The organism is Azospirillum thermophilum, from assembly GCF_003130795.1.
Classification (GTDB): Bacteria; Pseudomonadota; Alphaproteobacteria; order Azospirillales; family Azospirillaceae; genus Azospirillum; species Azospirillum thermophilum.
Genome location: NZ_CP029352.1, coordinates 1,226,537 through 1,283,790 on the forward strand (window position 1 = coordinate 1,226,537; position 57,254 = coordinate 1,283,790).

The following is a 57,254-nucleotide window of genomic DNA, read 5'->3' on the forward strand; positions in this document are numbered from 1 at the left end:
CTGCACTGGCAGGGTTGAACCCGTTAAAGCGAAGTACATTATCGAATAATCTTTATTATCCCATGGCATTCACACCATTATTATCAATTTCTTCTGATGGAAGCTTATAGAATGAGCAATAAGACCAAGAAAACCCCTAAACGGGTATGGTTCGCCCGCAGATGCTCGCCACCACTCCACCTCTTCTCTATTGAGTAAGGACGCTCCCCATTTTCTCATTCTATTGGATGATCGGAGTGGTAATACTCGACCATCTATAGCCCTTTCTTTCGAAGAAACGACCGCACCACCGCACCGGGCGGTGGTTCCGCGTCCCGAATTCCGGCTGGGTACGCCAAGAGAGAGCCCCCCTGCTGAGGGTACCTCTTCACGCTTGCCTAGCTGCGGGTAGCAACAATTGTGTTTGCAGTCTTTCATACACCGCAGCGGCCGGTACCCCGGCCACAAGCGGACCGGCCAATGGCTTTTCCCAGCAAATACAGGAAGATAGAATCCATGATCGAATCAATAAACACTCGACGAAACGACATCAACCTGTAATGAGTCCGTCGCAATAACTGTTTCAGCGGCAAAACAGTGTCGCCAAAACCGAAATAATAGGTTTATCTTCTTATCGAGTTGGGTGTATTACCCGACCCGTTGCTTGGCGCTTATTGCCCTCGTCACGAGCTGCAACAAACGGCAAGGACTTGTTCCAAGCCATCCCATAACGCAGCCGGATAAACCCAATGGAGGGCATAAATGGCTACCTACACCAACGCTGCCGACGAGATCATCACCGGCAACGGCAATGACGTTATCTACGCTCTCGGCGGCGACGACTACATCGAGACCAATGGCGGCGCCGACACCATCTATGGTGGTGCGGGTCACGACTATATCCTGTCGGGTGCCGGTGCCGATGTGGTCGATGGCGGTGCGGGCAACGACTACATCGAGGCCGGCGCCGGCAACGACAAGGTCTACGGCGGCGCGGGCAACGACGATCTGTATGGTGGCGCCGGCCGTGACACGCTGGACGGCGGCACCGGTGCCGACAACATCATCGGCGGCCGCGGCGACGACGTCATGACCGCCGGCAACGACAGCGCGGTCGACCGCTTCTACTTCTCCAACAGCGACACCAGCCCGACCGGCCGCGACGTGATCTACGGCTTCGATGCCCAGAACGAGGACAAGATCGTCCTGAACAACGTCTGGATCACCGAGATCAACAACGTCGACGTGGACATGGGCAACCCGTTCACCAACGACACGCTGCTGGTCCTGTCCAACGGTCAGGAGATCCTGCTGGTCGACGTGGCGTACGGCTTCAACGGTGCCGACGTCGAGTACGGCTCCTGGGCCTGATCCCAGGCGCCTGATCGGGCGTGATGTGCGGGGTGCCGGCTCCCGGGGCCGGCCCCCCTCTTCATTCGTTCCCTCTCGACCGGAGCACGCATCATGACCAGCCGCGGCGGCACGGCCGGCAACCATCTGCCGAGGGCGTTCGTCCCCGCCATTCTCTTCTCGGGCGTCGTCAGCCTGTTCATCGCCCTGCTGCAACTGGCGCCGTCGATCTACATGATGCAGGTCTATGACCGCGTGCTGGGCAGCCGCAATCTCGACACGCTCGTCGCCCTCAGCCTGCTGGGCGGCGGGGCGTTGATCATCTATGGCCTGATCGAAGTGGCGCGCGGGCAGATCTACACCGCCATCGGCCACCATTTCGCCCGCAGCATCACGCGCGACGCGCTGGAGGCCTCGATCCGCGGCCGGCTCGACAATCCGAACAGCCAGCCGAGCCAGGTGCTGCGCGACATCGGCGAGATCCGCGCCTTCCTCGGCAGCCCCAGCGTCGGAGCACCCTTCGACGCCTTCGCCGCCCCCATCTTCTTCCTGGTCCTCTACATCCTGCATCCCGCCTTCGGACTCGTGGCGCTGATCGGCGGCGGCTGCGTCATCGCCGCCACGCTGATCGGGCAGGCCGTCTCCGCGCCGGCGATGACCGAGGCCAACCGCCGGATGATCCGGCAGGCCGCCGAGATCGGCGCCGCCGCCCGCGCGGCCGAGGCGATCGAAGGCATGGGCATGGCGCCCAACATCATGAACCGGACGGAGCGGATGCAGCAGCAGTATCTCGCGCTGCTCCACCGCGCCACCGTGCGCAGCAAGACCTTCTCCACCCTCGCGCGCGTCCTGCGGATGATGGTGCAGCTCGCCATCGTCGGCATCGGGGCGGTCCTGGTGATCGACCGGCTGGTCAGCCCCGGCGCCATGATCGTCGCCTCGCTGATCCTGGCCCGCGCGGTCGGCCCGTTCGAACAGCTTTCGGAGGGATGGCGAAGCTGGGTCCAGGCCTGGGCGGCCTACAAGCGGCTGTCGGCGGTCCTCGCCTCCGCCCCGCCGCGGCGGACCGGCCGCGTGCCCCAGCCGTCGGGCGCGCTGACGGTGGAGCGGCTTGCCTATGTCCCGCCGGGCGGCGAGCGCGCCACCCTGCGCAACGTCTCCTTCAGCCTGCAGCCGGGCGAGGTGCTGGGCGTCGTCGGCCCTTCGGCGGCCGGCAAGTCGACGCTGGCCCGCCTGCTGGTCGGGGTCCTGGAGCCGACCTCCGGCGGGGTCTACCTCGACGGGCACAATGTCTGGACCTGGGAGCGCGGGGATTTCGGCCGCCATGTCGGCTATGTGCCGCAGAGCGTCGCCCTGCTGGAGGGGACCATCGCCGCCAACATCGCCCGCATGGGCGCCGTCGACGAAGCCGCGGTGATCGCCGCCGCGCGCAGCGCCGGCATCCACGAGATGATCGGCCGCCTGCCGATGGGCTACGAGACGCCGGTCGGCGAGGCCGGCGCCCTGCTGTCCGGCGGCCAGCGCCAGCGCCTGGCGCTGGCCCGCGCGCTCTACGGCAACCCGCGGCTCCTGGTGCTCGACGAGCCGAACGCCAACCTCGACACCGAGGGCGAGAACGCGCTGGCGGACGCGATCGCCAAGGCCAAGGCCGCCGGCACCACCGTCGTCGTGGTCAGCCATCGCCCCATGCTGCTGGCCGGGGCCGACCGGGTGATGGTGCTGCGCGACGGCATGATCGACCAGATCGGCTCCCGCTCCGACGTGCTGCGCCGCCTGACCGGCAACCCGGCGGCCCGTCCGGGTCCCGCCGCCGCGCCCGCCCCGGCCGCCCGGCCGCTGGAGCAGCCGTCCGCCGCATCGGGCACCCCTCCCGGCGCCTCTCCCGGCCCCGCCCTCAACGCCGCCGCCGGCGACTGACCGTCCATCCCCCGAGGCCCCCTGCCATGGCAACCCTTGACCTCGTTCCCGCCGCCCGCGGCGAGTTGATCGACCTGCCGCACCGCGAGCCGACGGTGAGCCGCGCCATCGCGACGGCCCTGCTGCTGATCCTGCTGGCCTTCGGCTCGGCCGCCGGCTGGGCCTTCCTCGCCAAGCTCGACGGGGCCGCACTCGGCCAGGGCACCATCACCGTGATGGGCAACCGCAAGACCGTGCAGCATCTGGAAGGCGGCATCGTCTCCGACCTCGCCGTCCGCGAGGGCGACATGGTGGAGGCGGGCCAGGTCCTGCTGCGCATCCAGGGCACGCAGAGCCGCGCCATGCTGGAGGAGATGGCGGGGCAATACTGGTCCGCCCTGGTCCGCCTGACCCGCCTGCAGGTCGAGCAGGCCGGCCAGCGCACGCTGCGCTTTCCCGACAAGCTGATGGACCGCAGCAGCGACAACCCGGCGCTGGCCCGCGCCGCGCAGGTGCAGACCGCCATGTTCGCCGCCCGCTGGCAGCAGTACGACGCCGAGCTGGCGGTGCTGCAGGGGCAGATCGCCCAGGCCCGGCAGGAGATCGCCGGGCTGCGCGTCCAGCACCGCACGGCGGTCGAGAAGATCGACTACACCAGGCAGGAACTGGCCGGCGTGCTCGACCTCTACCACAAGGGGCTGGAGCGGGTGCCGCGCGTCATGGCGGTGCGCCGGGCGCTGGCCGATTCGGAAGGGCAGCGAGACGACGCGCTGGCGCAGATCGAGCGGGCCGAACAGGGAATCGCCGTCCTGCAGCGGCAGATCGAGGGGAAGGAGCGGACGCGGCAGGCGGAGATCGCCGCGGAGATCGAGACGACCCAGGCCACGCTGTCGGACGCCACCGCCCGCATCAAGGCCGTGCAGGATGCCGTCGCCCGCACCGAGGTCCGCGCGCCCATCGCCGGCCGGGTGGTCGGGCTGAAGGCCTTCACCGTCGGCGGCATCGTCAAGCCCGGCGACCCCATCATGGACATCGTGCCCGGCACCGACGAGCTGGTGGTCGAGACACGCGTGACGCCGAACGACATCGACGTGGTGCGGGCCGGCCAGCCGGCGCAGGTGCGCCTGACCGCCTTCAAGATGCGCCGCACCCCGACCGTCGACGGCGTGGTGGACCGCGTATCCGCCGACCGCTTCACCGACCAGAAGACCGGCGAGGCCTACTTCATCGCCATGGTCCGGCTCGATCCGGAGAGCCTGCGGCAGGCCGGCCCGCTCGACCTGCATCCGGGCATGGCGGCCGACGTCATGATCCGCACCGGCGAGCGCCGCGCCATCGACTATATCGCGGCCCCGCTGTTCGACTCCCTGGCCCGCGCGCTGGTGGAGGACTGAGGGCGGCGGGACATCCCCGCCATCCCCCCGGCGCCGGTCCCGGCGATCAGACCCAGCCGGCCAGGCGGCCGCCGAGCCAGACCAGACCGGCCAGCGCCAGCACCGCCGCCAGGACGAGCAGGACCAGGCCCCGGCGCAGCCGGGCCTCCTGCCGGGCGGCGTCGCGCTGCGCCCGCATCAGGCGCTGCTGTTCGGGGCTGAGGAAGGTGCCCGCCTCCATCTCCGGCGAGCGCTTCACCTTGGCCTGCCCGCGGGGCAGCCGCTTGGCGAGCTGGTGCGGCGGAAGGGTGTGCGGCTTGGCCCTGGGCTTGGCCTGCGGCTTTGAGAACGGCTTGGCGAGGGGCCCGGGCGGGCGGGCAGCGTTCCTGTCCGGCGGCGCCTCGTCCCCCGTCGCCCTGATGCGGTCGGCGATCCGCGCACTGGTCGTCGGCTGCTGCCGGGCTCCGCGGGCGCCCTTCCGTCCCCTGTTGCGTCTCGTCCTTGCCGCCATGGCTCGCATCGATCCGGTATCGCTCCCGGAACGGGCCGGGTCCCTTCGGTCGGACCGGCAGGCTTACACCGCGGCGGCGGCGCTGTCAGCCCGTGACGGCGGCGCCTCCCCTTTTAGCCCGGCCGCTGCCCGGAATCGCAGCCCCCGTCGTGCAGGAACTCGGCGAGGAGGCGGATGGCGTCCTCGGCATCCGCGGTGAAGGCGACCCCGACGAGCCCGCGGGAAACGTCGACATGCTGGACGCGGCCGGGGAAGACGGCGACGGCGGCGGTGCGGTCGCAGGGGATGCCGAGGGTCACCGCCTCCCCCGGCTGCAGCCCGGCGGTCCCGTCGCGCAGGACGACGCCGACCCCGCCGGCCGACCAGTTGACCAGCCGGGCCGGGAACCGCCCGACCCGCAGGGGATAGTCGCCGCCGGCGAAGCGGGCGTGGCGCCGGCGGTCCCGGTCTTGCTGCGTCTCGGTCGTCATGGCTGGCCTCCTCGCGTCGTCTCCCCGTGGCGTTCCTGTGGCGTTCCCGTGGCGTCCGGTGTCGCTAATCCGGCAGTCTGAGGTCGGACGCCCCGCGGAAATCGGCATCCTTGAGATCGGCGCCGCGCAGATCCGCCATGGTCATCACGGCATCCAGCAGGATGGCGCCGCGGAGTTGCGCCTGCGTGAAGCGCGCCTGCGTCAGGTCGGCGTCGCGGAACTGCGCGCCCGACAGGTCGGCCGCCGCCGCGTTGATGCGGGCCATGCGCGCCTTGTCGAAGTTGGTCGCCCAGCCCTGGCCGTTGCGCAGTTCCATCGGGCAGGCGATGGCGGTGCTGAGGTCGGCGTCGCCGAGGACGGCGCGTTCGAAGCAGGCGCCGCGGAGGTCGGCGCCGACGAGGGTGGCGCCGCGCAGGTCCGCCATGGACAGGTCGGCCATCGCCAGCACCGTGCCGGAGAGGTTAGCGTCCTTCAGCTTCGCCTGCTTGAGGATGGCGGCGGACAGGTTCAGGTGCGACAGGTTGTGCCCGCTGAGATCGACCGCCGAGAGGTCGGCGCGCTTGCCCTTACGCCCGTTGCTGAGGATCCAGTCGCGGTGGAGGCGCAGCGCCTCGCCGATCACGCCGTCGATGTCCTCCAGCCGCTTCACCACGTCGGCGCCGCTGAGATTGGCGAGCGACAGGTCGACCTCGTCCAGCAGCGCGCCGAGCAGGCTGGCGTTGGAGAGGTCGGTGCTGCGCAGCAGGGCGCGGGTCAGGATGGCGCCGTCCAGCTTGGCGCCGGACAGGTTGGCCTCCGACAGGTCGGCACCCTCCAGGTTGCAGCCCGTGAGGTCGGAGCCGCTGAGGTTGGCGCGGATGAAGATGCTGCCGCGCAGGTCGGTGTCGCGCAGGTCGGTCTGGACGACGAAGGCGTTGGACAGCTTGGCCCGGCTGAGGTCGGCCTTGGTCAGGGTGGCCTCGGACAGCTCGGCGGCGCTCTGGCTGGGCGACATGGGCGCCAGATCGCCGTTCTTCGCCCGCATCAGGTAGCCGTCGCGCAGGTCGGCCTCGGCCAGCAGGGCGCGCGGCATGGCGGCTCCGCGCAACGCGGCCCCGCGAAGGTCGGCCTTGGAAAGGTTGGCCTTGGTCAGGTTGGCCTTGGTCATGTCGGTGCCGAACAGGCAGGCGCCGCGGAGATCGGCGCCGCTGAGGTCCGCCCCCACCAGCCGCGCCCCGGTCAGGTCGGCCCCGGCCAGCACCCGCCGCGAGAGCGTGGCATGCGACAGGTCGCAGAACTTCAGGCAGGCCCGCGTTCCGCCGCGCTGTCCCTGGACATGGCGCAGATGCAGCTCCAGCACCTGCTCGATCTCGGCAGCCGTCGGCTTGCGGTAGTCGATATCGAGGCGGTCGAGCGTCGTCTGGAACATCGTTGGCAACCAAGCTCCGCGGAGGCGCCGGGCGCCCCTCTTCCTGTCGGGAAGGCGGATGTTAGCGGCCAGAAGTTAAAACCCGCTGTGTTCCAACGAAAATAGACACTGTGCCGCAGGCGGCGGTCCCGCTCGCGCGCCGGTCCATGTGGATGGGGATGCGGATGGGGATGCGGGAGGCCGGGTGAAGACTGGTCCGGAGCCTGCCGCCCCGGTGACGGCCCGCCGCCTCAGCCGTTCAGCGCGCCCGATGCCGAGGTGGCCAGCAGCGCCATGCCCATGCCGTGCAGCCGCGCCCGGCGCTTGCCCTCCGGCAGGGCCGCGAGGCCGAGCAGGGCCGGCACCACCGAGTCGTCGCCGCGCATCGGCCGAAGCGCCTCGGCAAGGGCGTCGGAACGCCCGGCATCCGGGCTCCCGGCGGCGGCCAGCAGGCGTTCCGCCGCGGCGGCGCGGGACGGAGCGGAGCGGTGTTTGTCCGCCCTCTCCAGCAGGGCGTCGACCCGCTGCCGGTCGCGGTCGTCCTGGAAATGGCCATGGCGGTCCATCAGCAGGACCACCTCTATCATATAGTCGGCAAAGGTCCGGACATCCTGGGCCACCCGGAGCGCGGGCTGCTTGCGCGCCGCTGCGACGGCGTGCCGGAGCCACTCGCTCGCCCAGGGCGCCGTGGCCACCGCATCCTCCCCCTGGGAGGGCCGCGAGTCGCACGGAAAGACGCTGGTCAGGACGAGCGCGTCCTCCGCCCCGTCGAGCGCCGGTCGCTTGAAAGCCTCTGCGAGCAATTTGTTAAGCCATGGCGACGAAAAAGGATTCACCCGTTGGGCCCGCATCCGAATCTCCATGACGATGACATGGATATGCAACCGTGCGCCGAAGATACCAGCATTCCGGCAGATAGCAACGGAAACGCGTCTATCAAGTGAAATATTGCACATGAAAACCGGGGGACGTCCACAGGCTGCACACAATTGTATGTCGTTTGTGCTCAATAAAAATGGTTCATATCCGAATTAAATCGGTGATATCCCCTTGAGCCTATGCCCGGCCGCCATTATGATACACCCGGGTATGCAGGAGGGTGTGCATGGCAGGCCTGATAGAGGAGTTATCGCGTCGCGCCGCGCATGCCGGGGCCGCCCTAGCCATTTATGATGGCGACGACAAGATCATTTCCGTGAACAGGAAACATAAAGAGCTTTATCCGTTTGTCGATTTCTCGAGCCCGATTGACTTCCGTCATCATTTTATGGAGTGCGTCAAGCATAAGAAGTTTGACGAGAGCTCGGTCTACAAAGCGCCGGAGCGCTGGATTTCTTTTGCGTCCCGCTTTCGCCGACTCAATCGCTTCTCACAGACGCTGACCCGCCATTCGGACGGCCGAATCATCCAGGTGACCTTCGAGAGAATCGATGGCACCAACGGCCGCTGGTACCAGATGCGTCGGGACGTAACTGCGGAGGTTCTCCAGCGCATCCGTAGCGGCATGGATCCCCTGACGCATATCGGGTCCAATGAGGCCTCCCCTCCGCCAGTGCAAGCGACCTTTATGGTCCGGCTTCTGGATACTTTTCCCCAACCAGCAGCTCTGCTTACAACGCGATCGCAAGTGGTTGACGGAAACGTCGCGTTTGCCAACCTATTGTCGCGCGGTGACGGACTAATACTGACAAATGGTCGGCTTGGACTTCAGACTTCCTTCGACGCTGAGAAAGCACTTTCGAAGTGTGTCGCCGGGTTTTATCGTCGCCGACACCGTGCCCCTGTAACCCTCCGCACCGCGAAGCTGGATCGGCAATCGTTCTATCTACTTACACTGACAGAGCCGCCAATAGGGCAGCTTAGTTGGGAGACAACAGCCGCAGGCATTCTGCTGTTGACCGTTACCGACCCAAAAGTGGTCCCAGCAATTGAGCCTCGCATCATTGCAGAACTCCTCCAGATCACCGAGCCTGAAGCGAGAGTCGCGCAGGCATTCGCTAATGGGCTAACAGCCGACGAAATCGCTGCCAAATACGAAGTACCTCTGCAAACTATCAAAAATAAGACGGATTCTATCCTGAGATCAACAGGATTCCGGGACATAGCTGCCGTTGCCCAGCAGGTGGCAACGCTCTCCTATGTCTTCGGACCACGGATATAGAACCGCTTAACGATATCAGGCAAACACAGGAAGAATTGACATGACAGAGATGGGCGCAGATTTCTCAAGTGAGCAGGCCGAATCGCTTGATCTATCCTTTATTAACAAGCGCCTGGAACGGGCCGGCCGGACACCTGATGAGGCGACAAGATCCGTCGAGGAGTATCGTCGCTTCATCCAAATTCTTGCTGCAGACCCGAGTAAAGTCCTGGTGCCAACAAAATTGGCGGATATTGCTTGGCATGAACACATTCTGTTTATGGAAAACTATGAAAATGACATGCTAAGGATGGTAGGCGGTAAAGTCTACCACTATCCAGAAGTCTCGAATTGCCCAGAATGGCACAACGGTATTCGCAATACACAAGACGCTTTCCATCGCACATTTGGAAAAAAGCTAAACCATGATGATTTTGCCCTGTGCCTCATTTCGGTAAAGGGACACTAACATTTTCTGCGCACAACAACTAAAAATGTAATTAGTTGTTGTGCGCAAATCATATCATCATGAAGTCCCTAACGGAAGCAGAAGTCAGGCAAATTTATACTGTGGCCTGAGAGGGTGAAATGAATAATTCAGTTAACTATATTCAGAAGGCGGCCCAAGAGACACATTCTGGCTTAGTTATATTCGACAGATTTGACAGATCCATAGTGTTTAATAATAAACATTCCTCTATGTATGAATTTATCGATCCTCATTCATCGCATACATATAATGACTTTGTTTTAGGTTGCGTAATGCACCGAACCGTAAATCACCAGTCTTTGTACGACGAGCCCGAAGGCTGGATTAACTACGCTAGAGAATTCCGCCGCTTCACTAGCTATTCTCAATCATTTTCCCATCACTCTAATGGCCGCATAATTCAAGTAACCTATGAGCGCCTGAGGGGGACCGACGGCTGGTGGTACCAGATGCGTCGTGACGTTACCGACAGCTTCCTCGACCATGTCCGTAACGGGTTGGATGTGATGCTACCTTTTGGCTGGGGCGACACAGTCGCTCAGCCGACCCAATCCGCTTTCGTTGTCCGCCTTCTCGACGCACTTCCCTACCCCGCTGCTCTTCTCACGCCGCGCTGTCAGATCATCGACGGCAACCAGTCCTTCGTCTCGATCATGTCGCGCGGCGATGGATTTTCCGTCCTCGGCGGGCGGCTCTGCATTCCGAACGCTATTGAGGAACAGGATGCGCTGACCAAGCGCGCCGCCGGGTTCTTCCGCCGGCGGACGCACACGCCGGTCACCCTGCGGGTGTCGCGCCTCGACCAGCCTGCACCCTACTTCGCGACGCTCTCGGAACCGCCCGCCCAGCATATCGGCTGGGACAGTCCGACGACGGGCATCCTGCTGCTGACCATCGTCGACCCGGACGCACTGCCCGCCGTCTCGCCCCGCACCGTCGCCGACCTGCTGCAGATCACCGGGGCCGAGGCCGAGGTCGCGCTCGCCCTGTGTTCCGGCCGGACCGCCGACGAGATCGCCGAAGACCGCGGGGTCGAACGCCGCACGGTGTACAATCAGGTGTCCTCCATCCTGAGCAAGACCGGCCTGCGCAACCAGGCGGCCATCGTGCGCCAGGTGACCACGCTCTGCTGGCATTTCGGATCGCGGGCGTGACCTGGGGTAGGCAACGCACCCTCCCCGTCTCCGCCAGAGTGAATATCTGGATATGAGTGCGCGCCCGTGCATACATACGCCGCAGGACCGGCGACGCCGCTTCCCCACCCCCGGCCTGACGCCATGACGGGAGGACGGGGCAGCCGGTTCCTTCGGCCCAACGCCCTGCCATGTCCCGCGCCATGCCCCTGACCGTGCTCTTCCGTCTGTTCCTGGTCCTTCTGGCCGCCGTCATCGCCGCGCCGGCACCGGCGGCGACGCTGCGGGCCAGCCTGTCCGACGACCTCGCGACCGCCGATCCCTTCGTCTTCCCCGGCCTGATCACCGCAGGCGTGCTGCGGCAGGTCTATGAAGGCTTCACCGCCATGGATGCCGAGGGCAACGCCGTCCCCGCCCTGGCCACCGGCTGGGAAACGGCGGACGGCGGGCGCAGTTGGCGCTTCTCCCTGCGCCGCGGCGTGCGCTTCCATTCCGGGCGCGAGTTCACCGCGGCCGACGTGCTGTGGACCTGGGAGCGCCACCTGACCCGCAAGCCCCAGCCCGGCTACAGCGCCTTCTACCTGCGCGGTGTCGAGGGTGCCGCGGCGCTGCAGCGCGGGGACGCCAGTTCGCTGTCGGGAGTCACCATCCCCGATCCCCATACGCTGGTCGTGCGGCTCACCGAACCGGATGCGCTCTTCCCGCTCTACCCGTTCCTGTTCGTCGACCGCGGCCTGGAGGCCGAATTCGGACCGTCCTGGCCGGAACAGGCGTCCGGCGGCACCGGGCCGTTCCGCTTCGCCTCCTGGCGGCGGGGCGACTCGGTGCGGCTGGAGGCGCATGCCGGTTATTGGGGCGGCGCTCCCGCGGTGGACGGGGTGCAGCTGTCGGTGCTGCCCGACCCCAACACGCTGCTCGCCCGCTACGATGCCGGGGACCTCGACGTGGCGCCGCTGCCCGAGAATCTCGTGCGCTCGGCGGTGCGCCAGCCCCGCTACGACGGGCAGGTGCGGGCTTTCCGGCGCGCGCAGGTCCGCTATCTCGCCGTGAATCAGGACCTGTACCCGCCCTTCCGCGACCAGCGCGTGCGCGAGGCGCTGCGGCTGGCGCTCGACCGCGCGGCCACCGTGGACGGCCTGCATGCCGGTCGGGCGGTGCTGGCCGAGGGCTTCGTCACCCCGGGGCTCGGCGGCTACCATCCCGATTCGGCCGCCCCCGCCCCGGCCGATCCGGTTCGGGCAAAGGCCTTGCTGGCCGAGGCCGGCCATGCCGGCGGGCGCGGCCTGCCGCCGCTGCAGATCGCCGGAGCGCCCAATGTGCGGGAGGAGGCGACCTATTTCGCCGCACAGCTCGGCGCGGTGCTGGGCATCCCGGTCGGCGTGCGCATCCTGGAGCGCGGCGCCTATGTGGCGGCGATCAACGAGGGGCGCGAGGCCCTGTTCTTCAACGGCTGGACGGCGGACTATCCCGACCCCATGGACCAGCTCGCCTCCCAATGGTTCAGCGCCAGCCCGACCAACCGGTCCCGCTGGCGCGACCCGTCCTTCGACCGGCTGGTGGACCGGGCGCGCAGCCTCGCCGATCCCGCCGCCCGCCACGCGCTGTACCGCGAGGCCGAGCATCTGCTGAACGCCGGATCGGCGGCGGTCCCGCTGCCCGTGCCGCAGTATGTGGCCCTGATGCGTCCGGGCGTGACCGGCGTGGTCATCCGGCCCGACGGCACGCCGGATTTCCGCAACGCCCGGCTGCCGTGACCGGCCGGGTCCTCGGGCGTGCGCTCCGGCAGCGGCTGGCCCGGCGCCTGCCGGGGCTGCTTCTGCTGACCGGCGCCGCGGTGCTGGCGAGCTTCCTGGCATCCCGTGCGCTGCCGGGGGACCCCGTCCTGCTGATGGTGGAGGGACGGGCGGCGGATGCCGAGATGGTCCGGCAACTGCGGGCGGGCGCCGGGCTCGACCGGCCGCTGGCCGCCCAGTTCGGATCCTACCTGCTCGCGCTGCTGCGGGGCGACCTCGGCCACTCGCTGCGGTACGGCGGCGTGCCGGTGACCACCCTGTTGGGCGAGGCCCTGCCGATGACGCTGGGCCTGCTCGCCGGTGCCGCGGCGCTCGCCCTGCCGCTCGGGCTCACTGCCGGGCTTGCCGCCGCCGCCGGGGGACGGTCCTGGCCGGCGACGCTGCTCACCATCGGGGCGGTGCTGGCGCTGTCCATACCGCCGCTGGCTCTGGGGACCTGGCTGATGCTGGCCGGCCCCGGCGGCGTCCTGCCGGCCGTGGTGACGCTGGCGCTGCCGGCCGCCGCGGTGATCGCCCGCCTGACCCAGGCCCAGGTGACGGAGATTCTGGGGCGAGACTTCATCCGCACCGCGCGGGCCAAGGGGCTGGGCCGCGCGGCCATACTGCTGCGCCACGCGCTGCCCAACGCGCTGGTGCCTCTGGCGGCCGCGGCCGGGTCGGTGATCGGAGCGGTTCTCACCGCCACCGCCGCGGTGGAGAGCGTGTTCGCCCTGCCGGGCGTGGGCCGCCTGACCGTCCAGGCGGTGCTGGCCCGCGACCACCCGCTGGCCGGTGCCGCCGTGCTGGTCTTCGTCCTGGCCCAGGTCGCGCTCAGCCTGATGGTCGAGCTGCTGATCGGCCTTGCCGATCCCCGGCTGCGCGACGGACGGGAGGCGCCATGACCGCGCCGGCCCGCCTGGGACGCTCCACCCCCGGCCGCGCCGGACTGCTGCTGGCGGCGCTGCTTCTGGGCCTGCCGGCGGTGGCCGCCACGCTGCTGCCGCTCGACCCGTCCGCCATGGATCTCGGCCGGGCGTGGGCCGGACCGTCCGCCGCGCATCCGCTGGGGTGCGACGGGCTGGGCCGCGACGTCGCGGCCCGGCTGATCGCCGGCACCGGCGCATCGCTCGCCATCGCGGGGCTGGCGCTGGTCCTGGCGGTGGGGCTGGGCTTCACGCTGGGAGGCGTCGCCGGCTGGATCGGCGGCCGGGCGGACGCCATGGTTCTGCGTCTGGCCGACCTGCTGCACGGCTTCCCCGACCTGTCGCTCGCCATCGTCGCCGCGGCGCTGCTGGGTCCGGGCGTCGAGGCCATGGTGCTGACGCTCGCCCTGGCGGCATGGCCGTCGCAGGTCCGCTGGTGCCGCGCGCTGGTCCTGTCGCTCCGGACCGCCGAGCACATGGCCGCCGCGAAGGCCCTGGGCGCCGGACCGGCGCACAGCATGCGCCACCACCTGCTGCCGGCGATGGCCGGCCCGATCGCCATCCGCGCCGCCTTGTCCCTCGGCCCGGTGATCGTCATGGAGGCGACGCTGAGCGCGCTCGGGCTCGGCGTCCAGGAACCGGCGGTGTCGCTCGGCACCCTGATCCGCGACGGGCTGGCCGACCTGCATGGCGGCCCGCACCTGATCGCCGCGACGACCGTCACGGTCGCCGCCATCGCGCTCGCCGTCAACCTGCTGGCCGAGGGCCTGCGCGACGGGCTCGATCCACGCAGCACGGCCGCCCGGCGGTAGCCCCGCCTCCCGTGGCGGCGGCCGGCTTTCCGGTGGATCGCCGCCGCCGGCTGTACTAAAGCAGGGGCGCCTGGGGGAGCCGAGGGGAGTAGCGGCCGTGAAGAAGAGGACCAATCCAGTCACCGCCGATGTCGAGGCCGTGGAGGGCGACGATCCCTTTCCCGGCGACCGGCAGTTCGTCGTGGCACTCTACCGCGGGCTGGAACTCCTCCGCTGCTTCCGGCCGACCGATACAGCCCTCGGCAACCAGGAGCTGGCGCAGCGCAGCGGCCTGCCGAAGGCCACCGTCTCGCGCCTGACCTACACGCTGAGCAAGCTCGGCTACCTCGTCTATCTGGAGGACAGCGGCAAGTACCGCATGGGGGTGCCGGTTCTCGGGCTGGGCTATGCCTGTCTCGGCGGGATGCGGATCGGCGAGACGGCGCAGCCCTATCTGCAGGAGCTGGCGGAGCTGGCCGGCGACGGCGTGGTGGCGGGGGTCGGCGGGCGCGACGACCTCAGCATGATCTATATCGGCTGCGCGCGCAGCGCCGGGGTCCTGTCGCTCCAGCTCACCATCGGATCGCGCATCTCGCTCGGCCGCTCCAGCATGGGCCGCGCCTGTCTCGCCGGCGTCGGCGAGGAGGAGCGCGCCGCCCTGATGCGGAAGCTGCGCGCCCGCGCCGGCGAGGAGCGCTGGCCGAGGATCGAGGACGGCATCCTGCGCGCGGTGGACGAGGTGCGCAGCCGCGGGTTCTGCACGACCATCGGGAGTGGTATCCGCAGGTGAACTCGGTCGGCGTCCCCTTCCGTCCGCCGCACCGCGACATGCCGGTCCTCGCCTTCAACTGCGGCGGCCCCGCCTACCTGCTGACGCCGGAGCGGCTGGAGACGGATATCGGGCCACGGCTGGTCGAGATCGTCCGCAAGGTCGCGGCCTTCGACCAGAGCGTCTGACCGGCCGCCCCGACCAAACGGGACCTTGTCGTACGGATGTCGCAGGACTAGACTCCGTCGTGCGATTTCCATGCGGGAACGGAGGTGCGCCATGCGACATGCGGCACCGGTCAATCCGGGACTGCTCGGCCCGGCCCTGGAGGCCGTGGCCGAACCGGGCGGGCGCCATCTCGACCCGCGGCGCCTGATCGAGCTGACGGGCATGCGCGTGCAGGAGCTTGCCGCGCTTGCCGGGGTGGACCGCAACACCATTGCCCGCAATCCGCACAGCCCGAAGGTGCAGGAGGCGGTGGGGGAGGTGGTCCGGCTTCTGGAAAGCGCGACCGAGGTGGCCGGCGACCTCGACCGCGCCTTGCTCTGGTACCGTCACCAGCCGATCGAGGCCTACCGGTTCCGGACACCGGCCGAACTGGTCGCAGACGGTCACGCCGAGGCGGTGATGGCCTATCTCGACGATCTGCGCCACGGCACCTATGCGTGAGACGCGTCGCGTGACGGGGACCGTTTGACCGGGGCGCCGCTCAAGCGCCGCTTCATCCGGGTTCTGACACCCCGTTGGGCGCATCGCCCCCTGAGCGGGGCCGGAGCCGCACAGACCGGCGGGCGCTTCAACCGGCCGGGGCTGGAGGCGCTCTATCTCTCTGCCGACGTCGAAACCGCCTGGGCCGAATATCAGCAGACCGGAAGCATCCCGCGCCCCGGCCTCGTCGCCGGGTACGAGGTGGATGCTCAGGCCATCCCGGACGTGACGGAGGATGCCGCCCTGCCGGCGCTCGGGATCACGCGGGCAGAGCTTGCCTGCGACTGGCGGTTCCTGTGGCGGATCGAGCGGCGGGAACCGCCGACCTGGCATCTGGTGGACCGCCTGATCGCCCAAGGCGCCCAGGGCCTCCTCTTCCCCTCCGCCGTTCGTCCGGGCGGGGTCAACATCGTCCTGTGGAAGACCGCAGCACCCGCCGCGGTCCGCGTCTTCGACCCCAACCGCGATCTGCCGCGCGACGCCTCCTCCTGGTGAGGGCTCCTGGTGAGGGCTCCTGGTGAGGGCGCTGCAGGCTGCCGTCACAAGGCAGCGGCCTTCGCGCACCTAATTTCGTGTGATGGAATTTAATTCCGCAAAACTTGATTCCGCAGAAACTGCTGCTACAGTGGCCCGGCCGCTCGACGCCGCGAGCAGGCGGAAGACCCCGCGACAAGAGCCCGCGAGACCCAGGGCCGGGACGCCGATCCCCCGCCCCGAACGGGACAGCCGCGGGACAGCCAGGGAGAAACGCAATGAGCAAGGTCGTCCACTACGCGCGCACGGGCCGCACCGGCGTCATCACCGTGGAGTACCCGCCGGTCAACGCGCTGGGCATCGACGTCCGGACCGGCCTGATCCGCGCGCTGGAGGCCGGTCTCGCCGATGACGGGGCCGACGTGCTGGTGCTGACCGCCGCCGGCCGCACCTTCATGGCCGGCGCCGACATCCGCGAGTTCGGCAAGCCGCAGCAAGCGCCCGGCCTGCCCGAGGTGGTCGCCCGCTTCGACGCCAGCCCCAAGCCGGTCGTCGCCGCCATCCATGGCACGGCGCTCGGCGGTGGGCTGGAGGTGGCGCTGGCCTGCCACTTCCGCGTCGCCCTGCGCTCGGCCAAGGTCGGGCTGCCGGAGGTGAAGCTGGGACTGCTGCCCGGCGCCGGCGGGACGCAGCGCCTGCCGCGGCTGGTCGGGGTGCGCAATGCCCTGGACATGATCGTCGGCGGCGACCCGGTTCCCGCCGCGGCGGCGCTCGACATGGGCATCCTCGACGTCGTCGAGGACGGGGAGTCGGCGCTGGAGGCCGGCCTGCGCTTCGCCGAGCGGGTGCGGACGGAGGGGCTGCCCGCACGCCCGGTCAGCCGGCGCGACGAGAAGATCGCCGGCACCGATCCGGCGGTCTTCGCCGACTATCGCGCCGGGCTTGCCAAGCGGGCGGCGGCGCTCTTCTCGCCGCACCGCTGCGTCGACGCGGTGGAGGCCGCCGCCACCCTGCCCTTCGAGGAGGGGCTGAAGCGCGAGCGCGACCTGTTCCTCGCCTGCATGGACTCGCCCCAGCGCGCCGGCCTGATCCATGCCTTCTTCGCGGAGCGCGAGGCCGCCAAGGTCCCCGGCCTGCCGGCCGGCACCGCCACCCGTCCGGTCCGGCAGGTCGCGGTGATCGGCGCCGGAACCATGGGCGGCGGCATCGCCATGTGCTTCGCCAACGCCGGAATCCCGGTGCGGCTGCTGGAGGTGACGCAGGAGGCGCTGGACAGGGGCCTTGCCGCCGTCCGCCGCAACTACGAGGCCAGCGCCGCCAAAGGCAGGATCAGCGCTGCCGACGTCGAGGCGCGCATCGGCCTGATCCACCCCACCCTGTCCTATGACGACCTCGCCGACGCCGATCTGGTGATCGAGGCGGCGTTCGAGAGCATGGAGGTCAAGAAGGCGATCTTCGCGACGCTCGACCGGGTGTGCAGGCCGGGCGCGATCCTCGCCACCAACACCTCGACCCTCGACGTGGACGAGATCGCCTCGGCCACCGGCCGGCCGCAGGACGTGGTCGGCATGCATTTCTTCAGCCCGGCCAACGTCATGCGGCTGCTGGAGAATGTCCGGGGCCGCCGGACCGCCGAAGATGTCGCCGCGACGGTGATGGAGGTGGCGCGGCGGATCGGCAAGGTCGGCGTGCTGGTCGGCGTCTGCTACGGCTTCGTCGGCAACCGGATGCTGCACCAGCGCGGACGCGAGGCGATTGCCCTGGTCGAGGAGGGCGCCTCCCCCGCGCAGGTCGACCGGGTGCTGACCGGGTTCGGCTTCCCGATGGGGCAGTTCGCCATGCTCGACCTCGCCGGCATCGACGTGGGATGGCGCATCCGCGAGGAGCGGCGCAAGGCCGGCGACCCGGACGCGCTGGCGCCCAACTGGCTCGACCGGCTGGCCGAGCAGGGGCGCTTCGGCCAGAAGACCGGCGCCGGGGTCTACCGCTATGAAGCCGGAAGCCGCAAGCCCCTGCCCGACCCGGAGGTGGAGTCCCTGATCGCCGCCTGGCGGGCGGAGAAGGGGATCACGCCGCGCACGGTCTCCGACCGGGAGATCCTGGAACGCTGCCTCTACGTGATGGTGAACGAGGGGGCGAAGATCCTGGAGGAGGGCATCGCCGCCCGCGCGCTCGACATCGACGTGGTGTGGATCCACGGCTACGGCTTCCCGGCCTACCGCGGCGGTCCGATGTTCTGGGCCGGCCAGGTCGGGCTGCCGGCCGTGCTGGAGGCGGTGGAGCGCTACCACGCCACGCTCGGCGGCAGCCCGTGGCAGCCGGCCGCCCTTCTCCAGCGCCTCGCCCGCGAGGGCGGGCGCTTCGGCGACCTGTGAGGCGCGCGCATCGCCGCAGCCTCCTCCCGGTCCCGCCCCCTTCCCTTCCCGGAGCAAGTCGGTCCATGACAGACGCGGTCATCGTCTCCACCGCCCGGACGCCGCTGGCGAAGTCCTTCCGCGGCGCCTTCAACAACACGCACAGCGTCGATCTCGGCGGCCACGTCATCCGCCATGCGGTCCAGCGTGCCGGCATCGACCCGGCGGAGGTCGAGGACGTCATCCTCGGCGCCACCTTCCATGAAGGACCGCAGGGCAAGAACATGGCGCGGCTGTGCGCGCTGCGCGCCGGCCTGCCGGTCACCACCGCGGGCACCAGCATCAACCGCTTCTGCGCGTCGGGCCTGCAGGCCATCGCCATGGCGGCGCAGCGCGTCATCGTCGACAAGGTGCCGGTGATGGTGGCCGGCGGGCTCGACTCCATCAGCCTCGTCCAGAACGCCGTCAACAAGCACCAGGCGGTGAACCCCTGGCTGCGCGAGCACAAGCCCGAGGTCTATCTGACGATGATCGAGACCGCCGACATCGTCGCCCGCCGCTACGGCATCAGCCGGGAGGCGCAGGACGAATACGCCCTGGTCAGCCAGCAGCGCACCGCCCGCGCGCAGGAGCAAGGCCTGTTCGACCAGGAGATCGTCCCGCTCTCCACCGTCAGGCTGGTGCAGGACAAGGCCACCGGCGAGACGCGGGAGGAGACGGTCACCCTGGCGAAGGACGAGTGCAACCGCCCCGACACGACGCTGGAGGGGCTGGCGCGGCTGGAGCCGGTGCGCGGCCCCGGCGAGTTCATCACCGCCGGCAACGCCAGCCAGCTTTCGGACGGGGCGTCGGCCTGCGTGGTGATGGACGCGCGGCTGGCGGAACGGCGCGGGCTGCAGCCGCTCGGCATCTTCCGCGGGCTGGCGGTCGCCGGCTGCGAGCCCGACGAGATGGGCATCGGCCCGGTCCACGCCATCCCGCGCCTGCTGGAGCGGCACGGGCTGACGGTGGACGACATCGACCTGTGGGAGCTGAACGAGGCCTTCGCCTGCCAGGTCCTCTATTGCCGCGACCGGCTGGGCATCCCGATGGAACGGCTGAACGTCAACGGCGGGTCGATCTCCATCGGCCATCCCTACGGCGTCACCGGATCGCGCCTCACCGGCCACGCGCTGATCGAGGGCAGGCGGCGCGGCGCCCGGCGCGTGGTGGTCACCATGTGCGTCGGCGGCGGCATGGGTGCCGCCGGCCTCTTCGACGTGGCGTAACGCCAGACAGACCCTGAAGCGAGACAAGACATGGACATCACCTACACCGCCGAGGAGCAGGCGTTCCGCGCCGAGGTCCGCCGCTTCCTGGACGAGAAGCTTCCCCGCGACGTCAGCGCCAAGGTCCGGCAGGGCAAGCGCCTGACCAGGGACGACCATCTGCGCTGGCACGCGGCGCTGGCCGAGCGCGGCTGGCTGGCCGTCCACTGGCCGACGCAGTATGGCGGCACCGGCTGGGGCCCGGTGCAGCGCCACATCTTCGACGAGGAATGCGCCGCCGCCGGCGCGCCGCAGATCATTCCCTTCGGCGTGAGCATGGTGGCCCCGGTCATCATCAGGTTCGGCACCGAGGAGCAGAAGCGCCACTATCTGCCGCGCATCCTCGACGGCATCGACTGGTGGTGCCAGGGCTATTCGGAGCCGGGAGCGGGATCCGACCTCGCCTCGCTGAAGACCCGCGCGGTGCGGGACGGCGACCACTATGTCGTCAACGGGCAGAAGACCTGGACCACCCTCGGCCAGCACGCCAACATGATCTTCTGCCTGGTGCGCACCGACCCGGCGGCCAAGATGCAGGAGGGCATCTCCTTCCTGCTGATCGACATGGCGACCCCCGGCGTCACCGTCCGCCCGATCATCACGCTGGACGGCGAGCATGAGGTGAACGAGGTCTTCTTCGACGACGTGCGGGTGCCGGCCGGGAACCTCGTCGGGCAGGAGAACAAGGGCTGGACCTGCGCCAAGTACCTGCTGACCTACGAGCGCACCGGCATCGCCGGGGTCGGCATGGCGAAGGCGGCGCTGCGCCACCTGAAGACGGTCGCGGCGCGGCAGATCGCCCAGGGCCGACCGCTGATCGAGGATCCGCAGGTCCGCCGCCAGATCGCCGAGGTCGAGATCGACCTGATGGCGCTGGAGATGACCAACCTGCGCGTCATCGCCGCGGTGCAGGGCGGCGGCGTGCCGGGGGCGGAAAGCTCCATCCTCAAGGTGCGCGGCACCGAGATCCGGCAGGCCATCACCGACCTGCTGCGCCGCGCCGTCGGCCCCTACGCCCTGCCCTTCCCGCAGGACGCGCTGGAGGCCGGGGGCGCCGCCGCGGAGCCGGTCGGGCCGGATCATGCCGCCCCGCTGTCGGCCCAGTATTTCAACCGCCGCAAGCTGTCGATCTACGGCGGCTCCAACGAAATCCAGAAGAACATCATCGCCAAGATGATCCTCGGTCTCTAAGGAGGGCCGCCGTCATGGACTTCACCCTGAACGACGAGCAGCGGATGCTCGACGACACGGTCAACCGGCTGGTGCGCGAGCGCTACGGCTTCGAGCAGCGCATCCGCTACGGCCGGGAGCCGAAGGGCTACAGCGATGAGACCTGGGCGCTGCTGGCCGAGCTGGGCCTGCTGTCGGTGCCCTTCGCCGAGGAGGACGGCGGCATCGGCGGCGGCGGGGTCGAGCTGATGGTCCTGCACCAGGCCTTCGGCCGCGGCCTGACGCTGGAGCCCTATCTGGCGACGGTGGTGCTGGGCGGCGGGCTGGTCGCCCGGCTGGGCAGCGCGGAGCAGCGCGCCGCCCTGCTGCCGGCGGTGATCGCCGGGGAGCTGACGCTGGCGCTGGCCTATGGCGAGCCGGCCGGCCGCTATGAGCCGCTGTGGATCGAGACGCGGGCCGGGCGCAGCGGCGACGGCTGGCGGCTGACCGGCCGCAAGGCCGTGGTGCTGAACGGCGACGGCGCCGGCCGGCTGCTGGTCACCGCCCGCACGGCCGGCCAGCCCGGCGAGCGCGACGGCGTCTCGGTCTTCCTGGTCGACCCGGCGCAGCCCGGCGTCACCCTGCGCGGCTATCCCACCATCGACGGGCTGCGCGCCGCCGAGCTGACGCTGGACGGCGCCGAGCTGCCGGCCGACGCGCTGCTGGGCCGCGAGGGCGCCGCGGCCGACGCGCTGGAGGCCGTGCTGGCCGCCGGCTGCGCCGCGCTGGCCGCCGAGGCGGTGGGCGCCATGGAGGCGGCCTGCGAGCTGACGCTCGACTATCTGAAGACGCGCCAGCAGTTCGGCGGACCGATCGGGCGCTTCCAGGTGCTGCAGCACCGGATGGTGGACATGCGCATCGCGCTGGAGCAGGCGCGCTCCATGGCGATCCTCGCGGCCTGCAGCCTCGACCGGCCGGCGGCGGAGCGGGAGCGGCGGATCGCCGCCGCGAAGGTGCTGATCGGCCGGTCCGGCCGCTTCATCGCCGAACAGGCGATCCAGATGCATGGCGGCATGGGCATGACCGAGGAGGCGGCGATCTCGCATTATGCCAAGCGGCTGGTGATGATCGACCATTGGCTGGGCGACGCCGACCACCACCTCGCCCGCTTCGCGGCGCTGCCGGAGGCGGAAGGCGGGCTGGAGCAGGCGGCCTGATGCGCGGCTGGGGAGCCCGGGGCCTCCGTGACGGGCCGGGGCTCCCCCGCCTGCGGTCCGCGCAGGGCAGCGCTGTCCGCCGCGAACCGCCGTTTCGCCTCGTTGCGCACCGCAACCGACTGTGGCAGCCTCTGCCGACCTTTGGTTTCGGCGCCCGTCCGGCGGCCGGCGCCGACATTGCGAGGCTGAGACAGATGACCACCCCCGTCCACACCACCTATTCCCGCCGCGGCATGGAGGTGCTCGAGGAGATCGCCGGGCGCGAGCCGCTGGCGATCGGGGTGCGCACCTTCTATTTCCTGCGCCACGGCCAGACCGAGGGCAACCGCACCCGCATCTACCAGCCGGCGGACATCCCGCTGAACGACACCGGGCTCGCCCAGGCCCGGCTGGCGGCGGAACAGCTCCGCGACCATCCGATCCGCCGCATCCGGGCGAGCGACATGGCCCGCGCCTGGACCACCGCCGGCATCGTCGCCGAGGTGATCGGCCTGGCGGTGGAGGCGGAGCCCGGCCTGCGGGAACGCTGGTTCGGCGACCTCGTCGGCTCCTCCTCGGCCGATCTCGACTGGACCCGCGACCCGCCGAACGGCGAGACGCTGGCCGGCTTCATCCAGCGCGCCCGCGCCGGCATCGCCGCGGCGCTCGACGCCGACGGGACGACGCTGATGGTCTCCCACGGCGGCGTGCTGCATGTGCTGCTCGGCTCGCTTCGCCTGCCGGTGCGGCCGGAATACACCGCCAACGCCGCACCGCTGCTGTTCGAGGCCGAGGGGAGCGGCTGGCGCGTCACGCCGCTGCTGCCGGAGGCGGAGGCGGCGCCGCCCGATTCCATCTCCTGACCGCATCCCTGCGGAAGGTTCCGCCATGCCGCTGTCCGCCCCCGCCCCCCGCACGTTGAAGCACACCCGCACGGTGGTCTGTCACGGCTATCAGCGGGAGGACGGGCTGTGGGACATCGAGGGGCACATCACCGACACCAAGGCCTATTCCTTCCAGAACCAGTGGCGCGGCACCGTCGAGCCGGGCGATCCGGTCCATGACATGCGCATCCGCCTGACGGTGGACGACCGGCTGACCATCGTAAAGTCGGAGGCCGCGACCGACGCCAGCCCCTTCCAGGTCTGCCCGGACATCGCGCCGGCCTTCGTGGCGCTGGAGGGGCTGCGCATCGGCCCCGGCTGGATGCGCGCGGTGAAGGAGCGGCTGGGCGGCCGCAAGGGCTGCACCCATCTGGTCGAACTGCTCGGCCCCGTCGCGACGGTCGCCTTCCAGACGGTCTTCGCCGGCAAGCGGTCGCGCTCCGTCGACCCGCAGAAGCGGCCGGTGATGCTCAACAACTGCCACGCCTATGACGAGGACGGCGAGACCGCCCGCCGCCTGTGGCCCGACTATTTCGCCAACCGCGACAAGCCGCAGCCGACGGACTGATCCGCCGCAGTCATGAGCGGGCGGGGCCGGTGCCATGCGCTGCGCTCATGCCGCAGCACCGCGGCGGCCGAAGACTGCCGGATGGGCCCGGTCGGCCACCTGCGCGCGAGCGGTCGGGCTATTCCTATCAAAAAACAAGGGATTGCCCTCGGGCAGGGAGCTACCTGGGATGGGGACAACCTCGCCGTCCGATCAAAATATGATATTTTACGCGTATTTTCCACTGAGTTTCCGTAAAGCGAAGCAGCCTGACCTTAGCGGAAAGTTTAGAATTCCTCTGTATCCGCAGACCCAATCCAAAAAGAAACCGGGGAATCCATCATGCGGATCAGGACGCTTTTCGTTTTATGCATCAGCATTGCTGGAGCCATCGCGGTTGCCGTGGCTCTGTCTTTGGTCATACAGCAATACAACCGTCAGAATGACGCACAAATTGCGCATGCCCACGTCGCGGCCTTCGCCGCCGTCGCCCGCATCGCCGAGGTGACGGCGCTGGAGCGCGGCACCGTCAATGCCGCCCTGCTGCAGGAGAAGGCGGCGGACCAGAAGGTGCTCGCCAAGATCAGCGCCGATGCCGCGACCACCGACAAGGCCTTCGCCGCCGGGCTGGAGGCTCTGGGCCGGCTGCCGAACGGCAAGGCGTTGTCCGGCCGCGCGGAGGGGATCGCCAAGCGCTGGCGCGAGGGGCGCGAGCGCGCACTGCCTGCGGTCGAGCTGCCGGACTCCCGGCGCGACGCCGCGCTGGTGAAGGACTATTCGGCCTCGATGGCGAAGCTGATCGCGGAGTACACCCCGATCCTCGACGAGATGGAAACCACCGTGCTGAAGCGGAACGCGGCGGCCGGCGACCTGATCTCGCTCGCCCGGCTGACCATGGACCTGCGCGCCACCGCCGGGAACCGCGGCGTGCTGATGACCCAGCTCGTCGCCGCCGACGAGCCCGCCACCCCGGCCTCGCTGGAGAAGGCGGCGGAGCTGGCCGGCCGGGTGGACGAGCTGTGGACGCGCGTGCAGACGCTGGTCCGGCAGCTCGGCGCCGGCGGCGAGCTCGGCGACGCCGTCGCGACGGTGAAGCAGCGCTATTTCTCCGAAGGGCTGGCGCTCTACGACACCGTGCTGAAGGCGGCGCGGGTGGACGGGCGGCACGGGCTGGAGCTGGCCGATTTCCGCGCCCGCCAGACGGCGTTCCTGCAGGCGATCCTGCAGATCCGCGACGCCGCCGTGGCCGAGGGGCTGAAGTCCCTGGACGAGGAGATCGCCGACGCCCGCCTGCTGATGGTCGAGGCCGGGCTGCTGACCGCCGCCATCGCCGCCGCCATCTTCGTGCTGGCCTCGGTCTTCAACCGCCGGGTGATCCGCCCGCTGAACGGCCTCGCCCTGCTGATGGAGCGGCTGGCGAAGGGCGACCTGGAGATCGCCGTGGACGGCGTCGGCCGCAAGGACGAGGTGGGCATGCTGGCCCGCTCGCTGGAGGTCTTCAAGGAGGCCGCCGTCACCAACCGCCGCCTGGAGGAGGAGCAGCACGCCGAGCAGATCCGCAAGGAGGAGCGCCAGAAGCAGATCGAGGAGTATATCCGCAGCTTCGACCGCTCCGTCTCCGAGGTGCTGGGCGGCATGGCCTCGGCCTCGTCGGAGCTGAGCCACACTGCCGAGAGCATGGCGGCGCTGGCCGACCAGACCAACGCCCAGGCGACCGCGTCGGCCGCGTCGGCCGAGCAGACCAGCGCCAACGTGCAGACCGTCGCCGCCGCGACCGAGGAGATGGCGGCCTCGATCCAGGAGATCGGCCGGCAGGTCGCCAGCTCGACCAGCATCGCCTCCACCGCCGCGACCCAGGCACAGCAGACGGTGGAGTCCGTCCGCGGCCTCGCCGAGGCGGCCAACCGCATCGGCGAGGTGGTGCGGCTGATCCAGGACATCGCCAGCCAGACCAACCTGCTGGCGCTGAACGCGACGATCGAGGCGGCCCGTGCCGGCGAAGCCGGCAAGGGCTTCGCCGTGGTGGCGAGCGAGGTCAAGGCGCTGGCCAACCAGACCAGCAAGGCGACCGAGGAGATCGGCGCCCAGATCGCCGCGGTCCAGATGGCGACGCAGGGCACGGTGCACGCGATCGACGAGATCGGCACGACGATCGCCTCGATCAACGAGATCGCCTCGGCCATCGCCGCCGCCATCGAGGAGCAGAACGCCACCACCGGCGAGATCACCCGCAACGTCCAGCAGGCCGCCCTCGGCACCCGCGACGTCAGCGGGACCATCGTGCAGGTCAACGAGGCCGCCAGCCAGACCGGCACCGCCGCCACCCAGGTGCTCGGCGCCTCGCGCGAGTTGTCGCAGCAGGCCGAGGCCCTGCACCGCGAGGTCGGCACCTTCCTCGCCCAGATCCGCGCCGCCTGAAGCACGGCAACCGTCCGGCATCCTGCCGACGACGCCGGAAGCCCTTCCCCGTCCCCGGGGAAGGGCTTTTTCCGTTCCGGCTGCACGCGGCGACATGCGGTCCGGCGGTTCCCCGGCCGGGGGAGCCGGCCCCCGCGCCACGACACAGGGTTTTGTCGGCCGTGACGATTCTCCAAACCCGCTGTTGGAAGGAGCGCCATACCGAGACCAACCAATCCAAACAGGAGGTAACGATGGCGAACCAGAATGACGGACAGTCCAAGGGCGGCCAGCACTCCGGCGGCAACTTCAAGAACGACCCGGAACGGGCGGCCGAGGCCGGCCGCAAGGGCGGTCACGTCTCCGGCGGCAACTTCAAGAATGATCCGGAACGGGCGGCGGAAGCCGGCCGCAAGGGCGGCCAGCACTCGCACGGCGGCGGCGGCGGCGACCGGAGCTGACGCCGCTCCCGACACCCGCCGGCCCGGGATCGGGTGACCCGAGGCCCGCGGGCCGGAGCCGTTCCTTCCATCCCGGCTCCCGTTCGCCCCGGCACCGCGCCATCCGCTGTGCCGGGGCGAAGCGCTGTCAGGCCGGCGCCTGCAGCAGCCCGCCGGCCCCCGACAGGTCGGCGCCGCGCAGCGTGGCGAGGCTGGTCCTGATCGCCGTGAGGTCCGCCCCGCGCAGGATCACGCGGGCAAGGCTGGCGTCGCGCAGGTCGGCCCCGGTCAGCACCGCCTTCTCGAAACTGGTCGGCCACAGGCGGCTGCCGTCGCCGGCCAGATCCACCTCGCGCAGGCGGGCCCGCCACAGCTTGGCGCCGGCGAGGTTGGCGCCCTGCAGGTTGCAGCCCGACAGGTCGGCGCTGGTGAAGTCCGCGTCGCGCAGGTCGCTGTAGGACAGATCCGCCATGATCAGCTTCGCGCCGGAGAAGTCGGCGCCGCGCAGGCTGCTGAACCGCATCACCGCCCCGCAGAGGAGCTGGTTGGCGAAGGAATAGCCGCGGAGGTCGGCCCGCTGCAGTTCCAGCCGCTGCCCCGCCCGCCCCTCCTTGTCGACCCAGATCTGGTGGGTGGAGATCAGGTCGGCCACCCGGGCGGCCAGCGTCGTCATCCCCGTCCCGTCGACGTCGATGCCCCGCCGCTCCAGCGTCGCCCGCAGTTCCTCGTCGAGGCGGGCGCCGCACATCAGCACGCCGTCGAGCGCGGTGCGCCGGATCACCGCGTCGGTCAGGTTGGCGCCGATCAGGATGGCGCCGGTGAGGTCACCGTCGGAAAAGTCGGCCCCCGACAGGTCGCTGCCCGAGAAGTCGCACTGCCCCATGCGGCAGCCGGCCAGCACGGTGCGGGCCATGCTGCAGCCGACGAAGGTGGTGGTGCCGTCCGGGTTGCCGGCGGCGCGCTGCGCCCCGACTTCCATCATCAGGCCGCGGCGCAGGTCGGCGCCCCGCAGGTCCGCCCCGCTGAGCGTGGCCCCGTCCACCCGCGCGCCGCGCAGGTCGGCGGACTGGAGCTGCGCGCCCGACAGGTCGGCGCGGCTGAGGTCCGCGCCGTAGAGATCGACCCGCGACAGCACGGAACCGGACAGGCGCGCACCGGCGAGGCTGGCCCCGGTCAGCTTGGCGCCCGCGAGGTTGATCCGCTTCAGCCCGAGGCCGCTGAGATCCTGGAAACTGAGATTGGCGCGCCGGCCCAGGCCGGGCGGGTCGCGCAGCAGCCACTGCTGGTGCCGGACCAGCGCGTCACGAACGGCTCGCAGGTAACGCTCGTCCCTCATGCAGGCCACCCCGTGCCGCCCCTCCCGCGCGAACGGTGCCGCCGGCGGGTTGCGGTTCAGTCGAGGATGGGGACTTTATCGAATTGCGACCGCCGGGAAAAGAAGCAATCCGCAATACGACATAAAGCTTCACACAAAGCGGCTATTTCCCCCGGCAGCCGGCCGTCCGCCACAGGCCGGATCGTATAAGGCTCCTCGACTGGCCAGTCCGCAAGTAACGGTGGCAGCCGAATCGGCCTGAATTTGGAAGATAGTTGGTGAAGCGATATGTCCTGTCAAGGAAAGCATCTGCACCTCTTCGTCTGTCGAAATAAGGAGCAATCCTGACGAAAAAATGCAACCCGCCAACACTCCTGCGATGTTATGCTCCGTTGCATACGGCGGCGTGCCGCGCCGCAACGGGCAGGGCTGTCCCGGCCGCCGGCCGGGGAATGGCGGCGCCGCCGGCGCAGCGAAGGGTGTGCGGATGGTGTTTTCGGCCGAGTTCCTGGGCTTGCTGCTGCTGATCACCAGTGCCGCGGCGCTGGGACTGTCGATCGTGGTCGATGTGGGACGCGTCAGCGCCGAGAAGGCGCGCGAAGCGATCAACCAGCGTCAGTACGACAGGAAGCGCGCGGCGCTGGCCGAGTGGCGGCAGAGAACGGAGCGCAAGCGGTCCGACCTGATCACGCTGCAGGCCCGGCTGACCGAGTATACCGGCCGGCGCCAGAAGGCGCAGACCGAGGCGCGGGCGCTGGAATGCTCCAAGGTCGAGATGGTGCACGAGCTGGGCGGCGAGGCCGACGGCAACTGCGACGTCTATTGGGCGCGGCTGACGGCGGCGGCGAACTTCGCCGAGCTGGAGCGCAAGGACATCGTCTTTTCCCGCCAGATCTGGGAATACCGCAACGTCGCCCATATCTGGGCGCCCTCCACCGACGCGGCCTACGCGGTGCTGCAGAACGCCTTTTCCGCACGCAACGGCATCGCCTGCAGCCCGATCGTGCCGCTGGCCCATGCGCCCGATCCCGAGGCGGAGGTCACCGCCGCATGACCGGGATGCTCCTCTACTGTTCGCTGGCGCTGATGGTGCTCACCGTCCTGTCGAACCGCTACTGGCGCCGCCAGCTCGCCCAGAGCCGCGTCGCCGCCGCCAAGCTCAAGGGCAAGGCCGACGACCTGGCGGTGGAGCTGACGGAGATCTCCAACGAGTACACCAAGCTGGCCCAGGCCGAGGCCGATATGGAACGCCGCGTCACCAAGGCCGAGCAGGAGATGCAGGCGGCGCTGATCGATCTCGACAACAAGCGGGTGGCGCCGCTGGAGCGCTATTTCGTCTTCGAGCGGGTGGACCCGCGCCCCGGCCGCTTCTGGGAGGCGGCCGTCCGCTACACCCCCGCCGGCGTCAACCTGCTGGATGCCGGCGACCATCGCGGCTGGACCGGGGTGCGCCGCTACCTGCTGGTCGCCGACACCGAGCGCGAGGTGCGCGACCGGATCGGCTCCCGCTTCCCGCGCAAGGCGGGATTCGAGGTGATCGAGGTCGCCGCCTGCCGGCTGAACGGGCTGGTGGTCAACCGCATCTCCGAACTCTCCACCTTCCGGCGCCCCGGCCGGCCGGAAGAGGAGGAGGAAGGCGGCCGGACCACCCGGCGCCCGGCGCCCGCCCCGGCCCGCGGCTGACGGCGGCCGACGGCGGCTGGCCCGGGCTTTCACGACGGTCCGGCGTCCGCGACAGTCCGGCTTTCATGACAGTTCGTTGGCCCGGCGGGATTTTTGTTGTTTCGCCTGCATTGCTGATGCTTCCCTGCACGCGGACGGGGTACTCCGCCCCGTCGGTCCTGCTTGGGTCTTCGCAAGGCGGGGTGGGTGTCGCGCATGGGTTTCGTCAGCCGGTCCGGGATTCTGTCCGCCGCGGCAAGCGCCGGGCTGCTCGCCCTGTTCGCCGCGGCCGGCATGGCGGCGCTGCCGCTGCGCACCGCCACCGCGACCTGGAGCTTTTCCCCCGCCGTGCCGATGGACCGGACGCTGGAGCCGACGGTGGCCGGTTCCGGCATCCCGGTGCTGACGCTGCGGCCCGACCGCACCACGATCCGCTCCGGCTATGCCAGGCAGGAGGATGACGGCCGCATCCGCGTCACGCTCTACGACCCGTCCGACCCGCTGCTGGCCAGGGCGAGCGAGGCGGTGCTGTTCTTCGCCGACATCCGCACCCTGTGGATGCTCGCCACCGAGGCGGAGCGGAGCGAGCTGCGCCAGGGCTTCGACCGGCTGGGGGCGGCGATGCGGCAGTCGGCCGACGCCATCCTCCGCTCCCCGGAATTCACCCGCGAGTACCGGCCGGCGCTGCAGGAGTCCGCCCGCGACGCCTTCGACAAGGCGTGGCGCGCCCCGGCCACCCGCGCCGCCTATGACGAGATGATGCGCGCGGCGGAGCCCATCGTGCGCGACACCGCCATGCGGGAGATCCGGCCGCTGGTGATGCGCCGGCTCGACGGGCTGATCTGGGAGATCCTGCAGGCCAACGTCGGCGCCGTGCTCGACGTCTTCAACGCCCGGCCGTGGAACACCGCGCCGCTGGAACAGGCGCTGGAGGCGGCGATGCGCGACGTGCGCGAGTTCGGCGTGCTGGAGCGCATGGCGGGCGCCATCGTCGAGACGCGGCAGACCAAGCTGTTCCTGCAGACCTTCGCCAACGGGATGATGGACGCGCTGGCCGCCGACCCGCGGGTCGAGGCGACGGTGATGCGGCTGGTCACCGACCCGCGCATGGGCGTCCATCTCGCCCCGGTCGGGCAGCCGGTCGGCGAGCTGTCGCGCATGGCGCCGCGCATCCTGTTCGGCGTGCGGGCCGATGCCGACCTCAACGCGCTGGCCGCCTATGCCTTCCACGGCTTCATCAACGGCCGCACCGGCCCGGTGGTGATCCTGATGAGCCCGCAGCAGCGCGACGAGATGCTCCGCCTCGACCCGCGGGCGCCGAAGCTCCTTGTGCGGAGTGCCGGCCCGTGACGATGCCTGCGGACCATCCCGAAATCCTGATCGAGAACCTGTCGATCCGCCGGCCCGGCGGCGGCGCACTGCTCGACCCCACGACGCTGCGCATCGGCCCGTCGGAGGTGGTCCTGCTGGTCGGCCCCAGCGGCGGCGGCAAGTCCACCATCGTGAAGCTGCTTGGCGGGCTGCTGGAGGTCGGCGAGGGCGGCTGGCGGGTGACCGGCCGGCTGACGCTGGGCGACCGCCGGATCGACCTCGCCGCCGAGCGCAGCGACGTCGGCGGCATCGTCTTCCAGGAGCATGCGCTGTTCGACGACCTGACGGCGATCGAGAACCTGCGCATCGCCGCCGACCATGCGCCGGGCCGCCACCCGGAGCTGATGGCCGACGCCACCGCGCTGCTCGGCGACATCGGCCCGCACAAGCGCGTATCGGCCTGCAGCGGCGGCCAGCGCCAGCGCCTCGCCATCGCCCGCACGGTGCTGGCCGACCGGCCGGTGCTGCTGTTCGACGAGCCGAACTCCGGCCTCGACGTCACCTCGGCCCGGCGGCTGGGGGAGCTGATCCGCGGGCTGTGCCGCGGCATGGGCAAGCCGGCGCTGATCGTCGCCCACCATGTGAAGGACCTGCTGCCGATCGCCGACCGGGTGCTGCTGCTCGACACCCGCAACCACCGGCTGGTCGAGGTGCCGCCCGACGCCGAGCTGGTGGAGGCGGAGCTGCTGCGGGTGGGCTCGGCCCCCGATGCCGCCACGGATGCCGCTCCCGATGCGGGGACGGCCGTCCGGCGTCCGCCCGCCGGCGAACGGCCCAACCCCTGGCCGGCCGCCATCGGCAGCCGGTCGCGCGGCTACTGGTTCCTGCGCTATCTCGCCGAATATTTCTGGGCGCTCTGCGTGTCCCCGATGATGCTGGTCTACATGGGGATGGGAGCGCTGATCATGGGCTTCGTGTCCATGTGGTTCGGCTTCAACTACAATTCCTTCGGCGGCTTCCTGAAGTCGCTGCTGCATGACGAGACGCTGGTCGGCGTCGGGCTGGTGCAGGCGACGGTGGCGGTGCCGCTGATCAGCAGCATCCTGTTCGTCGCCCGCAACAACGCCATCATCGCCGCCGACATCGGCAACCGGGTGCTGTCCTCGCAGTTCAAGGCGATGGAGAACCTGCACATCCCGGCCCGCGGCTACATCTTCACCGCGATCATCCTGAACATGGTGGTGGGATCGGGCCTGCTGCTGGTGATGTCGCTGGCGGTGGCGAGCTGGGGGTCGATGGAGACCTGGCACCTGCTGTTCCCGCAGCAGCCGCGCGAGCTGTGGCAGGACCATTTCTTCCGCAAGCTGCTGGTCGACGGGCTGTGGCCGGCGAAGAAGATGGGCTGGGTGCTGCTGAAGGTGGCGCTGAGCGGGTTCCTGGCCGGCGGCGTGGCGATCCTGATCGGCATGGGGCGCAAGGACTCGGTGATCGCGATCAACACCGCCATCGCCCAGTCGATCATCGCCGGCGTGACCATCACGCTGCTGGTGCATGCGCTGGTATCGGTGCTGACGCTGACCTTCTAGGGCCGGGCGGCATGGCCTTGCCGGCCACCTCGTCCGGATATAGTAACGAAGACTGGTCATAACCCATGAGAGACGGGCCGAAGGGGGGCGAGCGATGACGGGCGACGCGGATCAGCAAGGCAGCACCCCGGCTCCGGCCGGTGCGGACTGGGACACTCCGCAGCCGGCGCCGCGGCGGACGGCGGGCGGCGGGACCACCGCGATGGCGGCGGTGGCGCTGGTCGCGGCCGTGACCTCCGCCTTCTGGGCGCCGCCGCTCTTCCAGTTCATGCATCTGCGCACGCCGACGGCGGAGAAGCAGGCCCGCCAGGACGTCGAGATCGGCAGGCTGTCGCAGACCGTCGCCGACCTGGAGCGCCGGATGGTCGACCTGGCCGCCGGCCTCGACAAGGCGCGGCAGGAGACCGCCGCCGCCCGCAGCGCCCAGGCCGCCGCCGAGGCGCGGGTCGGCCTGGTGGCGCTGGTCCAGCTCCAGGCGGCGCTGCGCCGGCCGGGTCCGTTCGACGTGGAACTGGCGCTGGCCCGCGCCGCCAACCCGGACCTCGGCGCCGCCGCTCCGCTGCTGGCCTCCATCGAGAAATACTCGACCACCGGGATCCTGGTGACGCAGCAGCTCCGCCACGAGTTCAAGTCGCTGGCCGAGGAGATCACCCGGCCGGACTACAAGGCCATGCCGGCAGCCTGGTTCAACAGCCTGATCGGCCGCCAGCCGGCGGACCAGGGGGCTGCGCCTCCGCAGGCCGAGCGGGTCGCGGCGGCGGTGGAACATGCGCGCGAGCATCTGGCGACCGGCAACCTCGACGGCGCGGTGACGGAGCTGTCGCAGGTTTCCGGCGATGTTGCGCTGGCGCTGGATAGCTGGATGACCGACGCCCGCGCGCGGCTGGCCGCCGATGCGGCCATCGCCAAGCTGGGCGGCCGGATCGCCAGCGCGCTCGCCCAGATGCCCGGCCGCTGATGCCGGCGCCGCGCCGCCTGGCCGTCGCCGCCGTGCTGGCCGTCGCGGCGGCGGCCGGCGCCGACGCCCGCGCCGAGGCGCCACCGGCCGGGACGGCCGCGGATCAGGCGCCGGAACGGGCGTCCGGTCCGGCGGGACCCTCCGGCGAGGGTGGGCTGCTCGACCGCTACAGCCGGCTGATGTTCTCCTTCAACGGCGCCGTCTACGGCCGGATGGACGCGCTGGCGCAGTGGCGCGACGGCTGGTGGCCGGGCGGCGCGGCCGACCCGCAGGCGCCGCCCGGCACCGAGGGCGCCCTGGGCAACGTGGTCGCCAATCTGGTCAACGAGCCGGTGACCGCCATCACCGCGCTGGCGGTGGGCGACCTGCCCAATTCCTGGCGGTCGGTCCAGCGCTTCGCCATCAACAGCACCGCCGGCATTCTCGGCTATTACGACACCGCCACCGCCTGGGGCTACGGCGCCACCCACACCGACGCCGGGCTCAGCCTGTGCAAGGCGGGCGTCGGCGAGGGCCCCTATCTGGTGCTGCCCTTCGTCGGACCGCGCACCACGCGCGACGCCGTCTCGGACATCGTGCTGACAAACCTCATCCTGTGGACGGTGGTCGGCGCCACCTTCGGGACGGGGGCGAGCTTCCAGACGCTGCTGGTGGCCGAGACCATCGAGATCGTCGCCGACGTGGTGGCGACGCGCCAGATCGACCCGCAGGCCAAGGCCCTGCGCTTCACCGACTACGAGAAGACCCGCGAGGCCTATCTGCTCCAGCGCCGCGCGCGCTGCGAGGATCTGCGCCGCGCCGGCTGAAGCCGCCCGCGATCCCCGACCATTTTGCTTGGTCCGCACCTCGCCGGCAGCCTGATGGCGAAGCCGGATAGCCGAGCAAAGCGCTCAACCTAAACCCGGGCGCGGGTTCCGTCACCACCGACCATGGTCGGGGGTGCCAAATTTGTTTGCCAGGGCGACATTTTGTCACGGAAACAGAATTCGCCCTGCCGGCGCCCCGTCTCGCCCGCGGGCGGACATCCCATGATAAAAACAGGGAGGGTGCTTGAGACATGGCTTATGCGGCATCCACGGGCGACGCCGTTCGCCCGATGAGCGGCGAGGAGAAGAAGGTCATCTTCGCCTCGTCGCTCGGCACGGTCTTCGAGTGGTATGATTTCTACCTGTACGGCTCGCTCAGCGCGGTGATCGCCAAGCAGTTCTTCTCGGGCGTCAACCCGACCGCGGCCTTCATCTTCGCCCTGCTCGCCTTCGCCGCCGGCTTCGCGGTGCGTCCGTTCGGCGCGCTGGTCTTCGGCCGGCTGGGCGACATGATCGGCCGCAAATACACCTTCCTCGTCACCATCCTGCTCATGGGCCTGTCCACCTTCATCGTGGGCATCCTGCCCAACTACGCCGCCATCGGCATCGCGGCGCCGATCATCCTGATCGTGCTGCGCCTGCTGCAGGGCCTGGCGCTCGGCGGCGAATACGGCGGTGCCGCGACCTATGTGGCGGAGCATGCGCCGCACGGCCGCCGCGGCAACTACACCGCCTGGATCCAGACCACGGCGACGCTGGGCCTGTTCCTGTCGCTGCTGGTGATCCTGGGCTGCCGCGTGTCGATGTCGCCGGAGGCCTTCGACGAGTGGGGCTGGCGCATCCCCTTCCTGATCTCGATCGTGCTGCTGGGCATCTCGGTCTGGATCCGCCTGATGCTGAACGAATCGCCCGCCTTCAAGCGGATGAAGGAGGAGGGCAAGCATTCCAAGGCGCCGCTGACCGAATCCTTCGGCGAGTGGAAGAACCTGAAGGTCGTGCTGCTCGCCCTGTTCGGCCTCGTCGCCGGCCAGGCGGTGGTCTGGTACACCGGCCAGTTCTATGCCCTGTTCTTCCTGACCCAGACGCTGAAGGTCGATGCGCAGACCGCCAACCTGATGATCGCGGCGGCCCTGCTGATCGGCACGCCCTTCTTCATCGTCTTCGGCACGCTGGCCGACCGCATCGGCCGCAAGCCGATCATCATGGCCGGGCTGGTGCTGGCCTGCCTGACCTACTTCCCGATCTTCAAGGCGATCACCCACTACGCCAACCCGGCGCTGGAAACCGCGGCCGCCACGGCGCCGGTCGTGGTCGTCGCCGACCCCAACGAGTGCTCCTTCCAGTTCAACCCTGTCGGCACCAGCCAGTTCACCTCCTCCTGCGACATCGCCAAGAGTGCGCTGGCCCGCCGCGGCATCCCCTATTCCAACGAGGCCGCGCCGGCGGGGACCGTCGCGTCGGTCCGCGTCGGCACCACGGTCATCCAGTCCTACATTGCGGCGCCGGCGGCCTCGACCGGCGTGTCGCTGAGCCACGGCCCGTCGACCCATGCCGCCCCGACCGACGTGAAGGCCGCCGGCGCCGCCTTCGACAAGGGCCTGTCCGACGCGCTGAAGACCGCCGGCTACCCGCCGAAGGCCGACCCGGCGCAGGTCGACCATGTGATGGTCATCGCCCTGCTGACCGTGCTGGTCCTCTACGTCACCATGGTCTACGGCCCGATCGCCGCGATGCTGGTGGAGATGTTCCCCACCCGCATCCGCTACACCTCGATGTCGCTGCCCTACCATATCGGCAACGGCTGGTTCGGCGGCTTCCTGCCGACGACCTCCTTCGCCATCGTGGCGGCCACCGGCGACATCTATTCCGGCCTCTGGTACCCGATCGTGATCGCCGCGGCGACCTTCGTGATCGGCGTGCTGTTCGTCCGCGAGACCCGGGACGTCGACATCTACCAGCACGACTGACCTTCGCCGGACGGCACGGGATACAGGGTCGCGGGCGGGGGGTTCATCCCTCCGCCCGCAGCCGTTTCGTGCTAGGGTGGCCGCCCGATCCCTCCCTACCCCCCACGCTTGCGGCGGACCCGATGGAGAGCTGGTTCATCCTGGCCATCTCGCTGGCCTATCTCGCCACCCTCTTCGCCATCGCCTGGTATGGCGACCGCACGGCGAAGGGGACGGCGAACCGGCGCACGCCCCTGCTCTACGCGCTCAGCTTCGGGGTCTACTGCACCTCCTGGACCTTCTACGGCGCCGTCGGGCGGGCGGCGACCGGCGGATTCTACTTCCTGCCGATCTACATCGGGCCGATCCTGCTGATGGGGCTCGGCTGGCCGATCCTGGCGCGCATCGTGCGGGTGGCCAAGGCGGAGAACGTCGTCTCCATCTCCGACTTCCTGTCGGCGCGCTACGGCAAGAGCCGCGGGCTGGCGGCGCTGGTGACCATCACGGCGGTGATCGGGCTGCTGCCCTACATCGCGCTGCAGCTCAAGGCGATCACCATCAGCTTCGAGGCGCTGGCGAGCGACACGCTGCGCTCCGAGATGAGCCGGGCGCCCGGCGGCACGACGCTGCTGGTCACCTTCCTGATGGCGGCCTTCGCCATCCTGTTCGGCGTGCGCAGCATCTCCGCCAACGAGCACCACCGCGGCCTGATGATGGCGATCGCCGCGGAATCGGTGGTGAAGCTGGCGGCGGCGCTCGGGGTCGGCGGCGCCATCGCCTTCGCGGCCTACGGCGACCCCGCCACCTTCTTCTCCGTCGCGGCGAGCCATCCGGAGTTCCTGGAACTGATGCGGGTCAGCACCATCGGGGTGGACTGGTGGGTGGCCTGCCTGCTGTCGGCGCTGGCGATCCTCTGCCTGCCGCGGCAGTTCCATGTCGCGGTGGTGGAGAACACCCATGCCGGCGACGTGCGCTCCTCCGCCCGGCTGTTCCCCGCCTACCTGATCGCCATCAACCTGTTCGTGCTGCCGGTGGCGCTGGCCGGGCTGATGCTGTTCCCCGACGGGCGGACCAACGCCGACACCTTCATGGTCACGGTGCCGCTGACCCAGGGCTGGCCGTGGCTGGCGATGATCGCCTTCATCGGCGGCCTGTCCGCCGCCACCAGCATGATCCTGGTGGAGACGGTGGCGCTCAGCACCATGATCTGCAACGACATCGCGGTGCCTCTGCTGATGACCATGCGGCCGGAGGACCGGCGGCTGCGCGACGATCCGGCGGCGATCCTGCTGATGGTCCGCCGCTCCGCGGTGATCGTCATCCTGGTGCTGGCCTACGGCTGCTACCGCGTTCTCGGCCCGGCCTTCCCGCTGGCGACCATCGGCATGATGTCCTTCACCGCGGTGGCGCAGTTCGCCCCGGCCCTGCTGATCGGGCTGGTGTGGAGCCGCGCCACCCGCGCCGGCGCCTTCGCCGGGATCATCGCCGGCTTCGTCGGCTGGACCTACACGATGCTGCTGCCCTCCTTCGCCGACGCCGGCTGGCTGACGGCGGACGCCCTGAAGGCCGGCCCCTTCGGACTGACCGGGCTGAGCCCGGTGGCGCTGGCCGGCATCGCCGACATCGACCCGCTGACCAACGCCGCGCTGTGGAGCCTCGGCCCCAACCTGCTGCTGCTGGTGCTGGTCTCGCTGGTCACCCGCCCGTCGACGCTGGAACGCCAGCAGGCCGCCCGCTTCATGAGCCGCCGCCGCGCCGACGGTGCGGAAACCCCCGGCCCGCGCGGCGCCACGCTGGCCGACCTGCACGACCTGGCGACGCGTTATGTCGGGCAGGCCCGCGCCGACTCCGCCTTCCGGCGGCTGACCGCGGTCGGCGACGGCGACCTGCAGACCGCCCTGCTGGCGCGCAGCGACGGCGAGGCGATCCAGCTCACCGAACGGCTGCTCGCCGGGGCGGTCGGCTCGGCCTCGGCCCGCGTGGTGGTGGCGGGGCTGCTGTCCGACCGCCGGCTGTCGCGCACCGACGCCCGCTCGATCATCGACGAGGCCTCGCGCGCCATCCTGAAGCAGCACGAGCTGCTGCGCGCCACCGTGGAGAACGTCCCCCAGGGCATCGCCGTGTTCGACGAGGAATGGCGCGTCGCCACCTGGAACAACCAGTTCCTCGTCCTGCTCGACCTGCCGGACGGCTTCGTGCAGGTCGGCACCTCGCTGGAGGAGATCGTCGGGCTGATCGCCCGGCGCGGCGAGTACGGCCGCAACGGCGAGATCGAGACGTTGCTGGCGCGCCGCTCCGACCCGCGCCGGCGCAACAAGCCGGACGTCTACGAACGGCGGCGCCCGGACGGCACGGTGCTGGAGATCGCCACCAACCCGATGCCCGGCGGCGGCTTCGTCGCCGTCTACACCGACGTGACCGAGCGGCACCGCGCCGCCGCCGCCCTGCTGGAGGCCAACGAGACGCTGGAGCGCCGCATCGCCGAACGCACCCGCGACCTGTCCGAGGCGAAGGCGGAGGCCGAGCGGGCCAACGCCGGCAAGACGCGCTTCCTCGCCGCCGCCAGCCATGACCTGCTGCAGCCGCTGCACGCTGCCCGGCTGTTCGTCTCCGCCCTGTCGGAGCGCAACGGTGACCCGGCGATCCGGCAGATCGACACCTCGCTGCGGTCGGTCGAGCAGATCCTCGGCGACCTGCTGGACGTGTCGAAGCTCGACAGCGGGGTGGTCAAGCCCAACCCGGCGGCGCTGCGCATCGACGAGCTGCTGAAGCCGCTGGGCGAGGAGTTCACGGTGCTGGCCCGCCAGCACGGGCTGGCCCTGCGCACCGTCGGCTGCACCGCCACCGTGCGCAGCGATCCCACCCTGCTGCGCCGCATCCTGCAGAACTACCTGGCCAACGCCGTGCGCTACACCCGCACCGGCCGCATCCTGCTGGGCTGCCGGCGCCGCGGCGACCATCTGTCGATCGAGGTGTGGGATACCGGACCCGGCATCCCCGAGCACCGGGTGCCGGAGATCTTCATGGAGTTCCGCCAGCTCGACCATGACGGCGACGAGCGGGGCAAGGGGCTGGGCCTCGGGCTGGCCATCGTGGAACGGCTGGCCGGCATCCTCGACCACCCGGTCCATGTCCGCTCGCAGGTCGGGCGGGGCAGCGTCTTCTCCGTGCTGGTCCCGCTGACGGCGGAGCCGGTGGCGGCCCGGCCCGCGGTCGTCCGTCCGCGCGGGCGGGACCTGCGCGGCGTGCTGGTGCTGTGCCTGGAGAACGAACCGGCCATCGCCCGCGCCACCGAGGACCTGCTGTCGAGCTGGGCCTGCCGCGTCGTCACCGCCGCGACACCGGACCTGGCACTCGCCCGCCTGGAGGGGGCGGTGCCGGACGTGATCCTGACCGACTACCACCTCGACCGCAGCATCACCGGCGTGGAGGCGCTGGCGACGCTGCGGGCGGGCCTGGGCGCGAGCATCCCCGCCGCGGTGGTCACCGCCGACCGCGCCCCCGCCGTCCGCGAGGACATCGAGGGGGCCGGCTGCCGCCTGCTCTACAAGCCGGTCAAGCCGGGAGCGCTGCGCGCCCTGCTGGCGCAGCTTCTGGCGGAGGGGCAGAGGCTGGCGGGGTGAAGCGTCGTGCGGGCGGGCTAGCCGTCGAGCGCTTCGACGACCGCCTTCGCCACGTCGGCGTGGACCGCGTCGCCCTGCGCGAACCCCTTCGGCGTCTGCGTCAGGTAGCTGGCGACGAGGAGCGGCGGCTTGCCGGCCGGCCAGACGATGGCGATGTCGTTGAACGAGCCGTTGCCGGTGCCCGTCTTGTCGCCGACCCGCCAGCCCTGCGGCAGTCCCGCCCGCAGGCGCTTGTCGCCGGTCCTGTTGGCGACCATCCAGGCGATGAGCTGGTCGCGCGAGGCGGGGCGCAGCGCGTCGCCCAGCATCAGCCGTCCCATGCTGTGGACCATGGCGTTCGGCGTCGTGGTGTCGCGCGGATCGCCGGGGATGGAGCTGTTCAGCTCCGGCTCGTTGCGGTCGAGCCGGCTGTGCGTGTCGCCGAGCGTCCGGACGAAGGCGGTGAGGCCGGCCGGATCGCCGACCGCGCTCAGCAGCAGGTTCGCCGCTACATTGTCGCTCAGCGTCACCGCCGCCTCGCACAGTTCGGCCACCGTGGGGGGCGTGCCGTTCACCCGCCCCTCGGCGAAGGGGGCATAGGGGACGAGGTCGGCCGCGGTCACCGGGATGCGGCGCTCCAGGCTGTCCCTGCCCTGGTCGACCCTCTTCAGCACGGCCGCCGCCAATAGAAATTTGAAGGTGCTGCACATCGGGAACCGCTCGCCCCCGCGCCAGTCGAAGCGCCGTCCGCTGCCGGTGTCGAGCACCGCCACCCCCAGCCGGCCACCGCTGCGCCGCTCCAGCGCGGCCATGGCATCGCGCAGGGCATCACCGCCCAACGTCTTGTTTTCCTTGGCATCCAACCGCGCCGCGGTGAGCAGGAGCAGGCCACCGCCGACCGCCAGGACGCTTCGCCGTCCGATCATCTCAACCCTCCGTTCCCATGTCTCGGTGGCCGGACGATAGGCAGGCGGCGATGGGGCGGCAAACGATGATAACTCTCGTTCGCCCCTAGGAAAACTAATGAGGACAAGCAAGGCCAATCGGGCGCCGGCCGCAGCACCGGGCGCCGGGATCGTCCGGCTGTGGTGAAGAGTCCCGCCCGCCCGGACCGGCGCCGTCACTCCACCGGCGGAGGCGGCGGGGCCAGCGCCATCTGGCTGGCGAGCACCGCCGCCTGGGTGCGGGTCAGCACGCCCAGCTTGCGCAGGATGGTGGTGACGTGCGCCTTCACGGTCGTCTCCGCCACGTTCATCTCGTAGGCGATCTGCTTGTTCAGCTTGCCTTCGGCGATGCCGGCCAGCACGCGGAGCTGCTGCGGCGTCAGGGTGGCGGCGCGCTGGGCGAGGTCGGGGACGTCGGATTCGGTGGTGGCGGGGATGGCCGGCACCCACAGCTCGCCATCCAGCACGGCGCGGATGGCCTCGACGATCTGGCTGTTGGGGGCCGATTTCGGCACGAAGCCGGAGGCGCCGTAGTCGATGGCGCGCTGCACGGTCACCGCATCCTCGGACGCCGAGACGACGATCACCGGGATCGCCGGATGTTCGGAGCGCAGCATCATCAGGCCGATCAGGCCGCTCATCCCCGGCATGTGCAGGTCGAGCAGGATGATGTCCACCCCGTCGCCGCTGTCCAGAACCGGCTTGATCTGGTCGAAGCGCGCGGCCTCGAGAATCTCCGACCCCGGCAGCGCCTGCCCGATGGTCTGGCTGAGCGCTGTCCGCATCAGGGGATGGTCGTCGGCGATCAGGATGCGGTATGGCATGGACAATCCGGCAGCAAAACCATATCCGACAGTATCGGTGCGGGACCGCGGCTTGACAATATATCACCCGAACGCCCGCAGGACGCGAGCGCTTCGGCGATCAGCCGGCCTGCGGGTGGGCCGGCCAGTGGTGGTGTCACAGACGCGCCCCACACTCAAGCGGAAGCTGCCGCCGCCCCTCCGAAAGAGCGCCGCATGCGACACTTGGTTTCACGACCGCAACCGTCCGCCTCCTGACCCATGGGGCAGACTCGGGGAGAGAGGGGGCCGGCCGGCCGCGGCCCCGCGCCAGCCGTTTCAGCCGTTTCAGCCGTTGAAGAGGGCCGCGTCGATGCGCCGGACCATGGCGACGAGCCGGGGGGCGTATTCCTCCTCCAGCTTCCTGCGGTCGACCAGGAAGGCCGGGCCGCCGCAGTTGAAGGCGAGCACGGCCGAGCCGTTGCGCGGCACGAATGGCACGCCGATGGCGTTCACCTCCGACTTCCACGAGCCGATGGAGCGGCAATAGCCGCGGGTGCGGTAGTCCTCCACCGCCTGGAGGATGCCCTCGTGGACGGCGGGCCAGCGCTTGCCCTCATGCTCCTCCAGCTTGCCCATCAGGGCGGTGCGCTCCGCATCCGGCAGCGCCGCCAGATAGGCGCGGCCCATCGCCGAGGTGCCGAGCTTGATGTGGGAGCCGACGTCGAGCGACAGGGTGATCGGCCCGCCGCCGTGGCAGCATTCCAGATAGATCATGCTGAGCCGGTCGCGCCCGCCGAGCGCCACCTGCAGGCGGGTCTGGCTCGCCACCTCCTGCATCAGCGGGCGGGCGACCTGCCGGATGCCCATGCCCGACAGGCTGGCATAGCCCAGCGCCAGCACGGCGGTGCCCAGCCGGTACTTGCCGGTCGGCGGGTCGTAGACGAGGTAGCCGAGCTTCGCCAGCGTGTAGGTCAGGCGCGACACGGTCGGCTTCGGCAGCCCCGTCCGCTCCGCGAAGTCCTGGTTGCCCAGCGCCGTCTCGTCCTTGCGGAAGCAGCGCAGCAGTTCGAGCCCGCGGGCGAGCGCGGTGACGAAGCGGGGATCCTTCTCCTCGTCCGCCGCCGGTTCGTCCGCGACCAGAGCGTCGTCGCGTCTGCGCATGGCTGGTGCCGCCCGTATCCGATTGTTGTGGTTGCCAGCCATCCTGGCAGCGACTATCGTGCTTGTCAAAGAAAACGGAATTTATTTTCGTATCTTGAAATACCAGCCGAAGGGGGATGGGATGTCGGCAGCGCCGTTGGAAGTGGTGGTGGTCGAGCGTCCGCGCGAGGGGGTGGCGCTGGTGCGCATCAACCGGCCGGAGGCGCGCAACGCGCTGAACGGGGAGGTGCGGCAGGGGCTGGCGGGCGCCTTCACCGATCTTGCCCGGGATCCCGAGGTCCGCGCCATCGTGCTGACCGGCAACGAGGAGGCCTTCGCGGCCGGCGCCGACATCAAGGCGATGGCCGAGGCCGGCGCGGTGGAGATGATGCTGCGGGAGGCGCACCGGCTGTGGGCGCCGATCGCCGCCTGCCCCAAGCCGGTGATCGCCGCGGTGAACGGCTATGCGCTGGGCGGCGGCTGCGAGCTGGCGATGCATGCCGACATCATCATCGCCGGCGAGGGCGCGCAGTTCGGCCAGCCGGAGATCCGCGTCGGCATCATGCCCGGCGCCGGCGGCACCCAGCGGCTGACCCGTGCGGTCGGCAAGTTCAAGGCCATGATGATGCTGCTGACCGGCAAGCCGATCAGCGCGCGGGAGGCCGACGCCATGGGCCTCGTCAGCAGCGTGGTGCCCGACGGCGAGGTGCTGGAGACCGCGCTGACGCTGGCCGAGACCATCGCCGGCATGCCGCCGCTGGCCGCCCGCCAGATCAAGGAGGTGGTGCTGGCCGGCGCCGACGCGCCGCTGGAGGCCGCCCTGATGCTGGAGCGCAAGGCCTTCCAGCTCCTCTTCGACAGCGAGGACCAGAAGGAAGGCATGCGCGCCTTCATCGAGAAGCGCCGCCCGGCCTACCAGGGCCGCTGAGGCGCCACCGGACACGAGCCGCCGCGACGGGCGGCCCCAGGGAGACAAGAGCGACAATGACATTCGATCCCAAGGCGGACGACCTCGTCCTCGGCATGGTCGGGACGGGCACGATGGGGCGCGGCATCGCGCAGATCGCCGCGGCGGCCGGCGTCACCGTGCTGCTGCACGACGCCCGCGACGGCGCCGCGGCGGAGGCGGCGCAGGCGATCGCCGCGACCTTCGCCACGCTGGCCGGGAAGGGCCGCATGACCGCGGCGGAGGCCGAGGCGGCGGGCGGCCGGCTGCGCCCCGTCGGCTCGGCCGGCGAGCTCGCCCCCTGCCATGTGGTGGTGGAGGCCATCGTCGAGACGCTGGAGGCCAAGCGCGGCCTGTTCGCGGCGCTGGAGGAGGTGGTCGGGCCGGACTGCGTGCTGGCGACCAACACCTCCTCCCTGCCGGTCACCGCCATCGCGGCGGGGACCAGGCGGCCGGAGCGCGTGGCGGGCTTCCACTTCTTCAATCCCGTCCCGCTGATGAGGATCGTCGAGGTCATCCCCGGCGTGCTGACCGCGCGGCCGGTGACCGAGGCCATGCTGGCGCTCGGCCGCCGCCTCGGCCATACGGCGGTGGAGGCGCGCGACACGCCGGGCTTCATCGTCAACCATGCCGGCCGCGGCTATGGCACCGAGGCGCTGCGCGTGCTCGGCGAAGGGGTGGCGGAGCCGGCGGAGATCGACCGCGTGCTGGTGCAGCAGGCGGGCTTCCGCATGGGACCGTTCGAGCTGCTCGACCTGATCGGCATCGACATCTCGCAGGCGGTGATGGAGTCGATCTACACCCAGTATTTCCACGAGACGCGCTACCGCCCGTCGATCCTGCCGCGCCAGCTCCTGTCGGCCGGGCTGCTCGGCCGCAAGACCGGGCGCGGCTTCTACGTCTATGAGGGCAGCAAGCCGGTCCTGCCCCCGGAACCGGCCGCGCCCGCGGCCGTCCCCTGCCCCGTCTGGGTCAGCCGCCGCGCGCCGGAGGCCGGAGCCGCCCTGGCCGGCGCGCTCGCCGCGGCCGGCGTGCCGCTCGACGGCGGGGAGCGGCCGGCGGCCGGCTCGGTCGCGCTGGTCGCCCCGCTCGGCCAGGACGCCACCACGGCGGCGCTGGCGGAGGGGCTCGATCCCACCCGCACGCTGGCGGTCGACCTGCTGTTCGGGCTGGAGGGGCGGCGGGTGGCGATGACCACGCCGGTCACCTCGCAGGAGGCGCGGACCGCCGGCTGGGCGGCGCTCGCCGCCGGCGGCCATGCGGTGACGGTGACGCATGACAGCCCGGGCTTCATCGCCCAGCGCGTCGTCGCCTGCATCGTCAACATCGGCTGCGATATCGCCCAGCAGCGCATCGCCTCGCCCGCCGACATCGACCGGGCGGTGATGCTGGGGCTGGGCTATCCCCAGGGGCCGCTCGCCATGGGCGACCGGCTGGGGCCGGCGCGCATCCTGGCGGTGCTGGAGGCCCTGCTGGAGGGCACCGGCGACCAGCGCTACCGCCCCAGCCCCTGGCTGAAGCGGCGCGCCCGGCTCGGCGTCGCGCTGACGACGCCGGAAGGGTAAGGGCCGGCAAAAGGGCCGGAAGGGGCAGGACCGTCCCCCTCCGGCCTGGGCTCAGTCCGCCGTCACCGAGCGGATCTCGTCCTGGCTGAAGCGCTGCTGCTCCTCCATCACGAGCTGGGCGAGCTCGCGCTTCAGGCGGTTGAATTCCGGCGCCGCGGCGTCGCGCGGGCGCGGCATCTCGACGGCGATGTCGCGCTTGATGGTGCCGGGCCGGTAGGTCATCACGATGATGCGGTCGGCGAGGTAGATGCTCTCCTCGATGGAGTGGGTGACGAACAGCACCGTCTTGCCCACCTCCTCCCAGATGCGCAGGAGCTCGTCCTGCAGCGTCCGGCGGGTCAGCGCGTCGAGCGCACCGAACGGCTCGTCCATCAGCAGGATCGGGCTGTCGAGCGCCAGGACGCGGGCGATGGCGACGCGCTGGCGCATGCCGCCCGACAGGTCCTTGGGATAGCGGTTGCGGAAGTCGGTCAGGTGCAGCTTCTCCAGCAGCCGCTCCACCGTCGCGGCGATCTCCGCCTTGGGCAGCTTCTTGATCTGCAGGCCGAAGGCGACGTTCTCCGCCACGGTCATCCAGGGGAACAGGGCGTATTCCTGGAACACCATGCCGCGGTCGGGTCCGGGTTCGGTGATCGGCCTGCCCTCCACCAGGATGCTGCCGCGGGTCGGCGGCTGGAAGCCGGCCACCGCATTCAGCAGCGTGGACTTGCCGCAGCCCGAGGGGCCGAGCAGGCAGACGAACTCGCCCTGCCGCACGTCGAGGTCGATGTTCTGCAGCGCCACCACCGGATGGCCGGGGACGTTGAACACCTTGTCGACGCCGCGCGCCTGGATCTGCACCGGCCGGCTGTCGACCTGCGGGGCGGTGTCGGTCACGGTCTTGAGCATGGGGGTCATCTCCGGGGGCTCCGTCTCAGCTCTCGAGGCCGCGGTGCCACCGCAGCAGGTGGTTGTTCAGCCGGTTCATCGCGATGTCGATGGCGAGGCCCAGGATGCCGATGGTGAACATCCCGGCGATGATCTTGTCGGACCACATGAACTCGCGCGCCTCCAGGATGCGGAAGCCGAGGCCGGCGTTCACCGCGATCATCTCGGACACGATCACCACGATGAAGGCGGTGCCGATGCCGATGCGCGCGCCGGCCAGGATGTAGGGGGTGGCGGCCGGCAGGATGACGCGCAGGAACATCGTCAGCCTGCCCGCCCCCAGGTTGCGCGCGGCGCGCAGGTAGATGCCGTCGACATGGCGCACCCCGGCGATGGTGTTCATCAGCACCGGGAAGAAGGCGCCGATGGCGATCAGGAAGACGGCCGGCGGGTTGCCCAGGCCGAACCACAGGATCGCCAGCGGGATGTAGGCGATCGGGGGGATCGGGCGCAGCACCTGCACCAGCGGGTCCATCAGCGCGTAGATGCGCGGGCTGGAGCCCATCAGCAGCCCGAGCGGCAGCGCCAGCCCCGCCCCGACCGCGAAGCCCAGCACCACGCGGTACAGGCTGGACCAGGCGTCGTGCAGCATCTCGCCCGACAGCGCCCAGGCGAACCAGCTCATCTGCGCCGGGTCGTAGGGATCGGCCGGGATCAGGTACTGCCACCAGCGCACCACCACGGCCAGCGGCGACGGCAGCACCGTCGGGTTGATCAGGCCGGAGGAGGACAGGACCTGCCAGAAGGCGATGACCAGCAGGGGCACGATGGCGCCGCGCAGGATGCCGGCGGCGGAGATTCGGGTCGGTTGGGACATGGCGTTCGGGTCCGCGGCTGGGGCGGCCCCCGTACCCATCCGGAGACAGGCCGGCGAGGGACCGCGTGCAGGATCAGGAGAGGAGCGGCGTCAGTTCGCCTGGACGGCGGCCTTGGCCTTGGCCAGCAGGTCCAGCTTCACCCAGTCCGCGGCCTTCGGCGGGTTGGCCATGCGGCCGACGCCGTACTTCTGCATCAGGTCGGTCGTGACCTGCACATGCTCGACCGAGATGTCGTAGGAGAAGGGCGAGTTGCCGATGGCGTCCTGGTAGTCCTGGCTGGTGATCTGGTTCTTGAAGACCTGCTCGCGGACATACTTCTCGGCCAGATCCGGCTTGGCGATGAAGGTGGCGGTCGCCTCGACGAAGCAGCGGATGAAGCGCTCCGCCACCTCGGGCCGCTTGCTGTAGAAGTCCTCGGTCACCACCAGCGAGCGGATCGGCTCGCCCAGCTCGGTGTCGTAGGGCTTCAGCAATTCGACGCCGAAGCCCTTGTTGATGGCCTGGCTCGACTGCGGCTCCGACTGCGACATGGCGTCGATGTTGCCCGACAGCAGCGCCTGGTTCATGTCGGCGTAGGCCATGTAGATGATCTGCACGTCCTTGCCGCCCTTGTCCGACCAGGTGAGGCCGTGCTTGGCGAGTTCGGCCAGCAGGATCAGCTCCTGCGCGCCGCCGCGCGGAGTGGCGACCTTCTTGCCCTTGAGGTCGGCGACCGACTTGATGCCGGCGTCGGGGCGGACGACGATGCGCGCCCCGCCCTTGGCGAAGCCGGCGACGACGTAGATCGGCACGCCCGAGGCGCGGCCGGCGATGGCGGCGTCCACGGCGCTGGCGGCGGCGTCGATCTCGCCCGCCACGATGGCCGGCAGGATGTCGATGCCCTTGGGGAAGACCCGCTCCTCGATCTTCAGCCCGTACTTGCCGCCGATCTCCTTCATGTAGGAGATGGCGCCGTAATGGGCGAACTTCAGGTTGCCGAGTCGGACCAGATCCTCCGCACGGGCGGCCGGAGCAGCCAGGGTGGAGGCGACCAGGGTGGCGGCAACCAGGGTGGTGGTGGCGACCGCGCGCAGCGTCGACTTGAGCATCTTCCTCTCCAGGACAGGCCCCTTGCCCGGGGGCATTCTCCGCGGCCCCTGCCGCGGTTGCCTGCTTCTTCAGCAAAGGCCGTGCCGTTTGCCCCGGAGAAGGCAAAGTCCTGGGATTGTTGGCTGATTCAGCGGATGACTGCTCCGGTCCCGGCGGAAATCCGCCGATCGGCTCTCCTGTCTCGGCGGAAATCCGCCGATGCCCCGGCCCCGCTGCCGGCTGGACATCCCCCGGACGGCGGCGAACGTGCGGCTTGGCGGCGGCGGCCCCTTGCGCGACACTCGACCAAAGCGAGCACCGCCGGGGGAGGATCATGCCGACAGACGCCGTGGCCCGGGAGGCCCTGTTCCGCCGCATCGGGGAGCGCCGCGAGGAGCTCGTGGCCCTCACCCGCGACCTGATCCGCATCCCGACGGTCAACCCGCCGGGCGACGCCTATACCGACTGCGCCGAACTGATCGGCCGGCGGCTGGCCGCCCGCGGCTTCCAGGTGGAGTATGTGCGCGGCGTCGGGGCGGCCGGCGACAGCGACCGCTATCCCCGCACCAACGTGGTGGCGCGCATCGAGGGGCCGCGGCCGGGTCCCTGCGTCCACTTCAACGGCCATATCGACGTGGTGCCGGCCGGCGAGGGCTGGACCGTCGATCCCTTCGCCGGCGTGGTGAAGGACGGCCGGGTCTATGGCCGCGGCGCCTGCGACATGAAGGGCGGCATCGCCGCGTCGATCATCGCGGTGGAGGCGCTGCTCGACGAGGGGCTGCTGCCGGCCGGCGCGCTGGAGGTCTCCGGCACGGTGGACGAGGAGTCCGGCGGCTATGGCGGCGTCGGCCATCTGGCGAAGCTCGGCTATTTCTCCCGCCCGCGGGTCGACCATGTGATCATCCCGGAACCGCTGAACGTCGACCGCGTCTGCATCGGCCACCGCGGCGTCTGGTGGGCGGAGATCGAGACCAGGGGCCGCGTCGCCCACGGCTCGATGCCCTTCCTCGGCAACTGCGCGGTGCGCCACATGGGCGCCGTCCTGCACCGGATCGAGGAGGAGCTGATCCCCCGCCTCGCCGCCAAGCGCACCGCCATGCCGGTGGTGCCGGAGGGCGCGCGCCAGTCCACCATCAACATCAACGCCATCCATGGCGGCCAGCGCGAGGACCATGACGGGCTGCCGAGCCCGATGGTGCCGGACCGCTGCCGCATGGTGATCGACCGCCGCTACCTGATCGAGGAGGACCCCGGGGAGGTGCGCGCCGAGATCGTCGCCATCCTGGAAGACCTGCGGCGGAACCGCGCCGGATTCGAGTATGAGCTGCGCGAGGTGCTGGCCTTCCTGCCGACCATGACGGATGCCGACGCGCCGGTGGTGCGGGCGGTGGCGGCGGCCATCGAGACGGTGCTCGGCCAGCCGGCGACGCAGGTCGTCTCCCCCGGAACCTACGACCAGAAGCATGTGGTGCGGGTCGGCCAGTTGAAGGACTGCATCGCCTACGGCCCCGGCATCCTCGACCTCGCCCACCAGCCGGACGAGTATGTCGGCATCGACGACATGGTCCATTCGGCGCAGGTGATGGCGCTGTCGGTCCTTTCGCTGATGAACAGCAGGTAGCAGGCGGAAGAAAAACACACCCCTCCCCAAAGCGCGGGCGCGGCTTTTCGCACCTGCGTCATCGCTTTGCAGCAAAACGCGAAAAAGTGGTACGCGACTTTTTGCGTCATTGTTTGACCTGAGTCATGTTGTCCGGCGGCGGATGACGGCAGAGTGCGGCCATCGAACGGTCGTCAACCATGCACCAGCAGGGTTTCGACCATCCACTGCGCGCGAGTGCCGGCTGAACGCCAGGCGCGGGCGCACCGGGTTCGAGGCCCGCCGCCGGCGATGGATGCCATCGGCCGCGGCCGGCGCCTTGCCCGCGACGCCCTGCCACGCGCTACCTGCTGAGGCGAACGAACAGCATGCCAGTCACCACCCTCGCCGAACTGAACGCCCTGGTCTCCCGAGTGAAGGAGGCGCAGCGGCAATTTGCGGAGTATCCGCAGGAGAAGGTCGACCACATCTTCCGCCATGCGGCGCTGGCTGCGGCGAACGCGCGCATTCCGCTGGCCAAGATGGCGGTGGAGGAGACGCGCATGGGCGTGATGGAGGACAAGGTGGTGAAGAACCACTTCGCCTCCGAGTACATCTACAACAAGTACAAGGACGAGAAGACCTGCGGCATCCTCGAGGAGGATCCCGAGTACGGCATCATGACGATCGCCGAGCCGGTCGGCCTGATCTGCGCCATCGTCCCCACCACCAACCCGACCTCCACCGCCATCTTCAAGGCGCTGATCTGCCTGAAGACCCGCAACGGCATCGTCTTCTCCCCCCACCCCCGCGCCCGCAAGGCGACCTGCGAGGCCGCCCGGCTGGTGCTGGAGGCGGCGGTGGCCGCCGGCGCGCCGCAGGACATCATCGGCTGGATCGACGAGCCGTCGCTCGAGCTGTCCAACGCCATCATGCACCACCCGGACATCAACCTCATCCTCGCCACCGGCGGGCCGGGCATGGTCAAGGCCGCCTACTCCTCGGGCAAGCCGGCCATCGGCGTCGGCGCCGGCAACACCCCGGCGGTGATCGACGAGTTCGCCGACATCAAGCGCGCCGTCGCCTCCGTCCTGATGTCCAAGACCTTCGACAACGGCGTCGTCTGCGCCTCCGAGCAGTCGGTCATCGTCGTCGAGCAGGCCTACGAGGCGGTGCGCGAGCGCTTCGCGAAGCATGGCGGCCACATCCTGTCGCCCGCCGAGGCCGACGCGGTGCGCAAGGTGCTGCTGAACAACGGCAGCCTGAACGCCGCCATCGTCGGCCAGTCGGCCCGCCGCATCGCCGAGATGGCCGGCATCAGCGTGCCCGCCCACACCAAGGTGCTGATCGCCGAGGTCAGCGAGGTGTCCGAGGAGGAGGCCTTCGCCCACGAGAAGCTGTCGCCGACGCTCGCCCTCTACCGCGCCGGCGACTTCGCCGCCGCCTGCCGGACGGCGGCCGAGCTGGTGGCGCTGGGCGGCATCGGCCACACCTCGGTGCTCTACACCGACCAGGACCAGCAGGCCGAGCGGGTGCGCCACTTCGGGCAGGTGATGAAGACGGCGCGCATCCTGATCAACACCCCCTCCTCGCAGGGCGGCATCGGCGACCTCTACAACTTCCGTCTGGCGCCGTCGCTGACGCTGGGCTGCGGCTCGTGGGGCGGCAACTCGATCTCGGAGAATGTCGGGCCGCAGCATCTGCTCAACCGCAAGACCGTGGCCAAGAGGGCGGAGAACATGCTCTGGCACAAGCTGCCCAAGTCGATCTACTTCCGCCGCGGCTGCCTGCCCTTCGCGCTGGAGGAGCTGCAGGGGCGCAAGCGCTGCCTGATCGTCACCGACCGCTTCCTGTTCGAGAACGGCCACGTCGCCGAGACGGTGCGCATCCTCAAGGCGCAGGGGCTGGAGGTGGAGACCTTCTTCGAGGTCAGCGCCGACCCGACGCTGGCGGTGGTGCGCCGGGGCCTGGCGCTGGCCAACGCCTTCCGGCCCGACGTCATCCTGGCGCTGGGCGGCGGCTCGCCGATGGACGCGGCCAAGATCATCTGGGTGATGTACGAGGCGCCCGAGGTGGCGTTCGAGGACCTGGCGCTGCGCTTCATGGACATCCGCAAGCGCATCTACAAGTTCCCCAAGCTGGGGGTGAAGGCGCAGTTCGTCGCGGTGCCGACGACCTCGGGCACCGGGTCGGAGGTGACGCCCTTCGCGGTGGTGACCGACGAGCGCACCGGGGTGAAGTACCCGATCGCCGACTATGAGCTGACGCCGACGATGGCGATCATCGACGCCAACCTGGTGATGGACATGCCCAGGTCGCTGACGGCGGCGGGCGGCATCGACGCGGTGACGCATGCGCTGGAGGCCTACGCCTCGGTGCTGGCCAACGAGTACAGCGACGGCCAGGCGCTGCAGGCGCTGAAGCTGCTGAAGGAGTATCTGCCCTCGGCCTACCGCAACGGGGCGAAGGACCCCAAGGCGCGCGAGCAGGTGCACAACGCGGCGACGATCGCCGGCATCGCCTTCGCCAACGCCTTCCTCGGGGTGTGCCACTCGATGGCGCACAAGCTGGGGGCGGAGTTCCACCTGGCGCATGGTCTGGCGAACGCGCTGCTGATCTCGAACGTGATCCGCTACAACGCGGCGGACATCCCGACCAAGCAGACGGCGTTCAGCCAGTACGACCGGCCCAAGGGGGTGGCGCGCTATGCCGAGGTGGCGCGGCACCTGGGCCTGGGCGGCAGCCGCGACCATGAGCGGGTGGAGATGCTGATCGCCTGGGTGGACGAGCTGAAGCGGACGCTGGACATCCCGGCGTCGATCCAGGCGGCGGGGGTTCCCGAGGCGGAGTTCCTGGCGCGGGTGGACGCCATCGCCGAGGCCGCCTTCGACGACCAGTGCACCGGCGCCAACCCGCGCTTCCCCCTGGTCAGCGAGCTCAAGCAGCTCCTCCTCGACAGCTACTACGGACGCGCCTACGTCGAGCAGACCGAGCAGGCCGTGCCGGAGAAGACCGAGAAGGCCGCCGGCCGCAAGGCGCTCGCCAAGGCCGACTGAGCGGCGGGCATTCCATAGCCAGGCAGAGGGGGCGTCGGGAAACCGGCGCCCCTTTTTCGGTGGCAGCCTTACCCGGCGCTGTCGATCAGGTCGCTGCGGCCGATGCGGCGCAGCGACACCTCCAGCCGCGCGTTGCTGTCGCGGATGTCGCGCAGCGTGCGCAGGGTGAACTGGACATGCGCCCCGGCCGCCGCGCGGGCGGCCCCGGCGTCGCCGGACAGCACGGCCTCGGCGATGGCGAGATGCTGCTGCAGCAGCAGATCGCGCACGCCCGGCCGCGAGTAGAGATCGGCCCGGTTGTAGAACACGTCGCTGCGCAGCAGTTCCGACAGGGTGCGCATGATGTGCAGCATGACGAGGTTGTGCGCCGCCTCATAGACCGCCAGATGCAGCTCGGCGTCGGCCTCCGCCTCTTCCGAGCTGTCGTCCTTGCTGTGGGCGGAGCGCATCCGCTCGACGATGGCGCGGATGGCGGCGCGGTCGAGGTCGGTCGCCCGCCGGGCGGCCAGGGCGGCCGCCTCCGCCTCGATGGAGTGGCGGAATTCCAGATAGTCGAAGGTCGCCGCCGGATTGTCCTGCAGCAGGGTCGCCAGCGGGTCGCTGATCTTCGACAGGAAACGGGCGATGAAGGTGCCGTTGCGCCCGGTGATGAGCAGCCCCCGCTCCTCCAGCTTGGCCAGCGCGTCGCGCAGCGAGGGACGGGAGACGTCGAGCTTCACCGCGAGGTCGCGTTCGGGCAGCAGCTTTTCCCCCGGCCGCAGGATGCCCTCCAGGATCAGCTTTTCCAGATGCTCCGCGATGGCGTCGGCCAGCTTGGCCGGCTTGATCGTTCCCTGCATCGAGACGCGTTCCCTTCCGCTGTGCCCGGTCTGCCGAAGCCCGCTCCGTCGCGGCGCCATAGATAGCGCGACCCCTTCCCCAGCGTCCAGGACCGCGGCCCGCCGCACCGCTCGTGCGCCCTATGATTTTCCCATTGAACGGTTTGGTCAAATCTTTTATCCAAGCATCAATCCGGTCAACGACCCCTCCCTCCAGCAGGAGCGCCGCCGATGCTGCCCGCCCCTTACGACCGCGTTCTGGACGAGCTTCGGACGGTCCTGCCGGACGGACGGCTGATCACCGACCCGCTGCGCACGCTGGCCTACGGCACGGATGCCAGCTTCTACCGGCTGGTCCCGAAGATCGTCGCCGTGGTGGAGGACGAGGCGGAGGTGATCGCCCTGCTGCGCCTCTGCCGCGCCCACCGCACCCCCGTCACCTTCCGCGCCGCCGGCACCAGCCTGTCGGGGCAGGCGGTCAGCGACAGCGTGCTGGCCGTGCTGGGCGACGGCTGGCGCGGCTGCCGCATCGCGCCCGACGCCGCCACCGTCACGCTGCAGCCCGGCGTGATCGGGGCGGAGGCGAACCGCAAGCTGGCGCCGCTCGGCCGCAAGATCGGGCCGGATCCGGCCTCCATCGCCACCGCCAGGATCGGCGGGATCGCCGCCAACAACGCCAGCGGCATGTGCTGCGGCACGGCGCAGAACAGCTACCGCACGCTGGCCTCGCTGCGGCTGGTGCTGGCCGACGGGACCGTGCTCGACACCGGCGACGAGGCGAGCCGGGCCGGCTTCCGCGCCAGCCATGGCGCGTTGCTCTCCGCCCTGGCCGATCTCGCCGGGCGGACCCGCGCCGACGCGGTGCTGGCGGAGCGCATCCGCACCAAGTTCCGCATCAAGAACACCACCGGCTACAGCCTGAACGCGCTGGTCGATTTCACGGACCCCATCGACATCCTGGCCCACCTGATGATCGGGTCGGAGGGCACGCTGGGCTTCCTGTCGGAGATCACGCTGCACACCGTGCCGGAGCACGCCCACAAGGCGAGCGCGCTGCTCTTCTTCCCCGACATCGCGGAAGCCTGCCGCGCCGTCGCCCTGATGAAGCCGACGCCGGTGGCGGCGGTGGAACTGATGGACCGCGCCGCCCTGCGGTCGGTCCAGGACAAGCCGGGAATGCCCGCGGGCATCGCGGCGCTGGGCGCGGAGGCGGCCTGCCTGCTGGTGGAGACCCGCGGCGAGGACGAGGCGGCGCTGGTCCGCAACGTCGCCGCCATCACCGCGGCGCTGGAGGGGACGCGGCGGATCGGCGCGGCGGCCTTCACCACCGACGCCAAGGCCTGCGAAAGCTACTGGAAAATCCGCAAGGGGCTGTTCCCGGCGGTCGGCGCGGTGCGCCGCATCGGCACCACCGTCATCATCGAGGACGTCGCCTTCCCGCTCGACCGGCTGGCCGAGGCGACGGTGGAACTGCAGTCCCTGTTCGCCCGCCACGGCTATCACGAGGCGATCATCTTCGGCCACGCGCTGGAAGGGAACCTGCATTTCGTCTTCACCCAGTCCTTCGACACCGACGCGGAGGTCGAGCGCTACCGCCGCTTCATGGACGAGGTCTGCGCCATGGTGGTGGACCGCTATGACGGGTCGCTGAAGGCGGAGCACGGCACCGGCCGCAACATGGCGCCTTTCGTCGAGAAGGAATGGGGCCCGCAGGCCTATGCCCTGATGCAGCGGATCAAGGCGCTGCTGGACCCGGAGGGGCTGCTGAACCCGGGTGTCATCCTGAATGGCGACCCGGACGCCCACCTGAAGAACCTGAAGCCGCTGCCGGCCGCCGACGCGCTGGTCGACACCTGCATCGAGTGCGGCTTCTGCGAGCCGACCTGCCCGTCGCACAAGCTGACCCTGTCCCCCGCCAGCGCATCGTCGGCTGGCGCGAGATCGCCCGGCGGACCGCCGAGGGGAGCGATCCGGCGGCGCTGAAGGCGCTGTCCGCCGCCTACGACTATCAGGGCATCGACACCTGCGCCGCCTGCGGCCTCTGCGCCACCGCCTGCCCGGTGGGGATCGAGACCGGGTTGCTGGTGAAGTCGCTGCGCGGCCAGCGCCGGGGCGCCGTGGCGCGCGGCGTCGGCGGCTTCGTCGCCGGCCATACCGCCGGGGTCCTCGCCGCCGCGCGCACCGGGCTGCGGCTGGCCGACCTCGCCCGCCGCGTCGCCGGCCCGGCGGTGGTGGAGACGGCCGCCCGCGTCCTGACCGGCGGCCATATCCCGGCGCTGCCCGACAGCCTGCCGCGCGCCATCGACTTCACGCCGCCCGAAGCCGCCGAAGGCCCCGCCGACGCTCCCGAGCTGGCCGCCCCGACGGTTGTCGCCCCGACGGTTGTCTATGTGCCGAGCTGCGTCAGCCGCAGCATGGGGCCGGCGGCGGGGGATCCGCAGGACACGCCGCTGCCGCAGACGGTGGACGCGCTGATGCGCAAGGCCGGCTTCCGCGTCGTCTATCCCGACGGCCTCGCCGCCCAGTGCTGCGGCATGCCGCTGGAAAGCAAGGGGCTGCCGGAGCAGGCGGACGCCATGGCCGACGCGATGATCGCGGCCCTGCGCGCCGCCAGCGACGGCGGACGCCATCCGGTGGTGATGGACACCAGCCCCTGCGCGTTGCGCCTGAAGAAACGCCTTGCCGGCGGCATGGCCGATGGCGGCCTGAGGCTGCTGGACGTGGCGGAGTTCCTGCACGACCACGCCCTGCCCCGTCTCGACATCGTGAAGAGCCGGGAGCCGGTCGTCCTGCACCTGACCTGCAGCACGCGGCGCATGGGGCTGGACGGCACGCTGAAGGCCGTCGCCCAGGCCTGTGCCGAGACGGTGGTGGTGCCGGAGGATGTCGGCTGCTGCGGCTTCGCCGGCGACAAGGGCTTCACCACGCCGGAGCTGAACGCCCACGCGCTGCGCCATCTGGCCAAGGACATCCCGGAAGGCTGCAGCGCCGGCTATTCGACCAGCCGCACCTGCGAGATCGGGCTGTCCCACCATGCCGGTCTGCCCTACCGCTCCATCGTCTATCTGGTCGACGCCTGCTCCCGGCCCAAGGCGGCGGACCCGGTCCGGCCGCGGCGGCCCGAGCCCGCCTTCTGACGAAGAACCCGTGAAACGGGGAAGGAAACGCCCATGAACAGCCCCGACGCCAGCGCCATCCCGCGGCCGGACACCGTCTATTACTTCGGCACCTGCCTGGTCGACCTCTTCTACCCCGAGGCCGGCATGGCGGGGATCGAGCTTCTCCAGGCCCAGGGCCTGCGGGTGGTCTTCCCCCAGGGGCAGAGCTGCTGCGGCCAGCCGGCCTACAATTCCGGCCATCGCGCGGAGGCGCTGAAGGTCGCCCGCGCCCAGCTTCCCCTGTTCCTGGAGGATTGGCCGATCATCGTCCCCTCCGGCTCCTGCGCCGGCATGATGCGCAGGCACTGGCCCGACCTGTTCCGCGGCGAGCCGGACGAGGCGCGTGCGGTCGCCGTCGCCGGCCGGGTGTGGGAGCTGACCCAGTTCCTCGTCACCGTCCTGCGGGTGAGGCTGGAGGACAAGGGCGAGCCGGTGCGGGTCACCTGGCATGCCTCCTGCCATGCCCAGCGCGAGATGGGCGTGGTGGAGGAGCCGAAGGCCCTGCTGCGCCAGCTCGCCAACGTCGAGCTGGTCGAGCTGAAGCGGGAGCGGGAATGCTGCGGCTTCGGCGGCACCTTCGCCGTCCGGCACCCGGAGATCTCCGCCGCCATGGTCGGCGACAAGGTGGAGGACATCGCGGCGACCGGGGCCGCCCGCGTCGTTTCCGGCGACTGCGGCTGCCTGCTGAACATCACCGGCGCGCTGGCCGCCGGCGAGGTGCCGGTGCGCGGCCAGCACATCGCGCAGTTCCTGAAGGAGCGGACCCATGGCTGACGCCGCCGTCGATTTCGCCGCGGCCTCCACCGAGGCGCTGCAGGACCGCC

The 57,254-nt window shown here is 70.2% G+C and carries 49 protein-coding genes (1 of these 49 cut by a window edge); 37 read left to right on the forward strand and 12 right to left on the reverse strand.

The window, feature by feature from the left end; translation table 11 throughout:
- The first annotated feature begins 741 nt into the window (after positions 1-741).
- From DEW08_RS05540 to DEW08_RS05550, 3 genes are all read left to right on the forward strand, one after another.
- Positions 742-1,350, forward strand: coding sequence for a calcium-binding protein (locus DEW08_RS05540; protein ID WP_109325297.1), 609 nt, complete (start codon positions 742-744; stop codon positions 1,348-1,350).
- Between the two features lie 93 nt (positions 1,351-1,443).
- Positions 1,444-3,246 (forward strand): type I secretion system permease/ATPase, encoded by a 1,803-nt coding sequence (locus DEW08_RS05545; protein ID WP_109325113.1) that lies wholly within the window; start codon positions 1,444-1,446, stop codon positions 3,244-3,246.
- A 26-nt stretch (positions 3,247-3,272) separates the two neighbouring features.
- The gene (locus DEW08_RS05550) at positions 3,273-4,619 is read left to right on the forward strand and encodes an HlyD family type I secretion periplasmic adaptor subunit (RefSeq protein ID WP_109325114.1); all 1,347 of its coding nucleotides are present in this window, start codon (positions 3,273-3,275) and stop codon (positions 4,617-4,619) included.
- A gap of 46 nt (positions 4,620-4,665) precedes the next feature.
- On the opposite strand, the gene DEW08_RS05555 is transcribed toward DEW08_RS05550, so the two are convergent.
- From DEW08_RS05555 to DEW08_RS05570, 4 genes are all read right to left on the reverse strand, one after another.
- Positions 4,666-5,109 carry a hypothetical protein gene (locus DEW08_RS05555; RefSeq protein WP_109325115.1) on the reverse strand — a complete coding sequence of 148 codons (444 nt, stop codon included), beginning with the start codon at positions 5,107-5,109 and terminating at the stop codon, positions 4,666-4,668.
- 113 nt (positions 5,110-5,222) lie between these two features.
- Positions 5,223-5,579 (reverse strand): PilZ domain-containing protein, encoded by a 357-nt coding sequence (locus DEW08_RS05560; protein ID WP_168220274.1) that lies wholly within the window; start codon positions 5,577-5,579, stop codon positions 5,223-5,225.
- 64 nt (positions 5,580-5,643) lie between these two features.
- The gene (locus DEW08_RS05565; RefSeq protein ID WP_109325117.1) at positions 5,644-6,987 is read right to left on the reverse strand and encodes a pentapeptide repeat-containing protein; all 1,344 of its coding nucleotides are present in this window, start codon (positions 6,985-6,987) and stop codon (positions 5,644-5,646) included.
- A 230-nt stretch (positions 6,988-7,217) separates the two neighbouring features.
- Entirely contained in the window at positions 7,218-7,769 is a 552-nt protein-coding gene (locus DEW08_RS05570; protein ID WP_109325118.1) for a hypothetical protein, read from the reverse strand.
- A 302-nt stretch (positions 7,770-8,071) separates the two neighbouring features.
- Here DEW08_RS05570 and DEW08_RS30620 point away from each other — a divergent pair, with 302 nt between their 5' ends.
- The 18 genes from DEW08_RS30620 (at position 8,072) to DEW08_RS05650 (ending at position 26,461) form a co-directional block, all read left to right on the forward strand.
- Complete coding sequence (locus DEW08_RS30620; protein WP_146214638.1) at positions 8,072-9,127, forward strand: helix-turn-helix transcriptional regulator; 1,056 nt, start codon at positions 8,072-8,074, stop codon at positions 9,125-9,127.
- A 40-nt stretch (positions 9,128-9,167) separates the two neighbouring features.
- The gene (locus DEW08_RS05575; RefSeq protein ID WP_109325119.1) at positions 9,168-9,575 is read left to right on the forward strand and encodes a glycine-rich domain-containing protein; all 408 of its coding nucleotides are present in this window, start codon (positions 9,168-9,170) and stop codon (positions 9,573-9,575) included.
- Between the two features lie 470 nt (positions 9,576-10,045).
- Entirely contained in the window at positions 10,046-10,750 is a 705-nt protein-coding gene (locus DEW08_RS05580) for a helix-turn-helix transcriptional regulator (protein ID WP_245986002.1), read from the forward strand.
- Positions 10,751-10,932: 182 nt separating this feature from the next.
- A complete protein-coding gene (locus DEW08_RS05585; protein ID WP_109325298.1) occupies positions 10,933-12,483 on the forward strand; it encodes an ABC transporter substrate-binding protein in 1,551 nt (516 codons plus the stop codon).
- Positions 12,480-13,403, forward strand: coding sequence for an ABC transporter permease (locus DEW08_RS05590; protein WP_109325121.1), 924 nt, complete (start codon positions 12,480-12,482; stop codon positions 13,401-13,403). The genes DEW08_RS05585 and DEW08_RS05590 overlap by 4 nt, the downstream gene beginning before the upstream one ends.
- Positions 13,400-14,236, forward strand: coding sequence for an ABC transporter permease (locus DEW08_RS05595; protein ID WP_109325122.1), 837 nt, complete (start codon positions 13,400-13,402; stop codon positions 14,234-14,236). Before DEW08_RS05590 ends, DEW08_RS05595 begins: the two co-directional genes overlap by 4 nt.
- Positions 14,237-14,333: 97 nt before the next feature.
- Positions 14,334-15,005 (forward strand): IclR family transcriptional regulator, encoded by a 672-nt coding sequence (locus tag DEW08_RS05600; protein ID WP_245986003.1) that lies wholly within the window; start codon positions 14,334-14,336, stop codon positions 15,003-15,005.
- Entirely contained in the window at positions 15,002-15,172 is a 171-nt protein-coding gene (locus tag DEW08_RS32060; protein ID WP_245986005.1) for a hypothetical protein, read from the forward strand. The genes DEW08_RS05600 and DEW08_RS32060 overlap by 4 nt, the downstream gene beginning before the upstream one ends.
- Before the next feature lie 91 nt (positions 15,173-15,263).
- Complete coding sequence (locus tag DEW08_RS05605; RefSeq protein ID WP_168220275.1) at positions 15,264-15,653, forward strand: antitoxin Xre/MbcA/ParS toxin-binding domain-containing protein; 390 nt, start codon at positions 15,264-15,266, stop codon at positions 15,651-15,653.
- A gap of 24 nt (positions 15,654-15,677) precedes the next feature.
- Positions 15,678-16,187, forward strand: coding sequence for an RES family NAD+ phosphorylase (locus DEW08_RS05610; RefSeq protein WP_109325124.1), 510 nt, complete (start codon positions 15,678-15,680; stop codon positions 16,185-16,187).
- Positions 16,188-16,444: 257 nt separating this feature from the next.
- Positions 16,445-18,541 (forward strand): 3-hydroxyacyl-CoA dehydrogenase NAD-binding domain-containing protein, encoded by a 2,097-nt coding sequence (locus DEW08_RS05615; RefSeq protein WP_109325125.1) that lies wholly within the window; start codon positions 16,445-16,447, stop codon positions 18,539-18,541.
- 65 nt (positions 18,542-18,606) lie between these two features.
- Positions 18,607-19,788 carry an acetyl-CoA C-acyltransferase gene (locus DEW08_RS05620; protein ID WP_109325126.1) on the forward strand — a complete coding sequence of 394 codons (1,182 nt, stop codon included), beginning with the start codon at positions 18,607-18,609 and terminating at the stop codon, positions 19,786-19,788.
- Between the two features lie 30 nt (positions 19,789-19,818).
- On the forward strand, positions 19,819-21,018 hold the full coding sequence (locus DEW08_RS05625) for an acyl-CoA dehydrogenase family protein (protein ID WP_109325127.1): 1,200 nt from the start codon (positions 19,819-19,821) through the stop codon (positions 21,016-21,018).
- A gap of 14 nt (positions 21,019-21,032) precedes the next feature.
- Positions 21,033-22,193 (forward strand): acyl-CoA dehydrogenase family protein, encoded by a 1,161-nt coding sequence (locus DEW08_RS05630; protein ID WP_109325128.1) that lies wholly within the window; start codon positions 21,033-21,035, stop codon positions 22,191-22,193.
- A 194-nt stretch (positions 22,194-22,387) separates the two neighbouring features.
- A complete protein-coding gene (locus DEW08_RS05635) occupies positions 22,388-23,035 on the forward strand; it encodes a histidine phosphatase family protein (protein ID WP_168220276.1) in 648 nt (215 codons plus the stop codon).
- Positions 23,036-23,060: 25 nt separating this feature from the next.
- On the forward strand, positions 23,061-23,624 hold the full coding sequence (locus DEW08_RS05640) for a DUF2889 domain-containing protein (protein ID WP_109325130.1): 564 nt from the start codon (positions 23,061-23,063) through the stop codon (positions 23,622-23,624).
- Positions 23,625-24,005: 381 nt separating this feature from the next.
- Entirely contained in the window at positions 24,006-26,021 is a 2,016-nt protein-coding gene (locus DEW08_RS05645; RefSeq protein WP_168220277.1) for a methyl-accepting chemotaxis protein, read from the forward strand.
- A 233-nt stretch (positions 26,022-26,254) separates the two neighbouring features.
- Positions 26,255-26,461, forward strand: a complete 207-nt coding sequence (locus DEW08_RS05650; RefSeq protein ID WP_109325132.1) for a con-10 family general stress protein — start codon at positions 26,255-26,257, stop codon at positions 26,459-26,461.
- Between the two features lie 127 nt (positions 26,462-26,588).
- Here DEW08_RS05650 and DEW08_RS05655 read toward each other — a convergent pair whose 3' ends face one another.
- Positions 26,589-27,776 (reverse strand): pentapeptide repeat-containing protein, encoded by a 1,188-nt coding sequence (locus DEW08_RS05655; protein ID WP_109325133.1) that lies wholly within the window; start codon positions 27,774-27,776, stop codon positions 26,589-26,591.
- A 466-nt stretch (positions 27,777-28,242) separates the two neighbouring features.
- Here DEW08_RS05655 and DEW08_RS05660 point away from each other — a divergent pair, with 466 nt between their 5' ends.
- The 8 genes from DEW08_RS05660 to DEW08_RS05695 all read left to right on the forward strand — a co-directional run bounded on the left by DEW08_RS05660 (position 28,243) and on the right by DEW08_RS05695 (position 39,647).
- Entirely contained in the window at positions 28,243-28,809 is a 567-nt protein-coding gene (locus DEW08_RS05660; protein WP_109325134.1) for a hypothetical protein, read from the forward strand.
- Positions 28,806-29,438: a hypothetical protein gene (locus DEW08_RS05665; RefSeq protein WP_109325135.1), complete on the forward strand. Its 633-nt coding sequence runs from the start codon at positions 28,806-28,808 to the stop codon at positions 29,436-29,438. Before DEW08_RS05660 ends, DEW08_RS05665 begins: the two co-directional genes overlap by 4 nt.
- Before the next feature lie 195 nt (positions 29,439-29,633).
- Positions 29,634-30,767 (forward strand): hypothetical protein, encoded by a 1,134-nt coding sequence (locus DEW08_RS05670; RefSeq protein ID WP_109325136.1) that lies wholly within the window; start codon positions 29,634-29,636, stop codon positions 30,765-30,767.
- 2 nt (positions 30,768-30,769) lie between these two features.
- Positions 30,770-32,314, forward strand: coding sequence for an ATP-binding cassette domain-containing protein (locus tag DEW08_RS05675; RefSeq protein ID WP_109325137.1), 1,545 nt, complete (start codon positions 30,770-30,772; stop codon positions 32,312-32,314).
- A gap of 94 nt (positions 32,315-32,408) precedes the next feature.
- Positions 32,409-33,272 (forward strand): MICOS complex subunit MIC60, encoded by an 864-nt coding sequence (locus DEW08_RS05680; RefSeq protein ID WP_109325138.1) that lies wholly within the window; start codon positions 32,409-32,411, stop codon positions 33,270-33,272.
- The gene (locus DEW08_RS05685; RefSeq protein WP_109325139.1) at positions 33,272-34,078 is read left to right on the forward strand and encodes an MlaA family lipoprotein; all 807 of its coding nucleotides are present in this window, start codon (positions 33,272-33,274) and stop codon (positions 34,076-34,078) included. Before DEW08_RS05680 ends, DEW08_RS05685 begins: the two co-directional genes overlap by 1 nt.
- Positions 34,079-34,329: 251 nt before the next feature.
- Positions 34,330-36,045, forward strand: a complete 1,716-nt coding sequence (locus DEW08_RS05690) for an MFS transporter (RefSeq protein ID WP_109325140.1) — start codon at positions 34,330-34,332, stop codon at positions 36,043-36,045.
- A 122-nt stretch (positions 36,046-36,167) separates the two neighbouring features.
- Positions 36,168-39,647 (forward strand): hybrid sensor histidine kinase/response regulator, encoded by a 3,480-nt coding sequence (locus DEW08_RS05695; protein WP_109325141.1) that lies wholly within the window; start codon positions 36,168-36,170, stop codon positions 39,645-39,647.
- 17 nt (positions 39,648-39,664) lie between these two features.
- On the opposite strand, the gene bla is transcribed toward DEW08_RS05695, so the two are convergent.
- From bla to DEW08_RS05710, 3 genes are all read right to left on the reverse strand, one after another.
- A complete protein-coding gene (gene bla / locus DEW08_RS05700; RefSeq protein WP_109325142.1) occupies positions 39,665-40,552 on the reverse strand; it encodes a class A beta-lactamase in 888 nt (295 codons plus the stop codon).
- 194 nt (positions 40,553-40,746) lie between these two features.
- Positions 40,747-41,394 carry a response regulator gene (locus DEW08_RS05705; RefSeq protein ID WP_109325143.1) on the reverse strand — a complete coding sequence of 216 codons (648 nt, stop codon included), beginning with the start codon at positions 41,392-41,394 and terminating at the stop codon, positions 40,747-40,749.
- A gap of 306 nt (positions 41,395-41,700) precedes the next feature.
- Entirely contained in the window at positions 41,701-42,516 is an 816-nt protein-coding gene (locus DEW08_RS05710) for an IclR family transcriptional regulator (RefSeq protein ID WP_109325144.1), read from the reverse strand.
- A gap of 121 nt (positions 42,517-42,637) precedes the next feature.
- Between DEW08_RS05710 and DEW08_RS05715 the strand changes: the two genes are divergently transcribed.
- Both DEW08_RS05715 and DEW08_RS05720 read left to right on the forward strand, forming a co-directional pair.
- The gene (locus tag DEW08_RS05715) at positions 42,638-43,423 is read left to right on the forward strand and encodes an enoyl-CoA hydratase (RefSeq protein WP_211107071.1); all 786 of its coding nucleotides are present in this window, start codon (positions 42,638-42,640) and stop codon (positions 43,421-43,423) included.
- Positions 43,424-43,479: 56 nt separating this feature from the next.
- Positions 43,480-45,006: a 3-hydroxyacyl-CoA dehydrogenase gene (locus DEW08_RS05720; RefSeq protein WP_109325146.1), complete on the forward strand. Its 1,527-nt coding sequence runs from the start codon at positions 43,480-43,482 to the stop codon at positions 45,004-45,006.
- Between the two features lie 51 nt (positions 45,007-45,057).
- On the opposite strand, the gene DEW08_RS05725 is transcribed toward DEW08_RS05720, so the two are convergent.
- From DEW08_RS05725 to DEW08_RS05735, 3 genes are all read right to left on the reverse strand, one after another.
- Positions 45,058-45,903 carry an ABC transporter ATP-binding protein gene (locus DEW08_RS05725; RefSeq protein ID WP_109325147.1) on the reverse strand — a complete coding sequence of 282 codons (846 nt, stop codon included), beginning with the start codon at positions 45,901-45,903 and terminating at the stop codon, positions 45,058-45,060.
- A gap of 16 nt (positions 45,904-45,919) precedes the next feature.
- On the reverse strand, positions 45,920-46,750 hold the full coding sequence (locus DEW08_RS05730; RefSeq protein ID WP_109325148.1) for an ABC transporter permease: 831 nt from the start codon (positions 46,748-46,750) through the stop codon (positions 45,920-45,922).
- Positions 46,751-46,840: 90 nt separating this feature from the next.
- Complete coding sequence (locus tag DEW08_RS05735) at positions 46,841-47,839, reverse strand: ABC transporter substrate-binding protein (RefSeq protein WP_109325149.1); 999 nt, start codon at positions 47,837-47,839, stop codon at positions 46,841-46,843.
- Between the two features lie 314 nt (positions 47,840-48,153).
- Between DEW08_RS05735 and DEW08_RS05740 the strand changes: the two genes are divergently transcribed.
- Together DEW08_RS05740 and adhE are read left to right on the forward strand one after the other, a co-directional pair.
- Positions 48,154-49,440, forward strand: coding sequence for an acetylornithine deacetylase/succinyl-diaminopimelate desuccinylase family protein (locus DEW08_RS05740; RefSeq protein ID WP_109325150.1), 1,287 nt, complete (start codon positions 48,154-48,156; stop codon positions 49,438-49,440).
- A 347-nt stretch (positions 49,441-49,787) separates the two neighbouring features.
- The gene (gene adhE, locus DEW08_RS05745) at positions 49,788-52,454 is read left to right on the forward strand and encodes a bifunctional acetaldehyde-CoA/alcohol dehydrogenase (protein ID WP_109325151.1); all 2,667 of its coding nucleotides are present in this window, start codon (positions 49,788-49,790) and stop codon (positions 52,452-52,454) included.
- 68 nt (positions 52,455-52,522) lie between these two features.
- Here adhE and DEW08_RS05750 read toward each other — a convergent pair whose 3' ends face one another.
- Positions 52,523-53,293 (reverse strand): FCD domain-containing protein, encoded by a 771-nt coding sequence (locus DEW08_RS05750; RefSeq protein WP_109325152.1) that lies wholly within the window; start codon positions 53,291-53,293, stop codon positions 52,523-52,525.
- Positions 53,294-53,503: 210 nt separating this feature from the next.
- On the opposite strand from DEW08_RS05750, the gene DEW08_RS32065 reads away from it, so the two are divergent.
- The 4 genes in view from DEW08_RS32065 to DEW08_RS05765 are tightly spaced (at most 33 nt apart) and all read left to right on the forward strand, a layout consistent with a single transcriptional unit that may run on beyond the window.
- Entirely contained in the window at positions 53,504-55,255 is a 1,752-nt protein-coding gene (locus tag DEW08_RS32065) for an FAD-binding oxidoreductase (protein WP_245986007.1), read from the forward strand.
- Positions 55,144-56,409 carry a (Fe-S)-binding protein gene (locus DEW08_RS32070; RefSeq protein ID WP_245986155.1) on the forward strand — a complete coding sequence of 422 codons (1,266 nt, stop codon included), beginning with the start codon at positions 55,144-55,146 and terminating at the stop codon, positions 56,407-56,409. Before DEW08_RS32065 ends, DEW08_RS32070 begins: the two co-directional genes overlap by 112 nt.
- A 33-nt stretch (positions 56,410-56,442) precedes the next feature.
- A complete protein-coding gene (locus DEW08_RS05760) occupies positions 56,443-57,204 on the forward strand; it encodes a (Fe-S)-binding protein (protein ID WP_109325153.1) in 762 nt (253 codons plus the stop codon).
- Positions 57,197-57,254 carry the start of a LutB/LldF family L-lactate oxidation iron-sulfur protein gene (locus DEW08_RS05765; RefSeq protein WP_109325154.1) on the forward strand. 1,367 nt of this gene lie beyond the right edge of the window, so the window shows 58 of its 1,425 coding nt (coding positions 1-58); the start codon lies at positions 57,197-57,199; its stop codon lies beyond the right edge, outside the window. The genes DEW08_RS05760 and DEW08_RS05765 overlap by 8 nt, the downstream gene beginning before the upstream one ends.

Excerpts from the sequence above, each read along its gene's own strand:
- DEW08_RS05540 (WP_109325297.1), top strand. The coding sequence starts at position 742 with ATGGCTACCTACACCAACGCTGCCGACGAGATCATCACCGGCAACGGC.
- DEW08_RS05740 (WP_109325150.1), top strand. The coding sequence starts at position 48,154 with ATGCCGACAGACGCCGTGGCCCGGGAGGCCCTGTTCCGCCGCATCGGG.
- DEW08_RS05545 (WP_109325113.1), top strand. The coding sequence starts at position 1,444 with ATGACCAGCCGCGGCGGCACGGCCGGCAACCATCTGCCGAGGGCGTTC.
- DEW08_RS05760 (WP_109325153.1), top strand. The coding sequence starts at position 56,443 with ATGAACAGCCCCGACGCCAGCGCCATCCCGCGGCCGGACACCGTCTAT.
- DEW08_RS05585 (WP_109325298.1), top strand. The coding sequence starts at position 10,933 with ATGCCCCTGACCGTGCTCTTCCGTCTGTTCCTGGTCCTTCTGGCCGCC.
- DEW08_RS05710 (WP_109325144.1), bottom strand. The coding sequence starts at position 42,516 with ATGCGCAGACGCGACGACGCTCTGGTCGCGGACGAACCGGCGGCGGAC.
- DEW08_RS05640 (WP_109325130.1), top strand. The coding sequence starts at position 23,061 with ATGCCGCTGTCCGCCCCCGCCCCCCGCACGTTGAAGCACACCCGCACG.
- DEW08_RS05725 (WP_109325147.1), bottom strand. The coding sequence starts at position 45,903 with ATGACCCCCATGCTCAAGACCGTGACCGACACCGCCCCGCAGGTCGAC.
- DEW08_RS05685 (WP_109325139.1), top strand. The coding sequence starts at position 33,272 with ATGCCGGCGCCGCGCCGCCTGGCCGTCGCCGCCGTGCTGGCCGTCGCG.
- DEW08_RS05560 (WP_168220274.1), bottom strand. The coding sequence starts at position 5,579 with ATGACGACCGAGACGCAGCAAGACCGGGACCGCCGGCGCCACGCCCGC.
- DEW08_RS05670 (WP_109325136.1), top strand. The coding sequence starts at position 29,634 with ATGGGTTTCGTCAGCCGGTCCGGGATTCTGTCCGCCGCGGCAAGCGCC.
- DEW08_RS05625 (WP_109325127.1), top strand. The coding sequence starts at position 19,819 with ATGGACATCACCTACACCGCCGAGGAGCAGGCGTTCCGCGCCGAGGTC.
- DEW08_RS05565 (WP_109325117.1), bottom strand. The coding sequence starts at position 6,987 with ATGTTCCAGACGACGCTCGACCGCCTCGATATCGACTACCGCAAGCCG.
- DEW08_RS05605 (WP_168220275.1), top strand. The coding sequence starts at position 15,264 with ATGCGACATGCGGCACCGGTCAATCCGGGACTGCTCGGCCCGGCCCTG.
- DEW08_RS05655 (WP_109325133.1), bottom strand. The coding sequence starts at position 27,776 with ATGAGGGACGAGCGTTACCTGCGAGCCGTTCGTGACGCGCTGGTCCGG.
- DEW08_RS05580 (WP_245986002.1), top strand. The coding sequence starts at position 10,046 with ATGCGTCGTGACGTTACCGACAGCTTCCTCGACCATGTCCGTAACGGG.
- DEW08_RS05620 (WP_109325126.1), top strand. The coding sequence starts at position 18,607 with ATGACAGACGCGGTCATCGTCTCCACCGCCCGGACGCCGCTGGCGAAG.
- DEW08_RS05615 (WP_109325125.1), top strand. The coding sequence starts at position 16,445 with ATGAGCAAGGTCGTCCACTACGCGCGCACGGGCCGCACCGGCGTCATC.
- DEW08_RS05675 (WP_109325137.1), top strand. The coding sequence starts at position 30,770 with ATGCCTGCGGACCATCCCGAAATCCTGATCGAGAACCTGTCGATCCGC.
- DEW08_RS05665 (WP_109325135.1), top strand. The coding sequence starts at position 28,806 with ATGACCGGGATGCTCCTCTACTGTTCGCTGGCGCTGATGGTGCTCACC.
- DEW08_RS05630 (WP_109325128.1), top strand. The coding sequence starts at position 21,033 with ATGGACTTCACCCTGAACGACGAGCAGCGGATGCTCGACGACACGGTC.
- bla (WP_109325142.1), bottom strand. The coding sequence starts at position 40,552 with ATGATCGGACGGCGAAGCGTCCTGGCGGTCGGCGGTGGCCTGCTCCTG.
- adhE (WP_109325151.1), top strand. The coding sequence starts at position 49,788 with ATGCCAGTCACCACCCTCGCCGAACTGAACGCCCTGGTCTCCCGAGTG.
- DEW08_RS05695 (WP_109325141.1), top strand. The coding sequence starts at position 36,168 with ATGGAGAGCTGGTTCATCCTGGCCATCTCGCTGGCCTATCTCGCCACC.
- DEW08_RS05690 (WP_109325140.1), top strand. The coding sequence starts at position 34,330 with ATGGCTTATGCGGCATCCACGGGCGACGCCGTTCGCCCGATGAGCGGC.
- DEW08_RS05705 (WP_109325143.1), bottom strand. The coding sequence starts at position 41,394 with ATGCCATACCGCATCCTGATCGCCGACGACCATCCCCTGATGCGGACA.
- DEW08_RS05715 (WP_211107071.1), top strand. The coding sequence starts at position 42,638 with ATGTCGGCAGCGCCGTTGGAAGTGGTGGTGGTCGAGCGTCCGCGCGAG.
- DEW08_RS05660 (WP_109325134.1), top strand. The coding sequence starts at position 28,243 with ATGGTGTTTTCGGCCGAGTTCCTGGGCTTGCTGCTGCTGATCACCAGT.
- DEW08_RS05550 (WP_109325114.1), top strand. The coding sequence starts at position 3,273 with ATGGCAACCCTTGACCTCGTTCCCGCCGCCCGCGGCGAGTTGATCGAC.
- DEW08_RS30620 (WP_146214638.1), top strand. The coding sequence starts at position 8,072 with ATGGCAGGCCTGATAGAGGAGTTATCGCGTCGCGCCGCGCATGCCGGG.
- DEW08_RS05635 (WP_168220276.1), top strand. The coding sequence starts at position 22,388 with ATGACCACCCCCGTCCACACCACCTATTCCCGCCGCGGCATGGAGGTG.
- DEW08_RS05575 (WP_109325119.1), top strand. The coding sequence starts at position 9,168 with ATGACAGAGATGGGCGCAGATTTCTCAAGTGAGCAGGCCGAATCGCTT.
- DEW08_RS05735 (WP_109325149.1), bottom strand. The coding sequence starts at position 47,839 with ATGCTCAAGTCGACGCTGCGCGCGGTCGCCACCACCACCCTGGTTGCC.
- DEW08_RS05680 (WP_109325138.1), top strand. The coding sequence starts at position 32,409 with ATGACGGGCGACGCGGATCAGCAAGGCAGCACCCCGGCTCCGGCCGGT.
- DEW08_RS05730 (WP_109325148.1), bottom strand. The coding sequence starts at position 46,750 with ATGTCCCAACCGACCCGAATCTCCGCCGCCGGCATCCTGCGCGGCGCC.
- DEW08_RS05555 (WP_109325115.1), bottom strand. The coding sequence starts at position 5,109 with ATGGCGGCAAGGACGAGACGCAACAGGGGACGGAAGGGCGCCCGCGGA.
- DEW08_RS05650 (WP_109325132.1), top strand. The coding sequence starts at position 26,255 with ATGGCGAACCAGAATGACGGACAGTCCAAGGGCGGCCAGCACTCCGGC.
- DEW08_RS05720 (WP_109325146.1), top strand. The coding sequence starts at position 43,480 with ATGACATTCGATCCCAAGGCGGACGACCTCGTCCTCGGCATGGTCGGG.
- DEW08_RS05750 (WP_109325152.1), bottom strand. The coding sequence starts at position 53,293 with ATGCAGGGAACGATCAAGCCGGCCAAGCTGGCCGACGCCATCGCGGAG.
- DEW08_RS05595 (WP_109325122.1), top strand. The coding sequence starts at position 13,400 with ATGACCGCGCCGGCCCGCCTGGGACGCTCCACCCCCGGCCGCGCCGGA.
- DEW08_RS32065 (WP_245986007.1), top strand. The coding sequence starts at position 53,504 with ATGCTGCCCGCCCCTTACGACCGCGTTCTGGACGAGCTTCGGACGGTC.